Source organism: Vibrio sp. TRT 21S02 (genome assembly GCF_050113675.1).
In the GTDB taxonomy this organism is placed as follows: Bacteria; Pseudomonadota; Gammaproteobacteria; order Enterobacterales; family Vibrionaceae; genus Vibrio.
Map to the genome: position 1 here is coordinate 57,672 of NZ_JBNJOI010000012.1, position 57,671 is coordinate 115,342.

A 57,671-nucleotide genomic window follows, 5' to 3' on the forward strand; every position below is an offset into this window, starting at 1 on the left:
TCTGAATCAGGATCCAATAAGTTGTCGTTCACTTCACATGGCTTTAATTCTCAGGAAGGGTGGTTTGAGTTCACAATCGACAGTAAATCGGATCATGCCTATGAAGATATTGAGATTAAAGCCGAGCTGGATTCTAAGAGCTCGATCTTTGATCGTTCAGAGTTATTGTTCGTACCTGCTAAGCTAGAAATCAACAACAATGATCCGTTGAAGCTGATTGCCGGAAAAAGTGAAACCGTTGCGATTAAAGCACTCGCATGCAATGCGAACAACAAACCGATCACGATTAACTACGATCAAACGTTTGATCAATCAGATATCACAGTATCGGATTTTGTTCCTCAGTCTGGCATTTATGCGAATAAGCTGACGTTTTCTGCATCAGTGAAAAATGGCAAGGGCGACGGTGAAATCAAATTTGATGAAGCTGGTCAATTCAATGGGGAGCTGAAGGACACCATTAGCTGTAGCGATTTTGGTCCGAATATACAAGGCTGCCCTGATGAAGAAGACGTCGAGATTGTTGGTAGCTTCATGCTTTACGCTCGGCCTTGGACGTTTGCGATTTGTAGCGCCAGTAATATCAATGGTACTGCAGAGTCAGGAGCGGGACTTGTTTCCGCTGGAGAAAGCTTTTCACTGAATGTTTATCCTATCGCTTGGCAATCTAATGCACAGTACGATAATACCCGAGTTAAAAGTTATGTCGCAGGAACCTATGATTACTGTGACTTATCGCCTTTAAATAATGCTTCGTTGTCTGGTGCTCCTGCATTTACTCTCAACCTAACACATGAAATTGACAGCCCATCAACCGGTGTCGCTGGTAGTTTAACAGGCTCATTGACTCAAGCGAATACGGCTGCCGATAGCAATAAGAAGCACCAGTTTTCTTCATTAAGTTGGTCTGAAGTCGGCAGTGTGAAAATTGTCGCCGATACGTCTAATTCAGGGTATTGGCAAGCTATTGATGCCGCTGTTCGTGGTGTAGGACGTTTCTATCCAGACTCTTTTTCCATAGAACAAGTCACTTGGGATGCCCCTGATGATCAAGGTGGTATTGCATACATGGGACAACCCTTTGAGAGTGCTGAAGTGGTGGTTCAGGCTTACGCTAAAGATGCGACCGTACCGTTGAAGAACTATCACTTGTTTGCGCAAAGCTTGCTGGCGAAATTTGCTAGCGATGCTGATGACTCAATCAATAATACCTTAGTCCTTGACCTATTGAATGGGCAGTGGCAAAGCAATAATAATGGTGAGTCTCAATGGTTTCTGAATGACACCAACGCAATGTTGAAGCGCAATTATACAACGCCCGCAGAAGTAACTAGTACAGCGAATGGGCCATTTAATACGTCTGATCTAGGTTCAACAACGACAAGCTTTGGATTGCAAATTACCGGGGTAGATCCTGTCAGCTTTTCACAAAATTCAGTTGTTTCTGAGCAAGCCTTGCTAACCCAGCCTCCAGTTCGTTATGGACGGATGGTTATGGATAGCGTTTCTAGTTTAGCCGGACAAGATGCCGCTATCCCGCTACGGGTTGAATATTGGCATCAAGGGCGGTTTGAAACGAATAATGACGACTCTGCTTCGTTATTGGCCACGCCAAATAACTATACCTGTAAAGAGATTCTAACGTCAGGCGGGGCCAGCTCTGACTCGCATCTTTCTGGCTCAGATAGCGTTGGAAACTGGAAGCATGTGGCAAACGGACAGTCGAATGAAATTCATGCTGTTGCACACTCTTCTGGGGCTATGCAAGAACGTGTGCGGTTCTGGATGCGGTTAGCCGATACTTCCCCCCAAATTGGCCAAACGGGGGTAACTTGTGGCACTACCAACATTGCTCAACCATGGTTGCAATACAATTGGCGCGGTGTCGGTGATGAAGATCCGTCCAGTGTAATAACATTTGGCGTTTTCCGTGGTAATGATAAAGTGCTATTTCGTGGAGAAACGGGTTTAACGGGTCAGTAACTTAGGTAAATAATTAGAAATAATGCCCCTAAGTAAGGAATCTGTTAGAAAATGCGTGTTTCAGTCCATGTTTACGCCACAATGCCTTGCTGTGATGGCAAGGCATTGGTACATTTAGTGCAATTTTCTATCTTATAATTCTTTCAGGACGAGCGAAGAATATGTTCAAAAAACTTCGTGGCATATTTTCTAATGACCTATCTATCGATTTAGGTACTGCCAATACTCTTATTTACGTAAAAGGACAGGGTATCGTCCTTGACGAACCTTCAGTTGTTGCCATTCGACAAGATCGTAACCGTGCAGGTAAAAGCGTTGCTGCTGTAGGTCACGCTGCAAAACAAATGCTAGGTCGTACACCTGGTAATATTTCTGCTATACGTCCGATGAAAGATGGTGTGATCGCCGACTTTTACGTAACAGAAAAAATGCTACAGCACTTCATTAAGCAAGTTCATGACAACAGCATTCTAAAACCAAGCCCGCGCGTATTGGTGTGTGTCCCTTGTGGTTCGACGCAAGTTGAGCGACGTGCGATCCGTGAATCTGCATTGGGTGCAGGTGCTCGCGAAGTATACTTAATTGATGAGCCGATGGCGGCAGCAATTGGTGCGGGCCTACGTGTTTCTGAGCCAACAGGTTCGATGGTGGTCGATATCGGTGGTGGTACGACAGAAGTTGCGGTGATCTCTCTAAACGGTGTGGTTTACTCTTCATCAGTTCGTATTGGTGGTGACCGCTTTGATGAAGCGATCATTAACTATGTTCGTCGTAACTACGGCAGCTTGATTGGTGAAGCAACGGCAGAAAAGATCAAACATGAAATCGGTTCTGCTTACCCTGGTGATGAAGTTCAAGAGATTGAAGTTCGTGGTCGTAACCTTGCTGAAGGTGTGCCACGTAGTTTTAGCTTGAATTCAAACGAAATTCTGGAAGCGTTGCAAGAGCCACTTACAGGTATTGTCTCTGCTGTGATGGTTGCACTAGAACAGTGTCCACCTGAGCTAGCTTCTGACATCTCAGAAAACGGTATGGTTCTTACTGGTGGTGGTGCACTGCTGAAAGATCTTGACCGCCTATTGACTGAAGAAACAGGCATTCCAGTTGTTATCGCAGAAGATCCACTGACGTGTGTTGCTCGAGGTGGTGGTAAAGCCCTTGAGATGATCGACATGCATGGCGGCGATCTATTCAGCGAAGAATAATAACTTAGCCTGAGCCTTTGCTCAGGCTAAGTGTACTTATACAAGGAACTCAATAAGAATGAAGCCGATTTTTGGCCGAGGACCTTCACTTCAGTTACGACTATTTTTCGCCGTGATCCTATCAGCCAGCCTTATGCTGGCTGATAGTCGTTTAGGTGCATTTACTCAGGTTCGCTACCTGCTCAACAGTCTGGTTTCTCCAATTCAATATGTTGCGGATCTACCTCGTACCATGTTTGATGGTTTTTATGAGCGCTTTCATACTCGCCAGACGTTGTTGACAACCAGCCAGACCCTTAAACGAGAAGTGTTAAGACTCAAGAGTGATTTGTTGTTGCTCGACCAATACCGTGAGGAAAACCAGCGACTTCGCAAATTGCTGGGCTCTTCTTTCGTTCGTGACGAAAGAAAAGTGGTAGCCGAAGTTATGGCGGTAGATACTTCACCTTATCGTCACCAAGTGGTGATTGATAAAGGCCATGTAGATGGTGTTTATGTTGGACAGCCCGTTGCTAATGACAAAGGGATCGTCGGGCAAGTCACGTTCGTTTCTGCGCATAACAGCCGTGTGTTGCTACTGACAGATAGCAATAGTGCGATCCCTGTTCAGGTGATCCGCAATGATATTCGTGTCATTGCTTCCGGTAATGGTCAAGTCGATAAGATCCAGCTCGAACACATCCCCATTAGTACTGACATCCAGCAAGATGATTTATTGGTGACCTCTGGTTTGGGTGGTGTTTATCCAGAAGGTTATCCTGTTGCTCATATTTCCAAAGTTGAGCGAGATAGCCGAAGGGAGTTTGCCCTGATAGAGGCCGATCCAGTGGTGGATTTTGAGCGCTTACGTTATTTATTGCTGATTTGGCCCAATGACGCCCGTCAAGAAAAGGTGATTCAGGCTGCACCAGAAAACATGACAGAAGGTGAGAATAGTGGCCAGTAGTTTCATGCGAGGCCGAATGGCCATTTTTTGCTCATTTCTGTTAGCGCTGACGCTACAAACCATTCCTTGGCCGGGCATTTTGGATCTAATGCGTCCTTCTTGGCTATTGCTTGTTACTTGTTATTGGGTATTGGCATTGCCGCATCGAGTGAATGTAGGTACCGCGCTGATCTTAGGATTACTGTGGGATTTGCTTCTTGGTTCAACTCTTGGGATCCGAGGGATGATGATGTCCATTGTCATCTACATTGTGGCACTGAACTTTTTGGTGTTACGCAATATGGCTCTGTGGCAACAAGCGATCATCATCGGACTGCTATCGATAGTTCTAGAAGGCCTGATTTTCTTCGGTGAATACCTAATTCAAGATATTAGTTTTAATCCGCTCTCTCTTTGGAGTGGATTGATAAACTGCATCTTGTGGCCGTGGATGTTTTTATTGATGCGTCGAGTGAGACGCCATTGGCATGTGAAATAGTATGACAAAAAAACAGCTCGTATTGGCTTCTGGCTCGCCAAGAAGAAAAGAATTATTGAGTCATCTTGGGTACGACTTTTCAATCATTTGTACTGATGTTGAAGAGCAGCAATCAAACGATGAATCCGCGAAGCAATACGTTGCGCGCTTGTCACAAGATAAAGCATTAGCAGGTGTTGCATTAGCACCGGATTCTGTGGTTGTTGGCTCCGATACCATTGTGGTGGTTGATGGCATTGTACTGGAGAAGCCCGCGGATCTGTCCCATGCTAAACAGATGTTGATGCAATTGTCTGATCGCAGTCATCAAGTTATGACGGCGGTGACAGTCGCAAATAAAGAGAAAAAGAAAACGGTCGTTGTAACGACAAATGTATGGTTCAAGCGCCTGTCAGAAGAAGAAATAGAACAATACTGGCACACAGGTGAACCATGCGATAAAGCTGGCAGTTATGGTATTCAGGGTATAGGTGGGCGATTCGTCACGCGTATAGAAGGTAGCTACCATGCGGTGGTTGGTTTGCCATTATTTGAAACTGACCAGCTCTTGCACGAATTCTTATAATTTCATAATTGAGGTGCGCTCATGAGTGCAGAGTTGTTGATCAACGTGACCCCGAGTGAGACTCGTGTGGCCATGATTGAGGGTGGAGCTTTACAAGAAGTCCACGTTGAACGTGAAGCAAAACGGGGTATTGTCGGGAACATTTACAAAGGCAAAGTCAGCCGGGTATTACCGGGCATGCAAGCTGCATTTGTCGATATTGGTTTAGATAAAGCCGCATTTCTCCACGCGTCTGATATCGTACCGCATACAGAGTGTGTAGCAGAAAACGAAAAGCAGCAATTTCAAGTTCGTGATATTTCTGAACTGGTCCGTCAGGGACAAGACATTGTTGTTCAAGTGGTTAAAGATCCGCTTGGTACTAAAGGCGCGCGCCTAACAACCGATATCACCTTACCATCTCGTTATCTTGTCTTTATGCCGGGCGCGAGTCATGTTGGCGTTTCTCAGCGTATTGAGAGCGAAGCGGAGCGTGAGCGCCTCAAAAAGGTCGTTGCACGTTATTGTGACGAAGATGGTGGCTTTATCATCCGGACCGCGGCTGAAGGCGCAGATGAAAAAGAAATGTCTCAGGATGCGGCATTTTTGAAGCGACTATGGTCCAAAGTAACTGAGCGCCGCAGTAAATATAAAACCCGTTCGACTTTGTATGGGGAATTGGGACTATCGCAACGTATCCTGCGTGATTTTGTTGGGACAGAGCTGACTAAGATCTTAGTGGACTCTCGTCAGGAGTTTGAAAACCTAAAAGAATTCACCAGCGAATATGTACCAGAGCTAACCGAGAAGCTGGAACTTTATGAAGGTGATAAGCCCATTTTCGATATGTACGATACCGAGAATGAAATTCAACGTTCATTAGAGCGTAAGGTCGAACTTAAATCTGGCGGGTATTTGATCATTGATCAGACCGAAGCAATGACTACCGTAGACATTAACACCGGTGCATTTGTTGGCCGTCGTAATCTAGAAGAAACCATTTTCAATACCAATGTCGAAGCGACACAAGCCATTGCTCGCCAATTACGTTTACGTAATTTAGGCGGCATTATCATCATTGATTTTATCGATATGGCCGCAGACGAACACCGCCGTCGCGTATTGACCTCGCTCGAAGCCGCACTGAGCAATGACCGGGTAAAAACAAACATCAACGGCTTTACTCAACTTGGTTTGGTTGAAATGACCCGCAAACGCACTCGAGAAAGCATTGAACATGTTTTATGTTCAACTTGTCCTACTTGTGAAGGGCGAGGCAGCGTGAAAACCGTGGAGTCGGTGTGTTACGAGATTCTGCGAGAAATTACACGAGTGAACCGCGCTTACGATGCGGATAAATTTGTGGTTTATGCCTCTCCTGCGGTGGCTGAAACACTTCAGGGTGATGAATCACATGCATTAGCAGAGCTGGAAGTGTTTATTGGTAAAGAAGTAAAAATTCAGGCTGAACATCTTTATATTCAAGAGCAGTTTGATGTCGTTATGATGTAAAGGCACAACGTGAATCCAACGGCTACTCATCTTTCTAAAATTCTACTTTGGATGTTGGTTACTGTACTCGTCACACTGGCGGTAGCAGTAACAGCATTGCGTGTTGCGCTACCAAAGCTCAATCAGTATCAAGACCAAATTCAAACATGGGTTAATCAGAGCACTGGACTTGAATTTGAAATTGAGCATATTAGTGGCTACTGGCGTAACACCCACCCATCACTCTCTTTTCAAGGGGTAAAAGCACAAACGCCAAAAGGCAGTGATATCCACTTTTCGACCGAACAAGTGGATGTTGAGTTTGATTTAGTGCAATCCATCATGCAGCTCCAGCCGGTTATTGCTGATCTGAATATTCAGGCATTGCAGCTGGATGTGAGCTCGATTAACTGGCTGGAAAATAATAGTTCATCTGATCCCCAACAAGCCAGTGACTCACAACAGAATGTACTCAAACAGTTAGACAAACTTTTTCTCCGCCAGCTTGACGAATTCGTAGTTCGTAACTCAGTGATCACCTATTTAGGTTTTGATGGTGAAGTGCGTCAATTGGATATCGACAAGTTACGTTGGCGCAACCAAGGTCGTCGACATTGGGCTGAAGGTGTGGTGAATATCGCTGATACCACACTGAACTCTTTGCAAGTAAGCGCTAACTTTACTGATCATGGTTCATTTCAAGATATTTCCGGTGAATTCTACCTTTCTGCGGACAATGTTTTAGTTACGCCTTGGTTGACTAAGTACTTAAAAGACGAGACAGGCATTGAGAAAGGGCAAGTAAGCTTTAGCAGTTGGTTAACCCTTGAACGTTCAAAGCCAGTTGATGCATACATTGATTTAAAACCGTCAGAGTTGGTGTGGCAGGAAGAGGGACAACATGACTTGCTTATCGAGTCTGGTGTTCTGCGCCTTATTCCTAAAGCAGAGGGTGTGCAGGTAAATGCTCACTCACTCAATCTCAGAACCGATGATACCGAATGGCCAGAGCTGGATATGGTCTTGGATTGGCAGCCGCAACAATGGATTGCCAATATTTCTCAACTTGAGCTAAAGGCATTGTTGCCTTTGGTTAAGCTCGCTCCGGAGTCTCAACAAACGATGGCGCTGTTAAATCAGCTAAAGCCTGCTGGGCGTGTTGAGGATATTCGTCTTGAGATGTCTGGTGGGGCTGATTCTTTACGCTACTCCGCTAAGTTAACAGAAGGCTCTCTTGCACAATGGGAACTGCTGCCAGAAGTCCATCATTTATCGGCGCAAATATCTGGTGACCTACAGCAGGCCAAGGCTTCGGTCTCATTGATTGATGATGTCTTACCTTATGGCGATGTGTTCCAAGCGCCATTAAATATCAAACAGGGCCAAGTCGAAATTGTGTGGCAAAACTTGCCTGATGGTTGGCGTTTGTGGGCGGATAAGGTGACCGCTGCGACGCCTGACTTGCAAGTGCTTGGTGCGTTTCGATTGGATTTTCCGAACGACAAAAGCCCCTTCCTTTCCTTTTATGCCGAAGCGGATTTATATAACGCAGGGGAAACTTGGCGTTATTTGCCAACTTTAGCGCTTGGGCGCGATCTCACTGACTATCTTTCGACTGCTATCCAAGCGGGTAAAGTGAACACGGCTAAGTTGCTTTGGTACGGTGAATTAGGTCAATTTCCTTATCACGGCAATGATGGCATGTTTCAGGCGTGGGTAGGGCTGAAAGACGCCAAATTCAGTTTTGATACTGCTTGGCCGCCAATCACCGACTTACAATTGGACTTATTATTCCAAAATGATGCGATGTACCTTGACTCGCGGCAGGCAACATTAATGGATGTAAAAGCCAAGCGTATCACTGGCAGAATTCCCGAGTTAGCAGAAAATGGCCATATTGAAATTGAAGCCAGTGCAGTGGCAAAAGGCAATGCTGTACGAGATTATATGACGGCTTCTCCATTGGTCGATTCTGTTGGCGCTGCATTGACTGCCGTTCAAGTAAACGGGGATGTGAGCTCGAAGTTTCAACTCAATGTTCCGTTTAATGGTGATGACGCGAGAGCGTGGGGTTACGCGGATCTAAAGAATAACCACGTTGAAATCGATGCACCTCCGATGACACTTGAGTCAGTTTCTGGACGAGTGGAGTTTGATAATGATGTCGTTAAAGCGGCTGGATTATCTGCAGAACTACTCGAGCAGGCAATATCGATTGATTTTGCGGGGGAAAATGCAGGGCAAGGTTACTCTGTGGCAATTGATGCATTAGGTGACTGGGACATCAAACCGCTCTATCCCTATGTGGGAGAGCGTTGGTTAGGCCCAGTGACAGGTCATGCTCCTTGGCGTATGGATGTCGATATTCAACTGAATGATGTCGGTTTTACTTATCAGATTGATACCTCAGCTGATCTAAAAATGGTGGCAAGTGATTATCCATACCCATTAAATAAGGCAGCAAAGAAAGCGTCTAAAGCGCGTCTGCAAGCCTCTGGTAATCAAGAGTCAGTAAGTGCCCGCTTACAGCTTCCGGGTCTAAAATATCAAACAGAGATTGATATTCGACCTAAAGTTCCTGTTCTTAAGGCGACAAACCTTGTTGTGGGTAGTGGCAGCTTCAAAATCAGCCCTGTGGTTGGTCACAATGCGCAAATCAGAACCGATCGATTTGATCTGGATAACTGGTTAACTGTGTTGTCTGAGCCGGAAGTGAAAACCAAGGCCAGAATGGATGAACTAAACACGCCACAAATACCGATGCCTCAACGGATTGATATTAATGCATCTGAACTTCATCTTGCTGGTATTGATTGGCATGATGTGGATTTTTCTGCTCGTCAGAAAAATCTAGGTTGGCATATGACGTTAGAGAGTCAAGAAGCGGTGGGTGAAGCGAATTACCTTGAGCCCTATGATCTCTCTGTCGCATTAAACCGACTTCATGTATACATTCCGGCCTTAGAGCAAGAGCAGAAAGAGACCTCGCTATTCCAACCAGAGAAACAGAGTGAGCCGTTGATCTCTGCCTTTGATCGTAAGTTTCACGATCAAATTCCGAATATCACCCTAACCATTGATGATTTCTGGTTGCAAGGTTACCGAGTAGGTAAAACCTTATTGGATTTACAACGTCAGGGCGATCGCTTGGAATGGAAGAAGCTGTCATTTCGAAGTGGTAGTAACCAAGTGGATATGAACGGCTCATGGCAATTGAAAGATGATGTTAGCCATACCGTGTTTAACATTTCGATGAAGGGTGATAACAACAGTGATGTGATGGAGCGCTTTGGTATCTCTACAGGGATCCAAAAAGCCCCGTTTGAAATTACCTCTCAGGTAGCGTGGGATGGTGCGCCTTGGTCAATGAAGATCAATACCTTGGCCGGTCATGTTGAGACTAAGTTAGGTAAAGGGACGATTTCGGACGTGAGTGGCGCAGCCAGATTACTTGGTTTGTTTAGCCTTGATTCAATCATCCGTAAAATGCAGCTAGATTTCACCGACGTATTCGATAAAGGCATGGCGTTTAACTCTATCACTGGCAGTGGTGAGATCCGTGATGGTATTTTCCTGACCAACGATATTAAGATGGATGCCGTAGCGGGCGAAATGACGATTAAAGGGCTTGCTAACTTAAATAATCGTACGGTGGATGCAGAAGTGAACTTTGTCCCTGATATTACCTCTGGGATCCCAGTACTGACAGCGTTTGCGGTGACGCCACAAACGGCGCTGTACGTTTTAGCGATCACAACGGTGATCTCACCCGTTGTTGAAGTATTTACCCAAGTCAATTACGAAGTGAAAGGGCCTTTGGATTCTCCGACTGTACGTGAATTATCACGGAGCAAAGGGGAATTTGAGTTACCAGAAAAGCTGCGTGAAGCGTTGGAATAACCAAGAGGTGAACTCATGGAACGAGTCGGTATTATTCAGATGACATCTGGTCCAGACCCTCAGAAAAACTTAATGTGGATTCGACAGCAGGTTGCGGAATTGGCAGCTAAGGGTGCGAAGTGGGTACTTACCCCAGAAAATGCATTGGTTTTTGGACAAACGCAGGACTACCACCGTCATGCTGAGCCACTTGGTCACGGTGAACTGCAACAACAGCTTGCTCAAATAGCCAAAGAGTACAATGTTTGGTTATTAATCGGTAGCATGCCAATACGACGAGATAATGGTGTGACGACCACGTTATTAGTGTTTAACAGCAATGGTCAATTGGTTGAGCATTATGACAAGCTGCATATGTTTGATGTGGATGTTGCAGATAGCCATAAGCGTTATCGTGAGTCGGATACATTCACCGCGGGTAACCGCATTGTGGTTTGCGATACACCATTTGCGACACTAGGCATGAGCATTTGTTATGATGTGCGTTTTCCCCCGCTTTATTCTGAGCTTGTTCGGCGGGGAGCGCAGATTTTACTCGTCCCTGCAGCTTTTACTGCTGTCACGGGGAAAGCGCACTGGCAAACCTTATTACAAGCAAGGGCGATTGAGACGCAATGTTGGGTTGTGGCGGTCAACCAAACCGGAACACATCCTTGTGGGCGAGAAACATGGGGCCATTCTATGGTGATTGACCCATGGGGCCGTATTGTTTTGCAGTTAGGTGGTAGTGTCGAAAGCCAAGTAGTCGATATAGACTTAAAACAAGTAGATGAGGTCAGAGCCGCAATGCCGGTAGACCAACATTCAAGATTTCAGAATCAATTCCAGATAAGAGCAGAGTATGACAATTAATCAGGTTGAAGAGGCATTACTGAGCCCGGCAGGTTTGACGGAGCAGGATGTAGCGGATACGTTAGCGAGTATCGCCACCCGTCAGATCGACTACGCTGATATTTACTTCCAATCCAGTTGGCATGAGTCATTGGTATTGGAAGATAGCATTATTAAAGATGGCTCTTTTAACATCGATTGTGGTGTTGGTGTCCGTGCTGTGACGGGAGAAAAAACCGGTTTTGCATATTCTGATCAGATCCAGCTTGAAGGCTTAAAACAGAGTGCAATTGCTGCTCGCGGTATTGCGCAGCAGGGGCAAAATGGCCAGCTTCAAGCATTCAGACGTACAGATAATCAGAGCATTTATGGTGCGGTGAACCCACTTGAATGCTGGCAGAAAGAACAGAAAACCACACTATTGAAAGAGCTGGATGCGTATATTCGAACCAAAGAGCCTTTGATCAAAGAAGTGTCAATCAGCTTAAGTGGTGTGCATGAGCAAATGCTGGTTGCTGCAACCGATGGGACTTATGCTGGGGATATTCGCCCGCTTGTTCGCCTATCAATCAGTGTATTAGCGCAACGTGGTGAACGTCGAGAAAGAGGCAGCGCTGGTGGTGGTGGCCGCTTTGGTTATGATTTCTTCCTGACAGAAATGGATGGGATGAACGTTGCCTATCAATATGCTGATGAAGCGATTCGGATGGCTCTGGTGAATCTAGAAGCGGATGCGGCACCCGCAGGAGCGATGCCTGTCGTATTGGGTTCTGGTTGGCCGGGTGTTTTACTGCATGAAGCCGTTGGTCATGGTTTAGAAGGTGACTTTAACCGTAAAGAGTCATCCGTATTCAGCGGTAAAATCGGCCAGAAAGTGACGTCTGATCTGTGCACGATTGTTGATGACGGCACACTCAAAGATCTGCGTGGCTCGTTAAACCTTGATGACGAAGGGGTACAAGGCAAATACAACACCTTAATCGAAAATGGTGTTTTGAAAGGCTACATGCAAGATAAGCTCAATGCCCGCTTAATGGGAGTTGCACCGACTGGCAACGGGCGACGTGAATCTTATGCGCATCTGCCTATGCCACGTATGACGAATACCTATATGCTGCCAGGTCAGCATGCGCCTGAAGAGATCATCGCTACAGTGAAAAAAGGCTTGTATGCACCAAACTTTGGCGGTGGACAAGTGGATATCACGTCCGGCAAGTTTGTGTTCTCTACGTCTGAAGCTTACTTGATTGAAGATGGTAAGATCACGCGCCCAGTAAAAGGGGCAACGCTGATCGGATCTGGTATTGAAGCGATGCAGCAAGTTTCCATGGTAGGAAATGACTTAAGTCTTGACCGCGGTGTCGGTGTGTGTGGTAAAGCTGGACAAAGTGTCCCTGTCGGTGTGGGTCAGCCAACATTGAAACTCGATTCAATTACGGTAGGCGGAACCGAGTAAATCGCCTAACCAGAGCTGAATAAAAAAGCTGCGAATTCGCAGCTTTTTTCAGTTAAATACCATCTCGCTCGATAGGGCAACTCATGCAACGCGCGCCGCCACGACCACGTCCGAGTTCATTCCCCGGAATGGTGAGCACTTTGATCCCTGCTTTATCGTATTTCTCATTGGTATAAACGTTACGCTCATAACCAATTACAACGCCGGGTTTAACCGTTAACACGTTGTTGGCATCATTCCACTGCTCACGCTCAGCTTCATAGTTGTCACCACCTGTCGTGATGATCTTGAGATAATCCAAGCCCAACGCTTCTTCGATAGCATGAACGTAGCTGGAGACCTGCTTCACTCTCATCTCGCCATCTGATTTTGGTGTCAGGCGCCATGTTTCGAGGTCCTTTCTCATGATCTCTGGGTAGACCGAGAAGGTATCAATGTCCATATGAGTCATGACGGTGTCTAAATGCATGCAAGAACGATGCTTTGGCAGACTTACGGCAATCACTTCTTTAGCTTGGCCGTGTTTAAACAAATTAGCCGCCAAGTTCTCAACACCTTGTGGCGTAGTTCGTTCTGACATACCGATTAGGACGGAGCCTTTACCTATGACTAATACGTCGCCGCCTTCAATATTGGCATTATCATAGTGAAGATCTTCATCCCCGAAATACTTAATAAAATCTTGCCCTGCAAAGACAGGGTGCCAGTGATAAATGGCTCGTAGATGGTTTGTTTCACGCTGACGAGCGGGTTTCATCATTGGGTTTAGTGAAACTCCGCCGTAAACCCAGCAAGAAGTATCGCGAGTGAATAGGTGGTTTGGTAATGGCTCTATGACGAAATCAAGTGGACGATGCATATGGGGGAGCATTGAAGCCGATTTAATTGGCAGTTCTGAATAAGCCAAGCCACCGAGTAAAACGGTTGCTAAATGCTCGTTGTCCATATCTGCAAGGTATCGACGTAAGTCTTTGGCAAAAGTTGGGCCGTAACGGAAATCGGAAATCTGGGTATTTAGTAGCCATGTTCTAGCTTCAGAAACCTCAAGAGTTTCAACCAGCAGATCATGCAGCAAGAGTACCTCAACACCTTGTTCGCGCAGTGTATTGGCAAACTTATCATGCTCCTCACCAGCGGCTTCGACAGCCAGTACATCATCAAATAAAAGTTCATGACAGTTTGATGGGGTGAGATGGGTGAGAGCGCGCTCCGGGCGGTTTAATAAAACTCGGCGTAATTGGCCGACTTCTGATCCAACGTACAACTTACTCATATTGCATCCTTACAATTTGTTCAATGCGTATTTATGACAAGCTTGAAGCAAAGTTGCAAGCTATGGTTATGGATTAAACTACTGCTGCTTTTTGGTTGGTTGGTTTTAAAATCTGTAATATTTACAATGGCAGGTTATTTTTCTATTTTAATGATATTTGAAGAAGGAACTGGAAATGCGTCAGTATTCTATCGGAAACAATCAATCTGCTTGTGGAATTTCGCTTTAATAGTGAATGACTATTCATTTATTTGCGAGGAAATGTGCCCTATCTTTAATTTCTATTCATCCTGTTCATTTACATGATATGCAGTGGTTCATCATAAAAACGCACTCCTACTTATTAGTGAATATTGGCTACTTATAACAGATCATGCTGAATTACTGAGTTGAAACTAAATTGTTAATTTTTTGTATTTGTGACATCAATAGTGATGGCTATCGCCGCTTAGGATCAGAAAAGATCTATTCACGGCAGGGTTATGGTGGAATTTTGCCGCGATCCATGCCATATTTCGACGCGTCGAATAATGATCAACCTGACCCTATCCGGAGCAATACTTATGTCTCACGAAGATGAGTATCTATCAGTCGAAGAATTAATTGAGATTCAAAAAGAAGACACTCGCGATATTATCCAGGCTCTGCTTGAAGATGGCAGTGATCCTGATGCGCTCTATGAGATTGAGCATCACCTATTTGCAGAAGACTTTGATACGCTGGAGAAAGCGGTTGTTGAAGCATTCAAAATGGGTTTTGAAGTGTTGGAAGCGGAAGAGACAGAAGACGAAGACGGTAACAAACTCCTGTGTTGTGATGCAACAATGCAGTCTGCGCTAAAAGCAGAAGTGATTGATGAACAAGTCGAGAAGCTAATCAATCTCGCAGAGAAATACGACATCATTTACGATGGCTGGGGCACTTATTATGAAGGCGAAGATGCCTTGTACCCAGAAGAAGATGACGAAGAATAAGCCTTCGTAACGAATTAGAAAACCAGCTTCGGCTGGTTTTTTTGTGCGTGGATTGTGTTACTACCATCAATGGAATAATAGGGCTACCTATATGCTCATTGATTCAATATAATAGCCCATCTTTGATCTAGCTCAATTTTTTATCATGCAATTATCTCTTGCTGGCCTTTGGCAACTTTCCCCCTTAACCGACCTATCTCTCCCTCAAGGAGATCTGACTTTTCCTGCGCCATTAAGTCAAATCCTCCCAGATACTGTGAGTGAAGCAGAGGTTGCCGCGCAAGAATGGCATTTAATGCATGACATTGAGGTAGACGATACGTTGCTCAGCTTTGCTGCGATTGATCTGGTACTAGCCGGAATTGCTTATCATGCTGAAGTTCGCGTTAATGGTGTTGCTGTTTTTGATTGCGATGGCAGTCAAAATGAATACCGTAAAGATATTCGTCCTTACCTTCAATTGGGGCGCAACCGTTTTGAAATTCTCTTTCTTGAAGAGGAAGAAGATTGGTTGATCGAAGCAAGTGAGGAGCAAGACAAGCTGTGCTTGCTAGGTGAGCAGAGTGATACGGGCTCTGAGTCGAGAATGGGTATTTGGCAAGCTCCATATTTACAATGTATCCGCCACATAAGGCTAGAACATGTCACGACTGAGCAGATCTGGCATCATGGTGGTGGGTGTGAGTTCTTAGTCGATTTGCATTACACCACCTACTCACCAGGTTTGGTTTCTGCGTCGGTGAAATTCAATGGAATGACTTATCACTTGCCTATTGATGTGCGTGCTAATCAGGCTAGCGCACTTTTTCAAATCGAAGCGCCTATTTATTTCAATGCCAAAGAACCATCTCCCGATTCCTTGTATCGATTAGATGTCACTCTTGATGGGCAAGAGCGACATTTTAATGTGGGATTGAGCGAAGACTGTTGTGTGATTCATTATCCATTGTGACTTAATGGCTGCATGCGATAGGCATTGGTGATTGTGGGTGCTTACGTTGCCAAATTTTCTCATGGAAATAGTAGGCACAAGTGTTAATTGCAGGCTCAATGGACGCCATGATACCGCCAACAAAAAGATCCCCAGTCATCAGGTATGCCACGCCAAAAGCGACAGAGAAGTGAACAATAGCAAAGCTACCTGTTTTCACTTTTGCTGAACCAGCCAAATTTTGAAGGGGTTTAGCTTTACTCCAGAGTTGCTCGTGGAAATAAAAAGCGACGGTGTTCACCATAGGTTCGATCATCGCAATTAGGCTACCGATAATGAGGTCACCCGTCAGTACATACGCAACCGTGAAGGCAATAGTAAAGTGGATAGCGGCAAAATTGAGTGTCTTTTTCATGGTGTAACCTAATCGTGTTGTCTTCGATGAGGTTATTATTGAGAATTATTCTCATAGATGGAAATGGCTACTATCGATATCTTTAATAGGCGATACCTATTGAAAAGGCACCGTATGGTGCCTTTATTTGTTTTGGTTTAGCCTTGAGGTTTGACGACAAAAACATTGATTGGCGAGTTTTGCACGACTTTACTGGCGACTGAGCCTAGTACCACCTTATCAAGCTTAGAACGCTTGTGGCTTGGCATTACAATCAAATCGGCACCTAACTTTTCAGCGTATTCCAAAATGGTGCTATATGGTTTTCCTTCAGCAACATGCGTTTTGTAAATTACATTTTCATCAATATGAGAAGAAGCAAACTTCTTCAATTGATTCTGTACGTCTTGTTTCATTTTTAGTGCTGCATCTTTTGGAAAGTATGTAGCGACCATCGACATGTGAATACCTGGCAGTACCGTCAGCAAATGGATTTCTGCATTTGAATGCTTTGCTTGCCAAACAGCGTGTTTCACCGCTTTATCTGAAAAGCCTTGATCGTTTAGATCGACAGGAACAAGGATCTGCTTATACATTTGTTTTCTCTTTGTTATATAAGGAAGGAAACCTTCCTTTTGCATCCTTTAGTAAGTGTAGTCTCACCACCGTAAATTGGTGGTGAGACATGGCTCTGTTACGCGCTCAATTGTTCCTTTCGAGCTCGTCGTTTCTGGTTGAGTCCCATGGCGATCAAAATCAATAGCGCAGGGATAAAGACCCATTCCTTCATTGGCCTTTCTGCTTTCTGTACTATCCACTTGATTTCCCAATCAAAGTCAATTCCAGACGACTCTGCTGGGCTACCAAACTCAACCATATCGACGATCATTCTTCCTTCATTCTCCGTTAGCATGAGGCCCATCGAAGCGATACGTTGATCCGCACTTGTTGCCTCATCACTGAATGGTAATCGTACCGTTTTTTCGACGTAGTCCCCTTCGAGGTTTTCTCCTGCGACACGTAGTTCAAGAGATTGTCCTACATCGAGCGTTTCGGTAACTTGCGCTATCTCAACACCTGGTAAAAGGTTTTTGGCTGGATAGATCATGTCCCACCAAAAACCTGGTCGGAAGAAGGAGAACGTCAGTACCAGCAGTAAGAGAGTTTCCCACCATTTATTTTTAGTAAACCACCAGCCTTGTGTGGCGGCGGAAAAGATCAACATAGCTATAATGGAGGAGATCACCGTAAGAGCTAAGTGCCACCAACTATCAATCCCCATCATGAGTAGCTGGGTATTGAAAATGAACATAAATGGCAAAATAGCCGTACGAATGTCGTAGGTAAAACCTTGGATACCCGTTCGGATTGGATCGGACTTAGCAATTGCAGCGGCAGCAAAGGCGGCAAGGCCGACGGGAGGTGTATCATCAGCTAGGATCCCGAAGTAGAACACAAATAGGTGTACTGCGATCAGAGGGATGATCAAACCATGCTGAGCCCCCAGAGTAACAATGACCGGGGCCATAAGCGTCGAAACAACGATATAGTTGGCAGTTGTCGGCAGACCCATACCTAAGATCAAGCTGATCACTGCGGTGAAGAGCAGCATCAGGAAGATACTACCACCGGAGATAAACTCAACGAAATCAGTCATAACAAGGCCAATACCCGTCAATGTTACAACACCAACCACAGTGCCTGCTGCTGCAGTAGCAACACCAATACCAATCATGTTGCGTGCGCCGGACACCAAGCTCTCCGCGAGATCGACAAAGCCGGCTTTAGTTTGCTCAGCTAACTTCCCTTCTTTGGATAATAGGGCGATCAGCGGACGCTGGGTGAGCAAAATAAAAATCATAAAGACGGTTGCCCAGAATGCCGATAAACCGGGAGAGAAACGTTCGACGGTCAGACACCACACCAAAACCACGATTGGCAGTAGGTAATGAAGACCAGATTTAATTGTTGGGCCTGGATCTGGCACCTCAGTGAGTTCTGCATCTATCTCAATTGCCCCATCTTTTGTATGGTTTGCCGATATTTTGATTAAACCCACATAGGCAAGGAGTAGGGCAACGGTAACAATTGATGTTGCTGCATCACCAAAGACATCTTTGGTCCAGCCAACACCGTAGTAGACCAGTGCACTGATGATACACAAGCCTAAAATGGTTCCGGTAAACGAAAGCAGGCTTTGGATAAGTGTTGGATTGTGGCGACGAGGAAGCCCGGTCATACCCGCTTTACACGCTTCCAAATGAACAATGTAGATCAAAGCAATGTAGGAGATAAGTGCCGGTAACAGCGCAGCCTTGATCACTTCAACGTATGATATTCCGACATACTCAACCATAAGGAAAGCGGCTGCCCCCATGATTGGTGGTGTAAGCTGACCATTGGTTGATGCGGCGACTTCAACAGCGCCGGCTTTGGTGCCGGGGAAGCCGACTCGCTTCATTAATGGAATGGTAAATGTGCCGGTGGTAACAACGTTTGCAATCGATGAACCAGAAACCAAACCTGAAAGCCCGGAAGCCACAACGGCTGCTTTTGCTGGACCACCTTTCATATGGCCAAGAAGGGAAAAAGCGACTTTGATGAAGTAAGCGCCTGCACCAGCGCGTTCTAGCATGGCACCAAATAAAACGAATAAGAAGACAAATGATGTCGAAACTCCAAGTGCAACGCCAAATACCCCTTCCGTTGTCAGCCATAGGTGTGACATTGCTTTGTTTAAGCTTGCCCCTTTGTGTGCAATAACATCAGGCATGTGAGGTCCGGCAAAGGTATACAGAAGGAACACTGCTGCCACTGCCATTAAAGGAGGGCCTAATGCACGTCGAGTTGCTTCCAAGAGCAACACCATACCGATGACGGCAATCACGATGTCTGGGGTAGTTGGTGCACCTGAACGTCCAGCCAATTCAGCATAGAAAATGTAAATATAGGCGGCAGAAAAACTACCTGCAAATGCGAGTACCCAGTCAATAATGGGGATATGATCGCGCGCAGAGTGCTTTAGGGCTGGGTATGCGGTGAAGGCGAGAAAAACGGCAAATGTAAGATGAATGGCTCGCGCTTCTGTGTCATTTAGGACACCAAAATTGAAAATAAATGGTAATGGAGAGGCGTACCAAAGTTGGAATAATGACCAGCAGAGTGGTACAAACCACAGGATACGGCCAGGGATTCCTTGTGGATTACGTGCGCCAGTATCTGCCTGAGCTACCATTTCTTGCACATCTTGCGACGGAGTTGTTGTCTGCGACATGTACTTTATCCTTGTTATATGTGGCTCTGTTGTGTTTATTGCTGCTGTTTACTTGGCATCTTTTCAGTGTAGTTCAGTTGAAAGAATGCTCAATTTCAGCTTTTTCTTAGAAATATTCGATGGTGGCTATCAAACATGAAGCCATATGAGATATGTCGTTAAGCTCATCCCTGAGTGGGAGAACTACGCAAGGAAGCATTTGCTTCCTTGCGTTATGAGATTACTTAAGAAGGCCTGCTTCTTTGTAGTATTTTTCTGCACCTGGGTGAAGAGGGATAGAAAGACCTGCTTTCACCATGTCCTCTTTTTTCAGGTTTGCAAATGCTGGGTGTAGACGTTTAAACGTATCGAAGTTTTCGAATACAGCTTTAGCGACGTTGTACGCCACTTCGTCAGAGACATCTGCAGTCGTTACCATTGTTGCTGCAACACCAAAGCTGTTCACATCTTTATCAGTACCGCGGTACATACCTGCTGGAACTGTGCTGTAAGCGTAGTATGGGTTGTCTGCTACGATCTTGTCGATCTGTGGGCCTGTGGCAGAAACAAGTTTCGCGTCACAAGAAGTTGTTGCTTCTTTGATCGAACCATTTGGGTGGCCAACCATATAGATGAATGCATCAATTTTGTTGTCACACAATGCTTGTGAGCGCTCAGAGCCTTTTAGCTCAGAAGCCAGTTTGAAGCTTTCGTTTGTCCAGCCCATCGAATCCATGACAACGCCCATGGTTGCGCGGTCGCCTGAGCCTGGGTTACCGATATTGACACGTTTACCTTTCAGGTCAGCAACATTTTCAATGCCTGAGTCTGCACGTGCAATGATGTTGAATGGTTCAGTGTGCAATGAGAATACTGCACGAAGCTTTTTATACGGGCCTTGTTCTGCAAACTTACTTGTTCCGTTATACCCATGATATTGCCAGTCAGACTGTACGATACCAAAATCCAGTTCACCAGCACGGATAGTATTTACGTTGTAGATTGAACCACCAGTCGACTCCACAGAACAACGGATATTGTGTTCTTTGCGGCCTTTGTTGACCAATTTACAGATTGCACCACCAGTTGGGTAGTAGACTCCGGTCACTGAACCAGTACCGATAGTGATGAATTCCTGAGCGTTTACCGCTCCTGCACCCATTACCGCTGCAGCGATTGCGCCTACTTTAATAAGTTTGTTAAATGCCATGAATTTCCCTTCCTTTATTCATTCTTAACCCCATAGCAAGTGTAGTTGCTGTGGGAGTTTCCTCTCTCGGAAACGGCATCTTTTTCAATCCGTATGTTGAAAAAGTGGCTGAATAATACCAAAAAATCGGCACATAATTATATTTTTGTTAAAAATTGTAGCGATTTTGTCTAATTATACATCATTAACCTAAAGCAAGGTCGCTTGTTAAAGTTCTTTAAAAACAATTGGTTAATTATTAATGGCTATCAAAGAGAGGTTTTTTTGAAGATGTGATATGAGTCACGTCATTATATTGGCGTGACCCATAAATGAAATGAAGAGTTGGAGTGTTATCCTGCGTATTCAAACAGGTCACACACCGAACTGAAAAGCTGATCAGTTGTAATATTCATGGTTGGGGTAATGAAAATAGTATCGTCCCCCGCAACAACACCCAAAATCCCTTCTGCTTTACCTAACGAATCAAGTAAACGAGCGATAAGTTGAGCGGCACCCGGTCCGGTATGAATGACAACGAGTGCATCATTGTGATCAATATCCAACACTAGCTCGCGTAATGAACTTGATACTGTTGGAACACCAAGCTCTGCCGGTAGGCAATAAACCATTTCCATTTTGGCATTACGAGTACGTACTGCGCCAAACTTAGTGAGCATGCGAGAAACTTTTGACTGATTGATATTCTCAAAGCCTTCGTTCTTCAAGGCATCAACAATGTCGCCTTGAGAGCCAAATCGTTCTTCTTTTAGTAGGGCCTTGAAAGCGCGAACTAGGTTATCTTGTTTTTCTGAATTGCGCATGGTTCTGTTTCAACCGTAATTGATATAACGAAGTGAATATTCTCGCATAGCTATGCATCAACCGCCAAACCATAGGCTGAAATCTGTCTACGGCATCACTGTAAACCAATTGCGAAAAATGAGTTTTATCATTACTTAACTCTTTGTCAGTAAAGATAAATCAGGTGATAATGCTCGTCGTATTGTGGCACGTATTCATTGAGTTGCGCGAGGTCGCAAAGCTGACGTTAATTGATTGTAATCAAGTTGTGATTACTATAGCGTTGGGTGTACGTGATTAAAAATTACCCTACTACTTATAAGAGAGATCCATCTCAAGGAGAACTACGATGAAAGTAGCCGTTATTGGTGCCGCTGGTGGCATCGGTCAAGCCCTAGCTCTGTTACTTAAAAACCGTTTACCTGCTGGCTCTGATCTAGCGTTATATGACATTGCACCTGTGACTCCGGGTGTTGCTGCTGATCTTAGCCATATCCCAACACCAGTTTCGATCAAAGGTTACGCTGGTGAAGATCCGACTCCAGCGCTAGAAGGTGCAGATGTTGTACTTATTTCTGCTGGTGTTGCTCGTAAGCCGGGCATGGATCGTGCGGATCTATTTAATGTAAATGCTGGCATCGTAAAATCTCTTGCGGAAAGAATTGCTCAAGTATGTCCAACTGCTTGTGTTGGTATTATTACTAACCCAGTGAATACAACAGTGCCAATTGCTGCTGAAGTATTAAAGAAAGCAGGTGTATACGATAAGCGTAAACTATTTGGTGTCACCACACTGGACGTGATTCGCTCTGAAACATTTGTAGCAGAGCTGAAAAATAAGGATCCAGGTGACATCCGTGTTCCTGTGATTGGCGGTCACTCAGGTGTGACAATTCTTCCACTACTATCACAGGTAGACGGTGTAGAGTTTACTGCTGAAGAAGTTGAAGCACTGACTAAGCGTATCCAGAATGCAGGCACGGAAGTGGTTGAAGCAAAAGCAGGTGGCGGTAGTGCAACTCTATCAATGGGTCAGGCGGCTTGTCGTTTTGGACTTGCTTTAGTTAAAGCACTACAAGGTGAAGAAGGTGTGATTGAATGTGCTTATGTAGAAGGTGCGGGTGAACACGCTCCTTTCTTTGCACAACCTGTGAAGCTTGGTAAAGATGGTGTCGAAGAAGTATTAAGCTATGGTGAGCTAAGTACTTATGAGCAGGCTGCGCTTGATGGCATGCTGACGACATTGACTGGTGATATCGAGATTGGTGTAGAGTTCGCGAAGTAATACGCCTATGACAGCCCAATAGCTAAAAAGCCGACCTAATGGTCGGCTTTTCTGTATTAAGTCATATAGAAGCGGTAGCCATGAGAGGTTACTTCGCTTTAATAATAGAGGAGACTATTTACTACGATGGACAGCTAAGTGCGCCAGAGTGATTAATGCCTCTTTATATTCTGACTCTGGTAATACTTTGAGCTCAGCAATTGCTTTATCGGCTTCCAAATAGGCTTTCTGACGAGTGTATTCTAGTGAACCTGTTTGTTCCATTACGGCTAGAATATCATGCAAGCGTTCCATACCGTTGGCTTTTTTAATTGCTTCACGGATCATTGCTGCATTCTCTGCTGATGTATTTTGCATCGCATATAAAAGAGGCAGTGTCGGTTTTCCTTCTGCCAGATCATCCCCGACATTTTTACCCATCTCATCGCCATCAGATGTGTAATCCATCACATCATCGATCAGTTGGAATGCCGTACCTAGGTATTTTCCGTAATTTTGCAGTGCTAACTCTACCTCATCAGAAGCGTCAGTCAGGATGGCACCAATTTGTGTTGCCGCCTCAAACAAACGAGCCGTTTTTGAGTAGATCACCTGCATGTAGCTTTCTTCAGTCGTATCTGGATCATTGCAGTTCATTAACTGCAGCACTTCACCTTCTGCTATGACATTTACTGCATCACTCATCAGCTTAAGGATCTTGAGCGATCCTAACTCTGTCATCATTTGGAATGAGCGGGTATAGATGAAGTCTCCAACTAATACACTAGCTGCATTACCAAAAGCAGCATTGGCGGTCGCCTTGCCTCTACGCATGTCAGATTCATCGACAACATCATCATGTAATAAGGTTGCTGTATGGATGAACTCTATAAAGGCAGCCGCTGTAGTATGGTGAGTGCCTTGATAGCCTAATGCTCGAGCAGAGAGTATTGCCAATAAAGGTCTAAGACGTTTGCCTCCGCCACTGACGATGTAAAAACCGAGTTGATTGATTAGAGATACATCAGAATTGAGTTGGGCTTGAATTGTTTCGTTCACTTTTGCCATGTCATCGGCAGTAAGCGCTTGGATAGCTTTAAAATCCATTGTACTTCCGGCTGAGGTTAGAACCTGTCAGGTATTCTTATCTTCTTTAGTTACTGAATAATACACTAAAAAACGTTGATTAATACATTGTTAAAGGGCATGATTGCCGCACTTTTCTTTGGCGATTAGCTTTTCGCCAATTTTTTCAAAATATGGCTTGTCATAGGGTCGACCTTTCTGTAGAATCTGCGCCCTATTGATGATTAGTTTAGCGCACACCCAAGATGCACAAAAATTATGCATAAGGCTGTGCGGAAAAAGCGGAGTAAGATATGTACGCTGTTTTCCAATCTGGTGGTAAACAACACCGTGTAAGCGAAGGTCAAACTCTTCGTTTAGAGAAATTAGACGTTGAAACTGGTGCAACAGTTGAATTTGATAAAGTTCTTCTTGTAGCTAACGGTGAAGACATTCAAGTTGGCGCTCCTCTTGTTGAGGGCGGCAAAGTGGTTGCTGAAGTAGTACAACACGGTCGTGGCGATAAAGTTAAAATCGTTAAGTTCCGTCGTCGTAAGCACTCTCGTAAGCAACAGGGTCACCGTCAGTGGTTCACTGAAGTGAAAATCACTGGCATCAACGCTTAATCGATTAGGAGAGTTTAACAATGGCACACAAAAAAGCTGGTGGTTCTACTCGTAACGGCCGCGATTCAGAAAGCAAACGTCTAGGTGTTAAGCGTTTCGGTGGTGAATCTGTTCTTGCAGGTAACATCATTGTTCGTCAACGTGGTACTAAATTCCACGCTGGTAACAACGTAGGCCTTGGTAAAGACCACACTCTATTTGCTCTAACTGACGGTAAAGTTAAGTTTGAAGTAAAAGGTCCTAAGAACCGTAAATTCGTAAGCATCGAAGCTGAGTAATTTTACGTTTCTAGCTGAATTCAAAAGCCCTGCCGATTCGGCAGGGTTTTTTATTTATGCAAGAACCAATACTAAGGCACTCTGATAAGAGTCCCTCAATATTTGTTCCAAGTAGCAGGACGATCAAGGATCAAGGTGATCGATCTGAAAGTGGGATCTGCTAGAATTTATATCATTCACTTTTCCTAATGAGATAGGGAGAGCTGAGATGATATTTGCAACGCAGCTATGTAAATAGCAAAAGGGCGGAGTAAGAGATGAAATTCGTTGATGAAGCGGTAGTTAAAGTTCAGGCTGGCGATGGCGGTAACGGTGTTGTTAGTTTCTGGCGCGAAAAGTTTGTTGCCAAAGGTGGCCCAGATGGCGGTGATGGCGGCGATGGTGGTGATGTTTACATCCAAGCTGATGAAAACCTTAACACTCTAATTGACTATCGTTTTCAGCGCTTCTATGAAGCGGAACGCGGTGAGAATGGCCGCGGTGGTAACTGTACTGGTAAGCGTGGTAAAGACAAAGTACTTCGTGTTCCTGTAGGTACACGTGCTGTTGATATCCACACAAATGAAATCGTAGCGGAAGTCGCTGAGCACGGTAAAAAAATGATGGTCGCGAAAGGCGGCTGGCATGGCTTAGGTAACACGCGTTTTAAGTCTTCTGTAAACCGAGCACCGCGTCAAAAGACGATGGGTACCAAAGGTGAAGTGCGTGAGCTGCGCCTAGAGCTTCTGCTACTAGCAGATGTGGGTATGCTAGGTTTACCTAATGCGGGTAAATCGACATTTATCCGTGCGGTCTCAGCAGCAAAACCTAAAGTTGCTGATTACCCATTTACCACTCTTATCCCAAGCTTGGGTGTTGTGAGTGTGGTTCCAGAGAAAAGCTTCGTTGTTGCGGATATTCCTGGCTTGATCGAAGGCGCTGCAGATGGCGCTGGCCTTGGTATTCGTTTCTTGAAGCACCTTGAGCGTTGTCGCGTGTTGCTGCATATGATCGACATCATGCCAATCGATCAAACGGATCCGATTGAGAATGCACTAACGATCATTGATGAGTTAGAGCAATACAGTGAAAAGTTAGCCGATAAACCTCGTTGGCTGGTATTCAATAAAGTAGATTTGATGCCAGAAGATGAAGCGGATGAAATCATTCAAGGTATTCTTGATGCCCTTGGTTGGGAAGATGAATATTTCAAGATTTCAGCAGTGAACAAGCAAGGCACAAAAGAGCTTTGTTATAAGCTTGCTGACTTTATGGAAAACCTACCTCGCGAAGAGGAAGAAGTTGCTGAAGAAGATAAAGTAAACTTCATGTGGGATGACTACCATAAAGATGCCATGTCAGGTAATGACGTGATCACTGAAGATGATGATGACTGGGATGATTGGGACGATGAAGAAGATGACGGCCACGTTATCTATGTCCGTGATTAATCACTATGAATAAAAGAGCCGCATTTTTGCGGCTCTTTTTCGTTTGTATCAAAACTTTATTCAACAATTTGCATCAAAATATCAAGATTCTTAAAGGAGTTAGGAAGGATCATGATTTCACAGCAGCGAGCAGTCTCGCGTTTTATTGCTCAATCGGGCCAAATGTTATTAGCTCATGGCGCAGAAAGTACATTGGTGGGTGATATTATGCGCCGGATCGGTATCGCCAGTGGTATGGACGAAGTTGAGGTGTCGCTCTCCGCCAGTTCACTGGTTGTAACGACCGTCAATAATGGTCATTGCATCACTACAGCAAGACGTAGCCCAGATCGTGGTATCAACATGCGAGTGATCACTCAGGTTCAACGTATTTGTATTATGTTGGAGCGGGGAATTATTGATTATTCAATGGCACAACATAAGCTGAATCAGATCAGTCCAGAGCGCTATAACCGGTGGTTGGTGGTCTTGATGATCGGTTTGTCTTGCGCAGCATTTAGCCGTTTAGCGGAAGGGGACTGGAGTGTGTTTGGCATGACATTTCTTGCGTCGGCATGTGGTATGGTTGTTCGACAAGAGATTGGTCATCGACACTTTAACCCACTACTGAATTTTGCTGCCACTGCTTTTGTGACCACGATTATTTCTGCTCAAGCGGTGATCTATCACATTGGTAATTCACCTTCTGTGGTGATGGCCTCCTCCGTGTTAATGCTTGTCCCAGGCTTTCCGTTAATTAACTCTGTTGCCGACATGCTCAAAGGGTATATCAATATGGGAATTGCTCGTTTTGTCATGGCAAGTCTGCTTACCTTAGCAACTTGCTTAGGGATTGTGGCGGCGATGAGCCTTGTTGGTGTGTGGGGGTGGTAATGATGGAGCTTCTATTTGGACTAATAAATGACATGTTATTTGCCGCGATCCCTGCCGTTGGTTTTGCTTTGGTGTTCAATGTGCCGAAAAATGCTCTGAAATATTGTGCGATTGGTGGGGCATTAGGGCACGGCTCTCGCTACTTGATGATGCATTTTGGCATCCCAATTGAATGGGCGACATTTTTTGCTGCGACGGTGGTTGGCATGATTGGCGTTCATTGGTCACACCGTTTTCTTGCACACCCTAAAGTGTTCACCGTGGCATCATTGATCCCAATGGTCCCGGGGGTTTTTGCGTTTAAAGCGATGATCGCTTTGGTAGAGTTAAATCATCAAGGGTATAACCCCGAGTTGGTTGCAATGCTGTTTGAGAACTTTCTTAAAGCGATGTTTATTATTGCTGGTTTAGCAGTTGGTTTAGCGATGCCAGGGCTGCTATTCTATCGCCGTCGTCCTATTGTTTGATGGATTTATACAGGAAAGAGAAATGATCATCAGTATGATTGCCGCGATGGCAGACAATCGAATTATTGGCAAAAATAATGAAATGCCATGGCATTTGCCGGCAGACTTTCAATGGTTTAGACGTTGCACTATGGGGAAACCTGTAGTGATGGGACGGAAAACCTATGAATCAATCGGTCGCCCGCTGCCTGGACGAATGAATATCGTATTAAGTCGTGATGCTGAATTGGAAATTGATGGGGTGACGTGTGTGACATCCATTGATGAAGCAATTCAAGCGGTGGGAGAAATCGAAGAGTTGATGATCATTGGTGGTGGGGCGATTTACCAAGCCTGTCTACCTATGGCAAATAAGCTTTATCTGACCCACATAAATGCGAATCTCGACGGTGACACTCAGTTCCCACAGTGGGGCACTGACTTTAAAGAAAGCTACTCTGAAACATATAGTGCCGATGATAAAAATGCTTACGATATGCGTTTTGTCATCTTAGAGAAGTAAGGCGAGTTTACTCGTTAAGAGTGGCGTGAACAGTAAGGGTTGATGTGGTTGATCAACCCTTTATTTGTTCTCTAGGCAGCTGGCTGCACAAAGTACTGCTTATCCTCCCAGCGCAACATGGTAAGATCGCCTCCCCAAACACAGCCAGTATCTAAGCCTATTACTTCAGTATTTTGATAACCTTCAAGTGCAGCCCAATGACCAAATAATACGGTCTTTTCGAGTAGAATGCGTTGTGGCAGTTGAAACCATGGCATCAGTGTATGATCGGTGAGTTGCTGTGGTGGCAGCTTACACTCCATATCTAAGCGGGCATCAAGAAAGCAAAAGCGCATTCGGGTGAATGCATTGATGATGTATCGGTAGCGCGCTATCCCTGCTAGACCCTCTTCCCATCGATCTGGTTGGTTACAGTACATGTTCTCAATTAACCAAATCCATTGTTCGCTCTGCAGAAGAGCTTCGACTTCTCGCGCTGCGCTGCGGGCCGTGTCTAAGTTCCATTGCGGAGATATTCCAGCGTGACACATCACAAATTCATCATGCTCTTGAAGAAGCGGCTGATGCCTCAACCATTCAAGTAAGTCATGTTTGTCTGCTGCATCTAAAATTGGAGCGGTTTTGTCTTTGTCCTTTACTCGGTGAATACCGAGTGAGACAGCAAGAAGATGTAGGTCATGATTGCCAAGAACAACTTTGGCACTTGCACCAAGTGACTTAATAAAACGCAGCGTTTCTAAGGATTTATTTCCTCTTGCCACTAAGTCACCCGCGACCCAGAGCGTATCTTTATTTGGGTCGAAATCTGCTTGTTTTAAGAGCAACTGAAGTTCATCAAAACAACCTTGAATATCACCGACAATGTAGTTAGCCACAAATCACTCCAATTAATTAAGAATATTAGGGACAGCCAGCCTGAATGGCTCAATGTCAGCGATGAACTCACGGCCTTTTCCATCGAGCATCATGTAGTGTCCTTGCATTACACCAACGGGAGTCTCCAAGGCTGTTCCACTGCTGTAGGTGTATTCATCGTTGCCGGAAATAAAAGGTTGTTGCCCAACAACACCGTCGCCTTCGACAGTGCTTTGTTTTCCATTTGCATCTGTGATGAGCCAACGGCGACTAATGAGTTGAACTGTTTCTTGGCTCAAGTTTTTTATCGTAATGATGTAGGCGAAAACGTAGCGCTTAAGAGTTGGATCTGATTGTTCTGCGAGATACTTGCTGTGAACTTGTATTTTTATACAAGGTTGAGAGATATCCATAAAGCAATCCTTCTGCCTGGAAAAAAGACAGTGGTTTTCACCACTGCCTTTTACATTTAAGTCACGTTGAGCGAGGGGCTATTTATGATTAGCATCTAACCAGTTTGCCATATCAACAAATTGCTCTAGAGTTAGATTCTCTGGGCGCATCGTTGGATTAATGCCAAGCTCAACTAATATTTCTTCAGAAATAAGTGACTTATAGCAATTTTTCACTGTCTTGCGACGTTGGTTGAACCCTTCACGGCATACTCGATCAAGCCAGTTCAGACTTGTCGCAGGATGTGGAACTTCTTCATAAGGCACAAGACGGACTACCGCAGAATCAACTTTTGGTGGTGGCACAAATGCCGTAGGCGGTACTTCTAAAACAGGTACCACTTTACAGTAATATTGTGCCATGACTGTTAAGCGGCCATAAGCCTTGCTACCTGGACCTGCTGCTAAACGATTCACCACCTCTTTTTGCAACATGAAATGCATGTCTTGGATATCTTTGTGATATTCAAACAAATGGAACATCAGTGGTGTGGAGATGTTGTAAGGCAGGTTACCGAAAATACGCAGTTTGTTGTTTGGCTTTACCAGTTGCGTAAAGTCGAAGCGCATAGCGTCGCCTTCATGAATAGTCAGTTTGTCGGCAAGCTCAGGATGGTTGCGTAGGCGCTCTGCAAGATCTCGGTCCAGCTCGATGACAGTGAACTTATCGACTTCACGTCCTACAGGCTCAGTAATCGCCCCTAAACCAGGACCAATTTCAACAAGGTTTTGTCCTGGTCTTGGATTAATCGATGACACAATACCATCAATGATATAAGGATCGTTTAAGAAGTTTTGACCAAAACGTTTACGCGCTTTGTGCCCTAAATGGACATCGTTTCTCATAGTATTCTCTGAATTAATTAGCTTTGTTATCAACTAAGTCGATAGCGTATTTTAGTGCCGTCCTGAAGCTTCCGGTATCTGCCGTTCCTTTACCTGCCAAATCTAAGGCGGTGCCATGGTCGACAGAGGTTCTGATAAATGGCAAGCCGAGCGTGATATTCACTGAGCGACCAAAGCCTTTATATTTTAGCACTGGTAGCACCTGATCATGGTACATACCCAATACTGCATCTGCTTCTTGCAGATATTTGTGGTTAAAAATCGTATCGGCAGGCAAAGGGCCTTGTAGATCATAACCGTTTGTTTGACGTAGTGTCTCGAGTGTTGGCGATATGGTTTCAATTTCTTCCATACCGAGACAACCATCTTCACCTGCATGTGGATTTAAGCCACATATGTAGATTTTTGGCTTTGGAATCGCAAATTTCTCTACTAAGTCTTGGTGGAGAATATGAATGATATTTTCCAAGCGCTCCTGTGTAACAGCTTTTGAGACGTAGGCTAGAGGAATATGCGTTGTGACCAAGGCAACACGTAAGCCTTCTGTTGCAAGCATCATCACAACCAGAGGAGTATTTGACTTCTCTGCAAAAAATTCAGTATGGCCACTAAATGCGACCCCTGCTCGGTTAATTACCCCTTTATGAACAGGGCCGGTGACAATAGCATCAAACTCACCATTCATACAGCCTAATGCGGCTCTTTCTAATGTTTTAAGTACGTAATGGCCGTTTTGCTCATTCAACTTGCCAGCTTCAGCAATCGCATCCATCGCAATGTGTTCAACAATTAAAGAACCCGCTTGTTGAGGGGAAGCGGCTTGTGTTGGATTGTAATCAATCAATGTAACATCAATGCCGAGCAGTTTAGCGCGCTCAGCCAGCATGTTTTTATCTGCACAAACAACGATTTGGTGAGGCCAACTCTCTTTAGAGAGTGCAAGCACCAAATCGGGGCCAATACCGGCAGGCTCACCTGCCGTGACAATAATCCGTTTACTGCTCATCGCCGTGGCCTTCTAGGCGTTCAATATAGGCACTGGCACGGATCTCTTGTAACCATGCGCTGGCTTCTTCATTGAATTTACGATTAAACAGAATACGGTAGGCCTTATTTTTTAGGGCAGCATCTGTGCGATCAACCTGACGTCGTCCCATGACTTCAACAATGTGCCAGCCATGAACGGTTTTAAATGGTTCACTGATTTGGCCAACAGGTAAGGTTTCTACTTGGTGCTTAAACTCAGGCACATAAAGGTCCGCGGTCTGATAACCTAGCTCACCGTATTGCGCAGCAGAGCCAGGGTCTTGGCTGTATTGTTGTGCCAGCTCACCAAAGGTTGCTTTGCCTGATTTAATGCGACGGATGAGTTCTTTCAACTCTTTTTCTGCGCCTTCATCACTTAAAATAACGGTCGGTTTGATCAAAATATGGCGCGCATTTACTTCAGTTACAGCAACGGTTTCTAACCCTTTCACATCATCAATTTTAAGAATGTGGAAACCTACACCACTGCGGAATGGGCCAATAATACTGCCTTTATTCTGAAGTTTAATGTGATCGGCGAAAATGGTTGGCATTTCTTCTTTTTGCATCCAACCCCAATCACCACCTTGTAGAGCTTTAGGACCTTTTGAATAGGTATAAGCCATGGTGCTAAAGTCGGCGCCTTTTTTCAGCTTTTTAACCAGCTCTTTGGCTTGGGCTTCGACCGCTGACTTATCATCACCGTCTTCAACGCGGATCTGAATATGGCTGACTTTATATTGAACCGTTGCATTGGTCTCTTGTGCCAAAATGTTTGCTAGGTTATCTACTTCAGCGGGAAGGATATTAATACGGCGACGAACCAAGGCATTACGTGCTTCACTGGCCGCAATTTCTTTACGGATTTGCTCGCGAAACTCAGCATAGCTTAAGCCTTCTGAAGCGATGGATGCCGTCAGTTGCTCGATAGATTGCTTGTTATTTTTTGCAATTTCAGCAATGGCAGCATTGAGTCGGTTATCATCGATTCGCACACCAATACGCTCTGCTTCTTGTTGCTGGATAGCATCAATGATCAGTTTTTCAGTCACCTGCTCTTTTAAAATAGAGGCTTCAGGCAGTGCTTGCCCATTTTTTCTGGCGTTAGCTTTTAGGGTCTTGATTGCAGAGTCGATATCACTTTCTAATACCACTCCTTTATTGACGATTACCGCAACTTTATCTAGCTCTACTGGCGCAGCATGTGCCACAGATAATGTGCATACTGTTGTCAGAGCTAATAATGTTTGTTTCCACAGTTTCATCGATGTTCCTATTATTTAAAATGATCCGTTAGAGTTGTTTCCAACGGATCGAATTTATTAGTTATTTAAGAAGAATGGTCGGCCATAACCGAGTGAATTACCTGCGCTACCAGTCCCTGCTGCGTCTGAGCCTGCACCAATATTGGTACCAAAACCGACAATGCCGAAGTTAACGCTGAAGTTGTTCTCATAAACAGGCGTTGCGTTATCTGAATGAATAAAGTCGCCATCCCAGCTTCTTAACTGATTACTGTAGGTAAAACCGATATACCAGCAATCAGAAGTGTAGTTGAGACGAGCTAGCCATTCTAAGGCTTCGTTTGTGGTCAAATCGTGATAGTACTGCGCACTGGCATTCCAATGGCGAGAGATTTGATAAGCACCTAACAAGCCTGCTTGAGAGATGCCTTCGCGCGTGATTGAACTGGTATCAAAATTGACGGTTTCTTCAATATAGTCTTGCGTGACGTAACGATAGTTCCCTTGTAGATAGCCACCATTAAATCGGTATTCCAAGGTACTGTTCGCCAGTTGCATCGCACTGGTGTCGATATCGTACTGAACCCCGCCGTGATAGAACAAATAGTCATCGTAGTTGAAGTCCATCTCCACAGCCCAAGCAGAATAGCTAGAGTTCTTACTCTCTCCCGGAGCATCTGATGGTGAGTTATCATCGCGGTTGAGGTAGAAAATCTGACCAAAGGAGATATTCAAACGCTCTTTGTATTGGTCATCAAAGAAACGGCTGGAAGCACCGTAGCTAAATTGATTTGCAGAAGCGATACGGTCCACACCACTGTATTTTCGGCTGCGGAAAAGACCGTAATAATCGGTTTGTAGCAACGTCGTATCGTAGAGGTAGATATCACTTTGATCTTGTTCTGGTACAAACAGATATTGAACTTGTGGCTCAAGGGTTTGAGTGTAGTTATCCAGTATGGTGGTATCACGTTCTAATACAATACCAGCATGGGAGCGAAACTCAGGGATCACTCGTGAAGTGGTCTCTTTGAGATTGTAGCCTTCAAATTGCGACGATGAGAGATCAAGCCCATCAAGGTCTTGCTGATAGTAGGTACCCAGTAAGCGAGCTTCGGTAGTCCAAGTGCCCCAAGTGGTACCAATAGGAATAGTAATACCCGGTTCAACATGTACACGAGTAGCTGATGGTTTTGTCGTGTCGTCAGTATCAAAACGCGAAATATGGCTGACAATATCGAAATCAAGGTAGCGCATCAGCTCTGGTGCGTAGTAATTGAATTCGAGCTGCGGTAACAATCGATATGGCAGGTTGCCCGTGTTCGTCAACACCTGAAAATCTCGCGTCAGTAATGACGCATCCCAAGATTGCGAGCGGTAAGTCGCTCGGGCTTCTTGAATTAATTGGCCGTCTTCACGGTTACCAATACGAGAGTCAATATCGGTGAAATATTGAATGTCACTGACTTTGGAGTAATCAACTTCAAATTTCCATGCTTGCTGGAAAATACCATTGTGCTTGTATTGGAAGCCCCAACGATCCCCTTTTTCTGGGTATTTCTTATCGTCAGGTAAGTACTCGGCATCAAGAGTACCAGAGCCGAACGACGTTAGGTAACGGAAGGTACTATCGAGTTGCACGCCTCGTTTTTCCATATAACGGAACGTTGTTTCCAAGTCGTAGTTTGGCGCGAGGTTCCAGTACACCGGGATATCGAGTTCAAAGCCGTCTTTAGAGCCGTAAGACACGGTTGGATAAAGGAAACCTGTTTTACGCGTATCCCCGACAGGAACAACAAGGTAAGGCAGGTAGAATACCGGTACATTCTGAATTTCAAAACGTGGGTTGTAGAAGGTGGCTTGTTCTTCGTCTTGATCAATGTCGATGCTAGAGGCGCGCATACGCCATGCATTATTGCCTTCAGGACAAGAAGTAATCGAGCCATCCTCAATTTCGTACACAGCTTTACCTGTCTTAGAAATGTAGACAGCTTCACCACGTCCCGGTTCACACAGGAACTTATAATCGGTATTCTCGAGTGTCACATTATCATTGTTGAGGTTATTTACTGCTTTATCAGAGATGGTCTTGACTTCACCATCACTAAATTGAACATTGCCCTCTGCAACGACAATATTTTCCTTCTGGTGCAAGGTAACGTTGTCAGCGTGCATACGCTTTTTGCCTTGAACCACAACAACATTGCCACTGTAAGTAGCTTTATCGCCATTAATGGCTTCGAGAGAGTCTGCTTCAACGTTAATTGGCTGTTGATTTGGATTTTCGGGCTCAGGTTCGTTGATCAAACATTGATCTATAGCGGGCAGTTCCTGCACACTATCATCGAATACAGCTTCGGCTTGAGTCTGAGGCACAAAAAAAGCGGCACTGATTGAAGCGGCTAACAAGGTGCGGGAGAAACGTGACATCGAGTTTTACTATCCTGTTGAACTTGATACATTCGGTGAACGAGTGACCGAATGTTAAATAAAACGGTCTCTATCATAAAGGAAATTAAAGCTTCCGGCACTATCAGACCGCAGAACGATGAAAAAATTCAGAGATTGAGAACACATAATGCATATTTTTGGCAAAATTCTTGGTGGCTTTTTTGGTTTCCTATTTGGTGGGCCGTTTGGTGCGGTATTTGGCTTATTTATCGGTCACCAGTTCGATAAAGCGCGTCGTTTAAGTCAAGCTGGCTTTCGGAGTAACCCATTTGGTGGTGGGCCATCTCAGGCGGAGCGTCAAGAAGAGTTCTTTAAAGCGGCATTTGCGGTGATGGGGCATGTTGCTAAAGCAAAGGGGCAGGTCACCAAAGAAGAGATCCAACTGGCATCGACCATGATGGATCGCATGAACCTTCAAGGAGAGCAACGTCGTGCTGCGCAAGATGCTTTTCGTGAAGGGAAATCTTCAGACTTTCCTTTGGATACGATGCTTGAGCGCGTGCGTATTTCATCGGGTGGTCGTTTTGACTTAATGCAGTTCTTTTTAGAGTTACAGATTTCGGCTGCGTTTGCTGATGGTGATGTTCATCCAAGCGAACGCAATCTCTTGCACCGTATCGCACGTGGACTTGGTTTTTCATCCCAGCAACTAGAGCAGCGTTTACGTATGCAAGAAGCGGCGTTTCGTTTTCAACATGGCGGCGGCGGTTTTGGTGGCCAACATGCTGGCGGCTCGCATTCTGGTGGTCATTCGTCGGGTTGGCAACAGGCGTCTCAAGCCAGCCAGCTGTCCGATGCCTATAAAGTGTTAGGTATAGAAGAGAGTGCAGATGCGAAAGATGTGAAACGGGCTTATCGCAAACTGATGAACGAGCATCATCCAGACAAACTGATGGCGAAGGGGCTACCGCCAGAAATGATGAATGTGGCTAAGGAAAAATCTCAGGAAATTCAAAGTGCTTACGACTTGATTAAGAAAGTGAAAGGTTTTAAGTAATTGATTCGGTATAAAAAAGGCGAGCCACATGCTCGCCTTTTTTGAATCTATTGTCATTATTTACGCACAGCAATCGCTTCAATTTCGATACCGACATCTTTCGGTAGACGAGCAACTTCAACGCATGAGCGAGCAGGGTAGTTTGCCACATTATGCTCATCAAAGAACTTTCCATACACTTCGTTAACGGTGCCGAAGTCGTTAAGATCTTTAACGAAAACCGTCATTTTCACGATGTCAGTAACACTTAGGCCAGATGCTTCTACCACTGCTTTTACGTTTTCTAAAGATTGGCGTGCTTGCTCTGCGATGTCTGCAGATACTTCACCAGTAGCAGGGTTTACTGGGATTTGGCCCGAAGTCAGTACCATGTTGCCAAGATCCACACCTTGTACGTATGGGCCAATTGCTGCTGGAGCAGATTCTGTGTGAAGTACTTTAGTCATTGTTATATTCCATCTTGTTAGCGTAACCAGTGAAATGACTGATTCGCGGATTAGGTTAGGAGAGCCAGTGTGCCTTCAATTTTTTATAAGGTAAAGGGCAAAATACCTCGCCATAGCGAGGTATTTCAGGCTTTTGACAAAGCACTTTTATTTAACGTTCAGTGACGATTTCACGAGAGAATACCTTCTCGCAGTATTTACACTTAAGGGTAATGTTGTCTTTTTTCTCAAACACTTTAAAGCTACTTTCCACTGGCTCATCGTGGGTAATACAGTTGCTGTTTGGGCATTCGAACACGTTATTAATTTGTTCTGGCAGTTCAAGAGCCAGTTTCTTCACTACTTCATAGTTCTCAATTTGATTGACGGTCGCATGCGGAGCATACAGCGCCAGTTTGCTCGCTTGCTCCTCACTAATAAAGATGTTCTCTATTTTTAATAGATCTTTATGGCCAAGTGCAGATGACGGTAGGTTTAGCCCCACCGTGACACGTTGCTCGGATTTATGCATCGAAAACAGCTTGAGTACTTTAATCCCAATTTGCGCTGGAATGTGGTCAATGACGGTGCCGTTTTTAATTGCCTCAACTTGCAATTGCGTTTCTTTAGTCATGTTCCTTCTCCCAATTACAAAGATTCATTCAGTACAAGAGCCAATAAGGCTTCACGCGCATACACGCCGTTTTCGGCTTGCTCGAAGTAGTAAGCGTGTGGTGTTTTATCAACATCTACTGTGATTTCATCAACTCGTGGCAGTGGATGTAGCACTTTCAGGTTTTCACGTGCACCCTCTAAGAGTGCCGCCGTTAAGATATATGCCGATTTAATGTGAGCGTATTCAGACTCATCAAAGCGCTCTTTTTGCACGCGTGTCATATAAAGGACATCCAGTTCCGGAATGACACTTTCCATGTCTGTGTGCAGGCTGTATTCAATGCCTGACTCATCCAGCTCTTCACAGATATAATCTGGCATCGCAAGGGCTTCTGGGGCGATGAAGAAGAAACGTACATTATTGAATTTCGCCAGCGCTTGAGTTAGCGAGTGGACCGTGCGGCCATATTTTAAGTCACCGACAAACGCCACGTTCAGGTTATCAAGACGACCTTGAGTTTCGGCGATAGAGAATAGGTCAAGCAGCGTTTGAGTTGGATGTTGATTCGCACCATCACCTGCGTTAATCACTGGGACGCCATTTGAAAATTCAGAGGCTAGGCGAGCAGCCCCTTCTTGCGGGTGACGCATGACAAAAGCGTCAACATAAGAGGAGATGACTTGGACTGAATCCGCTAGCGTTTCTCCTTTTTTGGCCAATGATGTATTACCGCCATTATCAAACCCAATCACGTCACCACCAATGCGCTGAATGGCGGTTTCGAAGGAAAGACGAGTACGCGTTGAAGGCTCAAAAAAGCAGCTCGCGACGACTTTGTTCTTTATCAGCTCAGGTTTGGGCTCTGCTTTGAGCTGACCAGCGGTTTCCACTATCAATTCAAGTTCTTGGCGTGAAAGCTCTGGTATTGAGATAATGTGCTTGCGGTAAAGCGAGTTAGTCATAATCATCTTCCCTTTAGGCAATAAAAAAGCCCCCCAAAATGGGAGGCTTTAGAAATCAATAGAAATAGCGAAATGGCTTGCAGATAAACGACTGCGTTTATCAATGGTAAAGTGCATTGTAGAACACGAATGACGTGGCATGTTTCACTATCTCCAGACAAATTGCCGAGCATTATACGCCGAAGATTTGTGAGCGCAAGCGATTACATCAAGGAATTATGCGCTACTTCAGGGGGCTTAACTGCCAAGTGTTGCCACCATCACCGCTTTAATTGTATGCATTCGATTTTCTGCTTCATCAAAGACGATAGAGTGGTGCGATTCAAAAACCTCTTCCGTCACTTCAAGCCCATTCATGCCGTATTTTTCAGCCACTTCTTTACCGATGGTGGTTTCATCATTGTGAAAAGCCGGTAGACAGTGCATAAATTTCACATTTGGATTGCCAGTTTTGGCAATAACCTCCATGTTGACCTGATAAGGCGTCATCATGGCGACTCGTTGATCCCAAGCTTCTGGCGCTTCACCCATAGACACCCACACATCGGTATAAAGGAAGTCACAACCTTTTACCCCTTCCTCGACGTTTTCAGTAAGAGTGATTTTTGCACCAGTCTGTTTGGCAATGGACTGACATGTTGTGACCAACTCTTCTTCCGGCCAGTAGGCCTTAGGTGCGACAAGGCGAATGTCCATACCCATTTTAGCAGCCCCAACTAGAAGCGAGTTTCCCATGTTATTGCGGGCATCTCCGAGATAAGCAAACTTAATTTCATACAATTGCTTACCGCGGCCATGTTCTAGCATGGTCAGAAAGTCAGCGAGAATTTGAGTTGGATGGAATTCGTTGGTGAGACCATTCCAAACGGGAACGCCAGCATGAGTTCCTAGTTCTTCAACAATAGCTTGACCAAAGCCTCGGTACTCAATGCCGTCGTACATTCTTCCGAGTACACGTGCGGTGTCCTTCATCGATTCTTTATGGCCGATTTGTGAGCCAGAAGGGCCGATGTAGGAAACCTGAGCACCCTGATCAAAAGCGGCAACTTCAAAAGCGCATCGGGTACGGGTAGACGCTTTTTCAAAGATTAGGGCAATGTTTTTGCCCACCAGTTTTTTCTGCTCAGTACCTGCGTATTTTGCTTTCTTAAGATCAGCAGAAAGGTCGAGGAGAAATTGGATCTCTTTTGGTGAGAAATCGAGCAGCTTAAGAAAGTTGCGATTACGTAAATTAAAAGCCATTGCGTGCTCCAATCCTTGAGTTCGTTCGGTCAATGACATTAGTAAAACATAAAAATGAAGTTTGTGTGAATAATTATTTTAAAAACAAGGCGAGACATGAATTTTATCTCGCCTTTTGTGATTATAAATTCTCCTCGGCAAATTCAGCTAAGCGACTTCGAACGACGCCGTTGAGGTGAATATTGGCACTCCCTTCGAAGTTTTTGAACCGCTCAACCATGTAGGTGAGTCCTGATGTGACGGGGGTGAGGTAGTGAGAGTCAATTTGGGCGAGGTTACCAGAACAGACGATCTTCGTGCCTTCACCGCAGCGAGTAATGATGGTTTTGATTTGTGATGCGGTGAGGTTCTGACATTCATCCAATAACACGAAGGCATTTTGGATAGAACGACCACGCATGAAATTGATTGACTTAAACTGAATATTTGCTTTGTCACAGATGTACTTGAGTGAACCTTCAGTGCAGTGATCGTTTTTGTGAAGCGCTTCTAATGTATCGGTGACAGCTGCCAGCCAAGGCAGCATTTTCTCTTCTTCTGTTCCGGGTAAGAAACCGATGGATTCACCGATGTCAGGGGTATTTCGGGTCACAATGATCTTATCGAACATGTTTTTCTCGATGGTTTGCTCCAACGCAGAAGCCAGCGCGAGCAGTGTTTTACCACTCCCTGCAGCACCAGTTAGGATCACCAAGTCAATTTCAGGATCGAGCAATGCGTCCATTGCCATGCCTTGATAGATGTTTTTTGGGGTAATGTCCCACGCCCGGCGGTTCATCATTCTTTCACGGCTAAGATCTTTTAAGGTGATGCAGTCTTCGCTAATGGCTTCGACTCGACCAACGAAGTCACTCTCTTCGTCAATGACGTATTGGTTGATGTATGTGGGTTCAAAAGGCTCTCGTGAGAGGGTGTGGAAGGTATCACCACCTAAATTGCGACTATCTACTTCGGAGACTCTGTTCCAGAAGTTCCCTTCACATTGTTGAAAACCTTTGGTGAGGTATTGCACATCATCAATCAACTGGTCGGTACGATAGTCTTCCACAAAACGAACCCCCGCCCCTTTTGCACGTAGCCGCATATTAATGTCTTTGGTGACCAGTACGACTTCTCGTGGTGCCCGCTTGTTTTGCAAATAAAGCACGGCGTTGAGAATGCGGTTGTCACCAGCTTTATCGGCAAAAGCTTTGACTGTTTCCTGCAGTTCAAAGTCTGCCAAGATTGCAATGTGACCAGCGGATTCTTTCTCACGTGAGATAGGGATCCCTTCTGAAATTTCATCCGGCGTAGCTTCTTTAAATAAGGCTTCTAGGGCGCGAATAGCGACGCGGGCGTCTCTGGCGACATCGCGTTTGCTGTCTTTAATTCGGTCGAGTTCTTCTAAAACCGTCATGGGGATGACGACGTCGTGTTCCTGAAAAGAGTAGATGGCGAGAGGTTCGTGCAGCAGGATATTGGTATCCAGTACGAACAATTTCCGGTCAGTATCACCCATAAGCATCTCCTTGCCGTTTCGCGGCGTGCATTCTCTGTGCAAGACGTAAGAGCGAGTCTTTCGCAAAGCCAGAGAGGTCTGCGCTAGATTGCAGGTGTAGCCGACGCTATCGGTTGGAGATCGACTGGTTGTACTACCTCTGCAAACCCGTGTTGATCTTCTCGGTAAGCATGCATCCTTTGTGCCATGGTCATTTTATTGACCTTTTCTGTTGCACGCTTATTACGATTATAAGTCATTCTCACAACACGCCTGCTTAGAAGTGCCATGTTTTTCTTACAATTTGATGTCACCTGAAAGGTGCAGAAAAAATTGTCGTTTTTTGCGGGCTTTGTACGTGACCTGTGTCACGGCTTCAAGTAATATTAGCGACCTTTTTCTGAGCCATAACCAGTCATCAATTTCTTTATGCTGGTTGTCTTTTATGTGGCCAGAGAGCGACTAAGATAAGAACTATTCCCCTAACCAACAAATGAGGTAGTCGATTCATGACATTTGCTTTGGGTCAGCGCTGGATCAGCGATACGGAAAGCGATTTAGGTTTAGGAACCGTCGTAGCATTGGATGCTCGTACTGTTACGCTGATGTTTGCAGCGTCCGAAGAAAACCGAGTCTATGCACGTAATGATGCTCCTGTAACCCGAGTGACCTTTAATACCGGAGATGTGGTAGAAAGCCAGCAAGGTTGGTCACTGATCGTTGAGCAAGTGGTGGAAGACAATGGCTTGTTTACCTACGTGGGTAAGCGAGAAGATACCGAAGAAGAAGGGGTTGCACTGCGTGAAATCATGCTGAGCAACCAGATCCGCTTCAATAAGCCTCAAGATAAATTGTTTGCCGGTCAAATTGATCGCATGGACAACTTTGTTCTGCGTTACCGCGCTTTAACTAATCAATATGAGCAACATAAGAGCCCAATGCGTGGCCTGTGTGGTATGCGAGCTGGCTTGATCCCGCATCAGTTATACATCGCCCATGAAGTCGGGCGTCGTCATGCGCCGCGTGTTTTGTTGGCCGATGAAGTGGGTCTAGGTAAAACCATTGAAGCAGGCATGATCATTCACCAACAAGTGTTGGCAGGTCGTGCTGAGCGTATCTTGATTGTGGTTCCCGAAACGCTACAGCATCAGTGGTTAGTGGAAATGATGCGTCGCTTTAATCTGCATTTCTCTATTTTTGACGAAGAGCGCTGCATTGAAGCCTTTGCCGATGCAGATAATCCATTTGATACGCAGCAGTATGTACTGTGCTCATTAGACTTTCTACGTAAGAGTCGCAAACGCTTTGAACAAGCCCTTGAAGGGGAATGGGATTTGTTGGTGGTGGATGAAGCGCACCACCTTGAATGGAGCCCTGAAAGCCCAAGTCGTGAATATCAGGTGATTGAAGGGTTAGCTGAACGTACGCCGGGTGTGCTGCTACTGACCGCAACACCTGAGCAGCTGGGGCGTGAAAGCCATTTTGCGCGTCTGCGTTTGCTTGATTCAGACCGTTTCTTTGATTACGAAGAGTTTGTTAAAGAAGAAGCACAATACGCTCCAGTTGCTGATTCAGTCAGTGCTCTTTTCTCGGGGCAGAAGTTAGAAGATACGGCGAAAAACCAGATCACTGAGCTACTGTCTGAACAAGATGTCGAACCGCTATTCCGTATTATCGAAAGTGATAGCGACGAAGAAGCTAAAGCGGCTGCTCGCCAAGAGTTGATCGATAACCTGATGGACCGTCACGGTACGGGCCGAGTTCTGTTTCGTAATACGCGTGCGGCGGTTAAAGGTTTCCCGACTCGCAACGTGAATTTACTCGCGATGCCAATTCCACAGCAATACACCACGTCAATGCGTGTTTCTGGGATGATCGGCGGTAAGATGAGTGCAGAAGCGCGCGCCGTGAAAAATCTATATCCAGAAGAGATCTTCCAAGAATTTGAAGGCGAAGATTCCAGTTGGTGGCAATTTGATAGTCGTGTGAACTGGCTACTTGAGAAAATCAAAGACAAACGCAGCGAGAAAATTTTGGTGATTGCGTCGCGAGCAAGCACCGCATTGCAACTTGAGCAAGCGTTACGTGAACGTGAAGGCATTCGTGCGACCGTATTCCATGAAGGTATGTCGATCCTTGAGCGTGACAAAGCTGCTGCATATTTTGCGCAAGAGGAAGGGGGAGCTCAGGTTCTGATCTGTAGTGAGATCGGCTCTGAAGGCCGTAACTTCCAGTTCGCGAACCAACTGGTGATGTTTGATTTACCGTTTAATCCTGATTTATTGGAGCAGCGTATTGGCCGCTTAGATCGTATCGGGCAGCAACGTGATATCGACATTCATGTACCTTATCTTGAAGGGACATCTCAGGCGATTTTAGCGCGCTGGTTTGATGAAGGTCTGAATGCGTTTGCTGAAACTTGTCCGACAGGACGTGCCGTTTACGACAAGTTTTCTGATCAATTGATCGAAATGCTGGCTTCAGGTGATACGGTTGAACTTGATGATGTGATCGCCCAGTCTGCGGTCATGAACAAAGAATTGAAAGCACAGTTAGAGCAAGGACGTGACCGTCTGCTTGAAATGCACTCTAACGGCGGGGAAAAAGCGCAAGCGATTGTTGAGAAAATTGCCGCGACAGATGGCGATACCAATCTCGTCACTTTTGCGCTTAGCCTGTTTGATACCATCGGTCTCAATCAAGACGATAAAGGTGAAAATGCTCTAGTGGTTACACCATCTGAGCACATGATGGTACCTAGTTATCCAGGGCTGCCTTATGAAGGGGCGACCATCACTTTTGATCGTGAAACGGCACTGTCGCGTGAAGATATGCACTTGATCAGTTGGGAGCACCCGATGATCCAAGGTGGTATTGATTTGTTGATGAGTGAAGGTGTTGGGGCGGCGGCTGTCTCACTACTTAAGAACAAAGCGTTGCCTGTTGGCACGATGTTACTTGAACTTGTTTACAAAGTGGATGCGCAGGCGCCTAAACGAAGTGGTATTGGCCGTTTCCTACCAACTACGCCAATTCGTTTAATGATGGACGGGAATGGAAACGATTTGTCTGAACAGGTGGAGTTTGAAAACTTCAACCGTCAACTTAGCCCAGTAGGTCGCCATATTGCGAGTAAGCTTGTCACATCGGTACAAAACCAAGTCCATGCATTGATTGCGGCAGGGGATAAGTTGATTGTTGATAAAGTGGCAGCAATTCGGCAGCAGGCTCAGCAGGAAATGCAAGTCAGCTTGAATGCTGAGCTAGAGCGTTTACAGGCTCTGAAAGCGGTTAACCCAAATATCCGTGACGAAGAGATCGAGGCAATTGATGCGCAAATTAAAGAGCTTACAGGCTACATTAGCCAAGCTCAGTATCAACTGGACTCGCTGCGCATGATTGTCGTATCGCACAATTAACGCATAGTGACCAAACGCTACAGTCTCTAGTGGCTGTAGCGTCATATCAAAAGAAAACGGATTCAGTAAACAATGGCAATGCTAGAGTACAACCCGCCCCGTGAGCCTTGGGTTAATATTGTATTTGAAGATGAGCATATCCTTGCAGTCAATAAGCCTTCCGGACTGTTATCTGTACCTGGACGTGCGCCTGAGCATTATGACAGCATGTGGTCACGTCTTCAGGAAACCCATCCAGATATTCAGGTTGTGCACCGTTTAGATATGTCGACGTCAGGCTTAATGGTGTTGGCAAAAAATAAGCATGCAGAAAGTGCGTTGAAAAAACAGTTTCAGTTTCGTTTGACTCATAAAGTGTATTACGCGCGAGTTTGGGGAGATGTGGAACAAGAAGAAGGGGTGATCGAGTTGCCATTGATTTGTGACTGGCCAAATCGCCCCAAACAAAAAGTTTGCTTTGACGATGGAAAACCATCAAAAACACTGTTTCAGGTTGCGAAGCGAGAAGATAAAACCACGATTGTTCGCTTGCTACCAGTGACGGGGCGTTCGCATCAACTTCGGGTTCATATGCAGGCATTAGGGCACCCGATTGTTGGTGATGAATTCTATTCCGAAGGGGAAGCGTATGAGTTTTCGGATCGCCTTGAGCTTCATGCTGCAGAGCTGAGCTTTTATCACCCTCGTAGCCATTGGCTTCGCAGTATTTTTGTTCCTTGTGACTTCTATCTTGAAGCTGAGGAGATGATCTTTGATTATTTCGAACCTGTGCGAAAATTACCGGATTACAAAACGCTGCCACGCCCTTAACTGAACCCCACTTAGGCAGCGAAAGGAGAATTTATGTCGCTGCCTATGCTTTCCCCAACCGTCGTCTTTCTCGATAGAGCGACTATTCCTGCTCATATTCCTATCCCGCCATTGCCTTTCCAACATCAATGGGTCGAATATGACTTCACGTCTTCAACACAAGTCGTCGAACGCCTTCAAAGAGCTGATATTGTGATCACCAATAAAGTCGTGTTAGATCAAGCGATCTTGACCCAGTTACCGGACTTAAAGCTCATCGCGATTGCGGCAACGGGTTTTAATAACGTCGATATCGATTATTGTGGAAAAAATGGTATTGCCGTAACCAATGTTCAAGGTTATGCCACTCAGTCTGTCCCAGAACATGTATTGGCGATGATCTTCTCTCTTAAACGCAATTTAAGGGGCTATCACAACGACATTCAAAATGGAGAGTGGCAGCGCAACAAACAATTTTGCTTCTTTACTCATTCCATCGGTGATATTGCGGGATCGACACTGGGCATTATTGGCTCCGGTACATTAGGTTTAGCCACTGCAGAGTTGGCAAAAGCTGTTGGCATGAAGGTGCAGTTTGCTGAGCGAAAGGGTGCCACGCAAATTCGTGAGGGATACTTGTCTTTTGAGCAGGTATTAAAAACTTCCGATGTGCTCTCACTGCATTGTCCGCTAAATGAGCAAACACAAAATTTGATTGGTGAAGCAGAGCTTAACCTGATGCCTTTACATGCCATTTTAATCAATACCGGGCGAGGGGGCTTGGTGGATGAGTGGGCGTTGATAAAGGCTTTAAAGCAGGGCGTGATCGGGGCTGCGGGTTGCGATGTTTTTAGCAAAGAACCTGCAGATGAAACAAATCCGCTGCTGGCGAATATCGACTTGCCTAATCTATTGTTAACCCCTCATGTCGCATGGGGGAGTGATTCTGCAATTCAGCGTTTAACCGATATTCTTATGGATAATATCGTGGCTTTTATGGAAAGCAGAGAGCAGAATCGCGTGGTGTGATTTACGCTTCGATATGATTGGAGGGGTCAATGGATTCTTGGTTGAGCTATTAGTTGTGAGCTATGTCTATGCTTGTATACGATTCTTGTTACATTTGTAGACGAAATAGAAAAAGTGTAAGAAATTAAGACTTTAATACTACTAATAATCTAACGTCAGGAATCTTAAGTATGAGTCAGAATCCATTTGTTAACCCCGTTTCGTTTAATGGACGAGGTAGTGAATTTTTTGGAATATGGATTGTTAATATCCTTCTCTCGATCATAACTCTCGGTATTTATTCTGCTTGGGCTAAGGTTCGAACTAAGCGTTACTTTTACGGTAATACGTCCATTGCTGGTGATAACTTTGAATATCACGCGACGCCGATACAAATTCTAAAAGGTCGTATTGTCGCACTTATCGTCGTACTAATTTGGTCAGTGGTTAATGGTGTTGCGCCCGTGGTTAGTATGGTGCTATTACTCGCTTTCTATGTTGCTCTGCCGTGGTTGCTGTGGAGTAATGCGCGTTTTGATGCCGCGATGACAAGTTATCGGAATGTCCGTTTTTCATTTACAGCAACAGTAAAAGAGGCCTATGTGACGTTATTAGGGCGTGGCTTAAGTGCTTTGATCGTGGCGATGATCTACTTTTTTATCGTCGTGACCATTGCATCACAATCTGTCATCGCTGCGGTTGTTTTGGGGGCGAGCTCTTTAATCCTTTTAGCTGTGCTTTATGGTTGGGTTGTTGCTGGTGTACAGAAGCTGTTTGCCAATAGTTATCAGTACGGTGATTGGAAACTCAGTGCTGAGATAACTAATGGATTTTTCATAAAAATGTACCTGAAGGCGCTATTATTTGGTGTGGTTTCATCTATCTTACTTTGTATTGTTATGTTCGGAACTGTACTGAATGGAATCGATTTTCATGCATTGCAAGGTGGTGATTTTAGCTCGTTAGCTGGTGGCGGTGTATTTGTTTTTGTCTATGTTTCTTTAATCACCTTATCTATTGTATTAAGCGCCTATACTACCGTTTGTGTTCGTAATTATGTTTTCGGCCAACTATGTGTCAATCATGATCAAAATACAGAAAACAATTATCAGCTCAGTTCGAGCCTTACGATCGCCAGTTATGTCTGGCTGGTCGTTTCTAATTTTTTATTGCAAATTGTTTCGTTAGGGATCGCTCGTCCTTGGGTTATGGTTCGGACAACGAATTATTTTGCAGAAAATACCAAAGTGATTGGTGATTTGTCACTCCTTACCTCTATTGATCAAGATTCAGATGTCAAATCAGCGATTACAGATGAAGTAGCTGAGGCATTCGATATAGGTATTGGGATCGGTTAATGCGGGTCCAAGGAATAGCATTCCCACCTCGTAGCTCAATTCGCTATGAGGCTGAATTAGATGTCAGCCAATCAAATTGCCTATCTCTACACGTAAATGGCGATATATTCAGCTGTCAGCAACAAGATGTGGAAATCAGTGTACCAGTGGGTAATCTCCCTATTCGTTTTATTTTCCCGAGTGGTTGGATGTTTGTTGCTGAGCGTACTGATGAAGTGAGTCAATGGCTAAAACGTAACAGCAAATCTGGAAGGGCAGATAAACTTGAATCCAGCATCATAGCTTGGTTTATAGGTTTGGTTGTTAGCATTAGTGTTTTATTGGGTGGGTATTATTATGCGTTGCCTTGGGGGAGTGAAAAAGTCGCGAAATTGATCCCTAGCTCTATATCAGTTTCTCTTGGCAATAAAGTACTAGAAGCCTTTGAGAGCCGTTGGCTACCCAGTGAATTACCTGAGAAACAACAAGAGGTTATTCGTCAGCGGGTGAGTCAACATTTGCAACAACTAGAGGCGCTACCGTATCCGATTGAAATACTCTTTCGTTCATCTGATATGGGGGCTAATGCGTTTGCTTTACCGGGTGGTAAAGTGGTTCTGCTCGATGAGTTGATTGAACTTGCTGAAAATGACCAACAACTAGATAGCATTATTTTGCATGAGCTTGGTCATGTTTATCATCGTCATATGATGGAAAAGCTGGTGCACTCGAGTCTTATCTCTGTTGGTGTGGTGATGCTATTCGGAGAAAGTTCAGGAATTGTCGATAACCTTGTCAGCATAGGTGTATTCATCATATCTAACGGTCATTCAAGGATGGCAGAGAGCGAAGCTGATGAATATGCTAAACAGGCAATGATACAGCTATACGGTTCAAGTGAGCCAATGGCTGAAATGTTCGAGTTATTCCAAAAACAGGATACAGTTGATATACCGAGTTGGTTAAGCTCTCATCCGGATTCTGAACAGCGAATTAAATCTGCTAGAGAGTAGTGCTTATAAAAAAGGCAGCATATTCGCTGCCTTTCTTTTATTCAGACTTTGAGAATTAAAGCGCTGCAATTGTCGCTTTTTGCTCTTCTAGCTTAGCTAGTGTCTCTTTGTAGCCTTCAAGCTTCTCACGCTCTTTAGCAACAACAGCTTCAGGTGCTTTCGCTACGAAGCCTTCATTACCTAGTTTGCCTTCGATACGCTTGATTTCGCCGTGAGTTTTCTTGATTTCGCCATCTAGACGAGCAAGTTCAGCGTCTTTGTCGATCAGACCCGCCATTGGGATCATAAGCTCAGACTTAGCAACCAATGCAGTTGCACACGCTGGCGTTTCTTCGTCAGCAGCAAGTACGCGTACAGATTCTAGTTTCGCTAGAGACATCAGTACTTGTTTGTTTGCTTCTAGACGCGCTGCGTCTTCTGCGTTTGCTGCTTTCAGCATAACGTCAAGCGGCTTACCTGGGTTGATGTCGTATTCAGCACGTAGGTTACGGATGCTGGTAATGAACGCTTTCACCCATTCAATATCGTCTAGCGCTTCTTGGTTGAAGTTTGCTTCGTCGAATTGAGGCAGTGCTTGAAGCATAATTGTCTCGCCTTCCACATCTTCAACCAGTGGCTTGATGCTTTGCCAGATAGTTTCAGTGATGTAAGGAATCACTGGGTGAGCCAGACGCAGAGTCTTCTCAAGAACCGTGATTAGTGTACGGCGAGTACCACGCTGCTGCGCTTCAGTACCTTTCCATAGAACGGGTTTAGTTAGCTCTAGGTACCAGTCACAGAATTGGTTCCAGATGAATTCGTAAAGCGTGTTAGACGCCATATCTAGACGGAAGTTGTCGATATGGTTGTTGAACGCTTTCGCTGCAAGTTCAAACTGAGACTCGATCCACTTATCCGCTAGTGAGTATTCAATCTCACCACCCTGTTCGTTTGCAGAATGGAAGCCACAATCTTGCTCTTCTGTGTTCATCATTACGTAACGGCTTGCGTTCCATAGTTTGTTACAGAAGTTACGGTAACCTTCAAGGCGCTTCATATCCCAGTTGATATCGCGACCTGTTGATGCCATTGCTGCAAGAGTGAAACGTAGTGCGTCTGTACCGTATGCTTCGATACCGTTTTCAAACGTCTTACGAGTGTTCTTCTCGATCTTCTTCGCTAGCTGAGGCTGCATCATGTTGCCACAACGCTTCTCTACTAGAGACTCTAGATCGATACCATCGATCATGTCGATTGGGTCAAGTACGTTACCTTTCGACTTAGACATCTTGTCGCCGTTTTCGTCACGGATTAGACCAGTAACGTAAACAGTCTTAAATGGTACTTGTGGTTTGCCGTTTTCGTCTTTCACGAAGTGCATGGTCATCATGATCATGCGCGCAACCCAGAAGAAGATGATGTCGAAACCAGTTACTAGTACGTCTGAAGGGTGGAATACTTTCAGATCGTCAGTTTGCTCAGGCCAACCTTGAGTACCGAACGTCCATAGTGCAGAAGAGAACCATGTGTCCAGTACGTCTTCGTCTTGGTGAAGTTCAATGACTGACTCTAGGTTGTTGTTCTTACGAACTTCTTCTTCGTCACGACCTACGTAAACATTGCCTTGGTTGTCGTACCAAGCTGGGATGCGGTGACCCCACCATAGCTGACGAGAGATACACCAGTCTTGAACATCACGCATCCAAGAGAAGTACATGTTTTCGTATTGCTTAGGAACGAATTGGATGTCGCCGTTTTCTACTGCTTCAACCGCTGTTTTCGCTAGAGGCGCAGTACGTACGTACCATTGGTCAGTTAGCATAGGTTCGATAACCACGCCACCACGGTCGCCGTAAGGAACTTGTAGATCGTGATCTTTCACTTCTTCAAGTAGACCTAGCTCGTCGAATTCAGCAACGATAGCTTTACGAGCGGCAAAACGCTCCATACCGTGGTACTTAGCTGGTAGCTCAGTGCTGTAAGCGTCGCTTGCTTCGCCGTTGGTGTTGAATACTTCAGAAGCGTCACGGATGTTCGCGTCGAAAGTCAGAATGTTGATCATTGGTAGCTGGTGGCGCTTACCAACTTCGTAGTCGTTGAAGTCGTGCGCAGGTGTGATTTTCACACAGCCAGTACCTTTTTCCATATCTGCGTGCTCATCGCCCACGATTGGGATGCGACGATCAACGATAGGAAGGATGATTTCTTTACCGATAAGATCTTTGTAACGTGGATCTTCTGGGTTAACTGCAACACCAGTATCGCCTAGCATGGTCTCTGGACGAGTGGTTGCAACAACGATGTAGTCTTTGCCATCCGCTGTTTTAACGCCATCTGCTAGTGGGTAGCGGAAGTGCCACATGTTGCCTTTAGTGTCTTTGTTCTCTACTTCTAGATCTGAAATCGCAGTGTGTAGCTTTGGATCCCAGTTAACTAGACGCTTACCGCGGTAGATGAGATCGTCTTCGTATAGACGCACGAACACTTCTTGAACGGCGTTAGATAGACCATCGTCCATCGTAAAGCGCTCACGATCCCAGTCTACAGATGCGCCAAGACGACGAAGCTGCTTAGTGATCGTGCCGCCAGATTCGCCTTTCCATTCCCAGATTTTGTCGATGAAAGCTTCACGACCGTAATCGTGTTTTGTTTTGCCTTCTTCTGCAGCGATCTTACGCTCAACAACCATCTGAGTTGCGATACCAGCGTGGTCTGTACCTACTTGCCAGAGTGTGTTTTTACCCTTCATGCGCTCACAACGGATAAGCGTATCCATGATCGTATCTTGGAACGCGTGGCCCATGTGTAGGCTACCAGTGACGTTCGGTGGCGGGATCATGATGCTGTATGATTCTTTAGTCGTGTCACCGTGTGGCTTGAAGTAGCCTTTCTCTTCCCAAGCTTGATATAAAGCTTGTTCGATTGAAGTTGGGTTATATGTTTTTTCCATAGCTATAGGTATTCTGCGGATAGTTCTGGTTAAGTTTTAAGTCAATCTTTATAAGTGAGGGATCTCAAATAAGATCGCCTTAACTATAAGGATTGACCGGTTATTCGTGCTGTGGCGCTAACTGTGTTCGATTTCGATCGTTTGTAGCTGATAGCCAGCTTGGCGGTAGATTTTATACCTTTCTCTTGCGAGCTGCTTGGCTTTTTCTTCGCAAGGGACGAAGTCTACCACTTCGGCAAACTTGTTCGCAAAGGTTGTCTCATTTTCCGCCAAATTAATTACTAATTGGCGGTTCCAAGTTGGTTTAATACCATCGTAGCCAATTTCAATATTGGTGGCGTACTTAGGGCCTTCTCCAACAAGGTTGTGAGCCGTAAATTGCTCCGGATTGACCTGCCAAAAACATTCAGCGATATGTTCAGCATGGCGTTTATCTTGGCAATTGAGGTATACCTTAGCGCCTTGTTTGGCGAAATGTTGAGACAGAAACAAAATGTATTGCTCAAAGCCATCTTTGCTCGCCTGAGCTGAATCGGGTTTTACGATGTAAAATGTGGCATTTGACATAATATGATTCCATCACTTGATAGATGCAGTTTACGTATATTAAAAAAGGGCCGTTTGGCCCTTTTTTATTGAGGATTATTCCTCGGTATCTTGGCCACTGCGGTTTAGCAGGAATTGGACAAGCATTGAGACAGGACGGCCCGTTGAGCCTTTTGCTGCGCCTGATTTCCACGCAGTACCTGCAATATCAATGTGCGCCCAGTTGTACTTCTTAGTAAACTTAGATAGGAAACAACCCGCAGTGATGGTGCCGCCAGGACGACCACCAATATTTGCCATATCAGCAAATGGGCTCTTCAGTTGCTCATGGTATTCGTCCGCCATTGGTAGACGCCATGCACGATCGCTTGCTTGCTCAGAAGCGTTCACAAGCTCATGAGACAGTGGGTTGTGGTTAGAAAGAACACCACTAATATGATGTCCCAGTGCGATAACACAAGCCCCGGTTAGCGTTGCTACGTCGACAACACAGTCTGGTTCGAAACGTTCTACGTAAGTCAATGCATCACAAAGTACCAGACGGCCTTCCGCATCGGTGTTGAGAACCTCAACCGTTTGACCTGACATAGTTGTTAGGATGTCACCTGGACGGTAAGCATTGCTGCCTGGCATGTTTTCACAGCCCGCGAGAATACCAATTACGTTGATTGGTAGGTTTAGCTTCGCTAGCGCTTTCATGGTACCGAATACCGATGCTGCACCACACATGTCGTACTTCATCTCATCCATGCCTTCGCCTGGTTTTAGTGAAATACCGCCTGAATCGAATGTTAGACCTTTACCCACTAACACGATTGGTTTTGCTTCTGGATCTGGGTTGCCCTTGTACTCCATGATTGACATCATTGATTCGTTTTTCGAACCACGACCTACTGCTAGATAAGATGTCATGCCCAGTTTTTCCATCTCTTGCTCACCAATGATCTTGGTGGTTACCGTTTCGTAATCGTCAGCAAGGCGACGAGCTTGAGAGGCAAGGTAAGCTGGGTTCGCAATGTTTGGTGGCATGTTGCCAAGATCTTTCGATGCTCGCACACCAGAAGCAACGGCTAAACCATGTGCAATTGCTTTTTCACCAAGGTTAAGCTCACGACGTGTTGGTACGTTGAATACCAATTTACGCAGTGGGCGACGTGTTTCTGGTTTTACACTCTTGAATTGATCGAATGTATATAAACCATCTTTTGTCGCTTCAACAGCTTGGCGAACTTTCCAATAAGTATCGCGACCTTTAACGTGTAGCTCAGTTAGGAAGCAAACCGCTTCCATTGAACCTGTTTCGTTAAGTGTGTTGATGGTTTTTTGAATGATTTCTTTGTACTGGCGTTCGCCCAGTTCACGTTCTTTACCACAACCAACGAGTAAAACGCGCTCTGACAGCACACCTGGTACTTGATGAAGCAGTAGCATCTGCCCCGGTTTACCTTCCAGATCACCACGGCGAAGTAGTGAACTAATGTAGCCATCGCTGATCTTATCGAGCTGCTCGGCTACTGGAGAAAGGCGACGTGGTTCAAATACACCCACGACAATACAAGCGCTGCGCTGTTTCTCAGGGCTACCACTTTTTACACTGAACTCCATGCGTACTCCTACATCCTGAAGACAAATAGAACTAAATGTTAGATAATGGGGAACTTACTTACAGAATCCTAACTCCGAATTACCATTAAATAAGTACGCTAACACTTAGCCAAAAAATTTAAAAATAATAGGTTCAACGGGAAATTATAGTGATTCAGTTAAAAAAACAAGTTTTGTATAGGTAATTTCAGCGTGATTATTGTTAGATATTTGATCCGCGAAACACTCAAAAGCCAACTTGCGATCTTTTTTGTGCTTTTTTTAGTGTTTGTGAGTCAAAAATTGATCCGAGTTTTAGCGGATGCTTCGGATGGTGAAATCCCTGCCAGTCTGGTCATGAATTATGTTGCACTCAGCATGCCTTCAATGGGGCTACTGATGCTGCCACTGAGTATATTCCTCGGCATTTTATTGACCTTCGGACGCTTGTACGCAGAAAGTGAAATTACGGTAATGAATGCAACAGGGATAGGAAATAAGTTCCTAATTCGTGCGGCGTTATACCTTGCAGTGATTACTGGTGTGCTGGCGGCATACAACTCTTTTTTCCTTTCTCCATGGAGTCAGGATCGAATTATCCAATTGGAAGAGCAAGTTGAAGCTGAAAATAGTGTCGATTTACTGAAAAAAGGCCATTTTCAGGGTACGCCAGACGGTACATCGGTTGTCTTTATTGATGATATCCGAGATAAAAAGTTACAAAACGTGTTTATTGCTCAGATGCGTCCGAGAGACTCGATTTTACCAAGCGTCATGTATGCCACTTCTGGTGATGTAAAAGAAACCAGTGATGGCCGACAAGTGATCACTTTGTATGATGGCACGCGTTGGGAAGGCGTTCCTACAAGTGTTAACTACATGGTGACTGATTTTGATGAATACGAAGGTCTTATCGGCCAACGTGAAGTAAAACAAAAAGGTCGTGATTGGGAAGCCTTACCGACTACAACACTATTTGGTAATTCAGATCCTAGGGCGCAAGCTGAGCTCCAATGGCGTATTTCACTGGTTGTGTGTATTCCATTATTAACCATGTTGGTGGTTCCGCTTTCAGCGGTAAACCCACGTCAAGGACGTTTTGCCAAAATGGGCCCCGCTATTTTGATTTATCTAGCGTATTTCCTCGCGATAAGTGCAACCAAATCAGCCATAGAAGATGGCGGAATTCCAGCAGCAATTGGTATGTGGCCCATCAATGCCGCATTGCTTTTGACTGCAATTATCGCAAACTCGATGGACAGCGTAGCAGTCCGACGTCTTAAAGAACAATTTAGAAAGAAAAAGGCGGCCTAAGACGTGTTTAAAATTCTCGATTTGTATATTGGCAGAACCATTATCGCAACAACCTCTTTAGTGTTGGCGACGTTTGTTGGTCTTTCTGCCATCATCAAGTATGTGGAGCAACTTCGTAAAGTCGGACAAGGCACTTACGATTTGCTACAAGCGCTATTTTTCGTCTTGCTCAGTGTTCCTCGAGATATTGAGATGTTCTTCCCAATGGCAGCGTTGCTTGGTGCTTTGATTGGTCTCGGAATGTTGGCATCGAGCTCTGAATTGGTTGTCATGCAAGCGGCTGGTTTCTCCAAGTTGGACATTGGTCTATCTGTATTGAAAACGGCCGTGCCACTGATGATTATTGTGACCTTATTAGGCCAGTGGGGGGCGCCGCAAGCGCAGAAAATGGCAAGGGATATGCGTGCCTTTTCTACTTCAGGTGGCGCCATCATGTCTGTTAGAGCTGGCGTTTGGGCGCGCGATGCTAATGATTTTGTTTTTATCGGAAAAATTGAAGACGATAAGTTGTATCGACTGAATATGTGGCGCTTTGATGAAGAGAAAAAGCTCGAGTCAGTGATTCATGCAGAAAAAGTCGATTATTTAGGTGATAACGAATGGATCATGCGTAATGTTCAAGTAACGGACATGCGTGATGATATCGAGATAGCCAAACACAATATGCCGGAGTATCGCTGGACAACTTCACTAGCGCCAGACAAGTTGGCGATTGTAACAGTGAAACCAGAAGAACTGTCGCTAAGTGGTTTGTATGACTACGTCACATACCTTGAAGACTCTGAACAAGACTCATCACGTTATGAACTGGCATTTTGGCGCAAAGTCACTCAGCCGTTTTCCATTGCTGTGATGATGTTGATGGCATTGTCGTTTATCTTTGGTCCATTGCGCAGTGTGACGATGGGGGCAAGGATCTTGTCTGGTGTGATAGCCGGTTTCACCTTCTATATTTCCAGCGAGTTCTTTGGCCCATTGAGTTTGGTGTACAACATTCCTCCGGCATTTGGTGCAGTGATGCCGAGTATCGTCTTCCTCACAATTGCTATTATGCTCTTGAGAAGAAAGCTCTAAATCGCATAAAAAAACGGCAGCCGATTGGCTGCCGTTTTTTATTAGAGAAGCTTTTTCAAACGATACAGTTCTTCCAGCGCTTGACGAGGCGTGAGATCGTCTGGGTCTATATTGGCCAGCGCTTCTTCAGCTTCACTGGGTTCAGGGATGAGGCTGAGCTGGTTTGCTATGTCAACAGCTGTACTTGGTAGTCCTGTCTCTCCTGATTGGCTCAGTTGCTCTAGCTGAGTGAGCTTGACTCGTGCCTGTTTGATCACTGTTTTAGGCACACCAGCAAGGGCTGCAACAGCAAGGCCATAAGATTTACTCGCGGCACCTTCTTGAACGGCATGCATAAACGCAATGCTATCGCCATGTTCAACGGCATCTAAATGAACATTCGCTAAATGTGGGATTTGGTTTGGTAGCTCTGTGAGTTCAAAATAGTGTGTGGCAAAGAGCGTCATTGAACCGAGCTCTTTAGCCAGCCATTCGGCACTTGCCCAAGCAAGAGATAGACCATCGTAGGTACTGGTTCCGCGTCCAATTTCATCCATTAACACTAAACTGTTTGCCGTTGCATTATGCAAAATGTTCGCGGTTTCTGTCATTTCGACCATAAAAGTTGAACGGCCAGATGCGAGATCGTCGGATGCACCAATACGGGTAAAAATACGATCAATAGAACCGATTTGTGCAGACTCCGCAGGTACATAAGCACCAATATGAGCCATCAGCGCAATGAGGGCAGTCTGACGCATGTACGTAGACTTACCACCCATATTAGGACCAGTAATGATCAACATCTTTCGCTGTGGGTTCAACTCAATAGGGTTAGCGATAAACGGCTCATTCATCACTTGTTCAACGACAGGGTGGCGCCCACCTTGAATGTGGATCCCAGCCTCTTTAGTGAGAACCGGACGGCAATAATCGAGAGAATCTGCTCGCTCAGCTAGGTTTTGCAATACATCGATTTGAGATAATGCCGATGCAAGATTTTGCATCTGTTCCAAGTGCGGCATGAGCAGATCAAACAGTTGTTCCCAAAGCTGTTTTTCCAGAGCAAGCGCTTTGGATTTTGAGTTCAACACCTTATCTTCATGCTCTTTTAGCTCAGGAATAATGTAACGCTCGGCATTCTTTAGCGTTTGACGGCGCACATAATGTGGTGGCACTAAATGACTTTGCCCTCGGCTGACTTGAATAAAGAAACCATGCACATTGTTATAACCCACTTTGAGCGTATCAATACCGTGGCGGTCACGTTCATCAGCCTCAAGCTTTTCTAGATACTCAGTGGCACCGTCAGCTAGCTTACGCCACTCATCGAGTTCGGCATTGTAACCTTCGGCAATCACACCGCCATCGCGGATCACCACGGGAGGGTTATCTTTAATTGCGCGTTCAAGTAAATCGCAAACCTCGTCCATTGGTGCCGCATACTGAGCCAGCTTTCCAAGGTAAGGATGAGAAAGCTCGCCCATTATTTGGGCTAGTTCTGGGAGCTGTTGCATGGCAAAGCGCAGACGAGCCATATCACGAGGGCGGGCACTGCGTAGAGCCAGTCTGGCGAGAATACGTTCAACATCGCCTACTTGTTTCAATACCGGATGAAGATCAGCGAACAAACTGAGTTCTTTCAGTTCACTGATGGCATCAAGGCGATGATTGAGCGTGTCGATATCGCGCATAGGCTGGTGCAACCAACGCTTAAGCATGCGACTGCCCATTGGTGTTGCAGTATGATCAATGACTTCGGCTAACGTATTGTCAGTGCCGCCAGCAAGGTTTTGTGTGATCTCTAGATTGCGTCGTGTAGCGGCATCCAAAATGACTGAATGATCTTGGCGATCAAAGGTTAGAGCACGTATGTGAGGCAAAGCTGTGCGTTGGGTATCTTTTACATATTGAATCAAACAACCAGCG

General features: G+C 45.1%; 49 protein-coding genes (2 of these 49 cut by a window edge). 26 read left to right on the forward strand and 23 right to left on the reverse strand.

The window, feature by feature from the left end:
• From ACQEXU_RS15635 to tldD, 9 genes are all read left to right on the forward strand, one after another.
• A protein-coding gene (locus ACQEXU_RS15635) for a DUF6701 domain-containing protein (protein ID WP_427011528.1) crosses the window boundary here: on the forward strand, positions 1–1,983 show its 3' portion. 1,410 nt of this gene lie to the left of the window's left edge; 1,983 of the gene's 3,393 nt are visible here — the last part of the coding sequence; the start codon falls outside the window, past its left edge; its stop codon occupies positions 1,981–1,983.
• A gap of 161 nt (positions 1,984–2,144) precedes the next feature.
• Positions 2,145–3,188 carry a rod shape-determining protein gene (locus ACQEXU_RS15640; protein WP_367988076.1) on the forward strand — a complete coding sequence of 348 codons (1,044 nt, stop codon included), beginning with the start codon at positions 2,145–2,147 and terminating at the stop codon, positions 3,186–3,188.
• A 58-nt stretch (positions 3,189–3,246) separates the two neighbouring features.
• The gene (gene mreC, locus ACQEXU_RS15645) at positions 3,247–4,134 is read left to right on the forward strand and encodes a rod shape-determining protein MreC (RefSeq protein ID WP_367988077.1); all 888 of its coding nucleotides are present in this window, start codon (positions 3,247–3,249) and stop codon (positions 4,132–4,134) included.
• Positions 4,135–4,138: 4 nt separating this feature from the next.
• Positions 4,139–4,612, forward strand: coding sequence for a rod shape-determining protein MreD (mreD, locus tag ACQEXU_RS15650; RefSeq protein ID WP_374144811.1), 474 nt, complete (start codon positions 4,139–4,141; stop codon positions 4,610–4,612).
• Position 4,613: 1 nt separating this feature from the next.
• Complete coding sequence (locus ACQEXU_RS15655; RefSeq protein ID WP_427011529.1) at positions 4,614–5,177, forward strand: Maf family protein; 564 nt, start codon at positions 4,614–4,616, stop codon at positions 5,175–5,177.
• Positions 5,178–5,198: 21 nt separating this feature from the next.
• The gene (gene rng / locus ACQEXU_RS15660) at positions 5,199–6,668 is read left to right on the forward strand and encodes a ribonuclease G (protein WP_367988080.1); all 1,470 of its coding nucleotides are present in this window, start codon (positions 5,199–5,201) and stop codon (positions 6,666–6,668) included.
• Positions 6,669–6,677: 9 nt separating this feature from the next.
• A complete protein-coding gene (locus tag ACQEXU_RS15665) occupies positions 6,678–10,547 on the forward strand; it encodes a YhdP family protein (protein ID WP_427011530.1) in 3,870 nt (1,289 codons plus the stop codon).
• 15 nt (positions 10,548–10,562) lie between these two features.
• Positions 10,563–11,399, forward strand: a complete 837-nt coding sequence (locus ACQEXU_RS15670; RefSeq protein ID WP_427011531.1) for a carbon-nitrogen hydrolase family protein — start codon at positions 10,563–10,565, stop codon at positions 11,397–11,399.
• Positions 11,389–12,834, forward strand: a complete 1,446-nt coding sequence (tldD, locus tag ACQEXU_RS15675; RefSeq protein ID WP_427011532.1) for a metalloprotease TldD — start codon at positions 11,389–11,391, stop codon at positions 12,832–12,834. The genes ACQEXU_RS15670 and tldD overlap by 11 nt, the downstream gene beginning before the upstream one ends.
• Before the next feature lie 52 nt (positions 12,835–12,886).
• Here the strand turns inward: tldD and arcA are convergent, their stop codons facing one another.
• Entirely contained in the window at positions 12,887–14,107 is a 1,221-nt protein-coding gene (gene arcA, locus ACQEXU_RS15680) for an arginine deiminase (RefSeq protein ID WP_427011533.1), read from the reverse strand.
• A gap of 563 nt (positions 14,108–14,670) precedes the next feature.
• Here arcA and rraB point away from each other — a divergent pair.
• Both rraB and ACQEXU_RS15690 read left to right on the forward strand, forming a co-directional pair.
• Positions 14,671–15,081, forward strand: a complete 411-nt coding sequence (gene rraB, locus ACQEXU_RS15685) for a ribonuclease E inhibitor RraB (protein ID WP_367988085.1) — start codon at positions 14,671–14,673, stop codon at positions 15,079–15,081.
• A 145-nt stretch (positions 15,082–15,226) separates the two neighbouring features.
• Positions 15,227–16,033 carry a glycosyl hydrolase 2 galactose-binding domain-containing protein gene (locus tag ACQEXU_RS15690; protein WP_427011534.1) on the forward strand — a complete coding sequence of 269 codons (807 nt, stop codon included), beginning with the start codon at positions 15,227–15,229 and terminating at the stop codon, positions 16,031–16,033.
• A gap of 1 nt (position 16,034) precedes the next feature.
• On the opposite strand, the gene ACQEXU_RS15695 is transcribed toward ACQEXU_RS15690, so the two are convergent.
• The 5 genes from ACQEXU_RS15695 to argR all read right to left on the reverse strand — a co-directional run bounded on the left by ACQEXU_RS15695 (position 16,035) and on the right by argR (position 21,672).
• A complete protein-coding gene (locus ACQEXU_RS15695) occupies positions 16,035–16,427 on the reverse strand; it encodes a DUF2061 domain-containing protein (RefSeq protein ID WP_427011535.1) in 393 nt (130 codons plus the stop codon).
• Positions 16,428–16,564: 137 nt separating this feature from the next.
• The gene (locus tag ACQEXU_RS15700; protein WP_367988088.1) at positions 16,565–17,002 is read right to left on the reverse strand and encodes a universal stress protein; all 438 of its coding nucleotides are present in this window, start codon (positions 17,000–17,002) and stop codon (positions 16,565–16,567) included.
• Positions 17,003–17,100: 98 nt separating this feature from the next.
• Complete coding sequence (locus ACQEXU_RS15705; RefSeq protein ID WP_427011536.1) at positions 17,101–19,680, reverse strand: TRAP transporter permease; 2,580 nt, start codon at positions 19,678–19,680, stop codon at positions 17,101–17,103.
• A 220-nt stretch (positions 19,681–19,900) separates the two neighbouring features.
• On the reverse strand, positions 19,901–20,869 hold the full coding sequence (locus tag ACQEXU_RS15710; protein ID WP_367988090.1) for a TAXI family TRAP transporter solute-binding subunit: 969 nt from the start codon (positions 20,867–20,869) through the stop codon (positions 19,901–19,903).
• Positions 20,870–21,201: 332 nt separating this feature from the next.
• Positions 21,202–21,672, reverse strand: a complete 471-nt coding sequence (argR, locus tag ACQEXU_RS15715; protein ID WP_367988091.1) for a transcriptional regulator ArgR — start codon at positions 21,670–21,672, stop codon at positions 21,202–21,204.
• Between the two features lie 329 nt (positions 21,673–22,001).
• On the opposite strand from argR, the gene mdh reads away from it, so the two are divergent.
• A complete protein-coding gene (gene mdh, locus ACQEXU_RS15720) occupies positions 22,002–22,937 on the forward strand; it encodes a malate dehydrogenase (protein ID WP_427011537.1) in 936 nt (311 codons plus the stop codon).
• Between the two features lie 114 nt (positions 22,938–23,051).
• On the opposite strand, the gene ispB is transcribed toward mdh, so the two are convergent.
• A complete protein-coding gene (gene ispB, locus ACQEXU_RS15725) occupies positions 23,052–24,023 on the reverse strand; it encodes an octaprenyl diphosphate synthase (protein WP_427011538.1) in 972 nt (323 codons plus the stop codon).
• A 272-nt stretch (positions 24,024–24,295) separates the two neighbouring features.
• Here ispB and rplU point away from each other — a divergent pair, with 272 nt between their 5' ends.
• The 6 genes from rplU to folA all read left to right on the forward strand — a co-directional run bounded on the left by rplU (position 24,296) and on the right by folA (position 28,157).
• Positions 24,296–24,607, forward strand: coding sequence for a 50S ribosomal protein L21 (gene rplU / locus ACQEXU_RS15730; RefSeq protein WP_006074830.1), 312 nt, complete (start codon positions 24,296–24,298; stop codon positions 24,605–24,607).
• A 20-nt stretch (positions 24,608–24,627) separates the two neighbouring features.
• On the forward strand, positions 24,628–24,885 hold the full coding sequence (rpmA, locus tag ACQEXU_RS15735; protein WP_004401772.1) for a 50S ribosomal protein L27: 258 nt from the start codon (positions 24,628–24,630) through the stop codon (positions 24,883–24,885).
• A gap of 257 nt (positions 24,886–25,142) precedes the next feature.
• The gene (cgtA, locus tag ACQEXU_RS15740) at positions 25,143–26,315 is read left to right on the forward strand and encodes an Obg family GTPase CgtA (RefSeq protein WP_427011539.1); all 1,173 of its coding nucleotides are present in this window, start codon (positions 25,143–25,145) and stop codon (positions 26,313–26,315) included.
• A gap of 111 nt (positions 26,316–26,426) precedes the next feature.
• A complete protein-coding gene (locus ACQEXU_RS15745; RefSeq protein ID WP_427011540.1) occupies positions 26,427–27,188 on the forward strand; it encodes a threonine/serine exporter family protein in 762 nt (253 codons plus the stop codon).
• Positions 27,188–27,655: a threonine/serine exporter family protein gene (locus tag ACQEXU_RS15750; RefSeq protein ID WP_427011541.1), complete on the forward strand. Its 468-nt coding sequence runs from the start codon at positions 27,188–27,190 to the stop codon at positions 27,653–27,655. The genes ACQEXU_RS15745 and ACQEXU_RS15750 overlap by 1 nt, the downstream gene beginning before the upstream one ends.
• A gap of 22 nt (positions 27,656–27,677) precedes the next feature.
• Complete coding sequence (gene folA, locus ACQEXU_RS15755; RefSeq protein ID WP_427011542.1) at positions 27,678–28,157, forward strand: type 3 dihydrofolate reductase; 480 nt, start codon at positions 27,678–27,680, stop codon at positions 28,155–28,157.
• 71 nt (positions 28,158–28,228) lie between these two features.
• Here folA and apaH read toward each other — a convergent pair whose 3' ends face one another.
• The 6 genes from apaH to lptD all read right to left on the reverse strand — a co-directional run bounded on the left by apaH (position 28,229) and on the right by lptD (position 35,010).
• A complete protein-coding gene (gene apaH, locus ACQEXU_RS15760) occupies positions 28,229–29,032 on the reverse strand; it encodes a bis(5'-nucleosyl)-tetraphosphatase (symmetrical) ApaH (RefSeq protein ID WP_427011543.1) in 804 nt (267 codons plus the stop codon).
• Between the two features lie 12 nt (positions 29,033–29,044).
• A complete protein-coding gene (gene apaG / locus ACQEXU_RS15765; protein ID WP_427011544.1) occupies positions 29,045–29,425 on the reverse strand; it encodes a Co2+/Mg2+ efflux protein ApaG in 381 nt (126 codons plus the stop codon).
• A 78-nt stretch (positions 29,426–29,503) separates the two neighbouring features.
• On the reverse strand, positions 29,504–30,310 hold the full coding sequence (gene rsmA, locus ACQEXU_RS15770; RefSeq protein WP_427011545.1) for a 16S rRNA (adenine(1518)-N(6)/adenine(1519)-N(6))-dimethyltransferase RsmA: 807 nt from the start codon (positions 30,308–30,310) through the stop codon (positions 29,504–29,506).
• A gap of 13 nt (positions 30,311–30,323) precedes the next feature.
• Positions 30,324–31,316, reverse strand: a complete 993-nt coding sequence (gene pdxA, locus ACQEXU_RS15775) for a 4-hydroxythreonine-4-phosphate dehydrogenase PdxA (RefSeq protein ID WP_427011546.1) — start codon at positions 31,314–31,316, stop codon at positions 30,324–30,326.
• On the reverse strand, positions 31,306–32,601 hold the full coding sequence (gene surA, locus ACQEXU_RS15780) for a peptidylprolyl isomerase SurA (RefSeq protein ID WP_427011547.1): 1,296 nt from the start codon (positions 32,599–32,601) through the stop codon (positions 31,306–31,308). The genes pdxA and surA overlap by 11 nt, the downstream gene beginning before the upstream one ends.
• A gap of 57 nt (positions 32,602–32,658) precedes the next feature.
• On the reverse strand, positions 32,659–35,010 hold the full coding sequence (gene lptD, locus ACQEXU_RS15785; RefSeq protein WP_427011548.1) for an LPS assembly protein LptD: 2,352 nt from the start codon (positions 35,008–35,010) through the stop codon (positions 32,659–32,661).
• 148 nt (positions 35,011–35,158) lie between these two features.
• Between lptD and djlA the strand changes: the two genes are divergently transcribed.
• The gene (gene djlA / locus ACQEXU_RS15790; protein WP_427011549.1) at positions 35,159–36,028 is read left to right on the forward strand and encodes a co-chaperone DjlA; all 870 of its coding nucleotides are present in this window, start codon (positions 35,159–35,161) and stop codon (positions 36,026–36,028) included.
• 56 nt (positions 36,029–36,084) lie between these two features.
• Here the strand turns inward: djlA and ACQEXU_RS15795 are convergent, their stop codons facing one another.
• From ACQEXU_RS15795 to ACQEXU_RS15820, 6 genes are all read right to left on the reverse strand, one after another.
• Complete coding sequence (locus ACQEXU_RS15795) at positions 36,085–36,474, reverse strand: RidA family protein (protein ID WP_038175327.1); 390 nt, start codon at positions 36,472–36,474, stop codon at positions 36,085–36,087.
• A gap of 151 nt (positions 36,475–36,625) precedes the next feature.
• On the reverse strand, positions 36,626–37,087 hold the full coding sequence (gene pyrI / locus ACQEXU_RS15800; RefSeq protein WP_367988106.1) for an aspartate carbamoyltransferase regulatory subunit: 462 nt from the start codon (positions 37,085–37,087) through the stop codon (positions 36,626–36,628).
• A gap of 14 nt (positions 37,088–37,101) precedes the next feature.
• Complete coding sequence (gene pyrB, locus ACQEXU_RS15805; protein WP_427011550.1) at positions 37,102–38,031, reverse strand: aspartate carbamoyltransferase; 930 nt, start codon at positions 38,029–38,031, stop codon at positions 37,102–37,104.
• A gap of 237 nt (positions 38,032–38,268) precedes the next feature.
• Positions 38,269–39,273, reverse strand: coding sequence for an ornithine carbamoyltransferase (locus ACQEXU_RS15810; RefSeq protein WP_427011551.1), 1,005 nt, complete (start codon positions 39,271–39,273; stop codon positions 38,269–38,271).
• Positions 39,274–39,394: 121 nt separating this feature from the next.
• Positions 39,395–40,771 (reverse strand): PhoH family protein, encoded by a 1,377-nt coding sequence (locus tag ACQEXU_RS15815; protein ID WP_427011552.1) that lies wholly within the window; start codon positions 40,769–40,771, stop codon positions 39,395–39,397.
• Positions 40,772–40,854: 83 nt separating this feature from the next.
• The gene (locus ACQEXU_RS15820; RefSeq protein ID WP_367988110.1) at positions 40,855–41,010 is read right to left on the reverse strand and encodes a hypothetical protein; all 156 of its coding nucleotides are present in this window, start codon (positions 41,008–41,010) and stop codon (positions 40,855–40,857) included.
• A gap of 249 nt (positions 41,011–41,259) precedes the next feature.
• Between ACQEXU_RS15820 and rapA the strand changes: the two genes are divergently transcribed.
• From rapA to ACQEXU_RS15845, 5 genes are all read left to right on the forward strand, one after another.
• Positions 41,260–44,169, forward strand: a complete 2,910-nt coding sequence (rapA, locus tag ACQEXU_RS15825) for an RNA polymerase-associated protein RapA (protein WP_427011553.1) — start codon at positions 41,260–41,262, stop codon at positions 44,167–44,169.
• 72 nt (positions 44,170–44,241) lie between these two features.
• Positions 44,242–44,979, forward strand: coding sequence for an RluA family pseudouridine synthase (locus tag ACQEXU_RS15830; protein WP_427011554.1), 738 nt, complete (start codon positions 44,242–44,244; stop codon positions 44,977–44,979).
• 45 nt (positions 44,980–45,024) lie between these two features.
• Positions 45,025–45,987, forward strand: coding sequence for a D-2-hydroxyacid dehydrogenase (locus ACQEXU_RS15835; protein ID WP_427011571.1), 963 nt, complete (start codon positions 45,025–45,027; stop codon positions 45,985–45,987).
• 170 nt (positions 45,988–46,157) lie between these two features.
• Entirely contained in the window at positions 46,158–47,324 is a 1,167-nt protein-coding gene (locus tag ACQEXU_RS15840) for a YjgN family protein (RefSeq protein ID WP_427011555.1), read from the forward strand.
• Positions 47,324–48,316, forward strand: a complete 993-nt coding sequence (locus ACQEXU_RS15845; RefSeq protein ID WP_427011556.1) for a M48 family metallopeptidase — start codon at positions 47,324–47,326, stop codon at positions 48,314–48,316. Before ACQEXU_RS15840 ends, ACQEXU_RS15845 begins: the two co-directional genes overlap by 1 nt.
• A gap of 55 nt (positions 48,317–48,371) precedes the next feature.
• Here ACQEXU_RS15845 and ACQEXU_RS15850 read toward each other — a convergent pair whose 3' ends face one another.
• The 3 genes from ACQEXU_RS15850 to pepA all read right to left on the reverse strand — a co-directional run bounded on the left by ACQEXU_RS15850 (position 48,372) and on the right by pepA (position 53,396).
• Entirely contained in the window at positions 48,372–51,245 is a 2,874-nt protein-coding gene (locus ACQEXU_RS15850; protein ID WP_427011557.1) for a valine--tRNA ligase, read from the reverse strand.
• A gap of 117 nt (positions 51,246–51,362) precedes the next feature.
• Positions 51,363–51,812, reverse strand: a complete 450-nt coding sequence (locus ACQEXU_RS15855; protein WP_427011558.1) for a DNA polymerase III subunit chi — start codon at positions 51,810–51,812, stop codon at positions 51,363–51,365.
• A 75-nt stretch (positions 51,813–51,887) separates the two neighbouring features.
• Positions 51,888–53,396, reverse strand: coding sequence for a leucyl aminopeptidase (pepA, locus tag ACQEXU_RS15860; RefSeq protein ID WP_427011559.1), 1,509 nt, complete (start codon positions 53,394–53,396; stop codon positions 51,888–51,890).
• A 192-nt stretch (positions 53,397–53,588) separates the two neighbouring features.
• On the opposite strand from pepA, the gene lptF reads away from it, so the two are divergent.
• Together lptF and lptG are read left to right on the forward strand one after the other, a co-directional pair.
• Positions 53,589–54,689 (forward strand): LPS export ABC transporter permease LptF, encoded by a 1,101-nt coding sequence (gene lptF, locus ACQEXU_RS15865; protein WP_427011560.1) that lies wholly within the window; start codon positions 53,589–53,591, stop codon positions 54,687–54,689.
• A 3-nt stretch (positions 54,690–54,692) separates the two neighbouring features.
• Entirely contained in the window at positions 54,693–55,763 is a 1,071-nt protein-coding gene (lptG, locus tag ACQEXU_RS15870) for an LPS export ABC transporter permease LptG (protein ID WP_427011561.1), read from the forward strand.
• Positions 55,764–55,804: 41 nt separating this feature from the next.
• Here lptG and mutS read toward each other — a convergent pair whose 3' ends face one another.
• A protein-coding gene (mutS, locus tag ACQEXU_RS15875) for a DNA mismatch repair protein MutS (protein ID WP_427011572.1) crosses the window boundary here: on the reverse strand, positions 55,805–57,671 show its 3' portion. It continues 671 nt past the right edge of the window; 1,867 of the gene's 2,538 nt are visible here — the last part of the coding sequence; its start codon lies beyond the right edge, outside the window — the gene reads right to left on this strand; its stop codon occupies positions 55,805–55,807.

Bases quoted from the DNA above. Each gene is read 5' to 3' on its own strand.
- ACQEXU_RS15640 (WP_367988076.1), top strand. From the start codon at position 2,145: ATGTTCAAAAAACTTCGTGGCATATTTTCTAATGACCTATCTATCGAT.
- mreC (WP_367988077.1), top strand. From the start codon at position 3,247: ATGAAGCCGATTTTTGGCCGAGGACCTTCACTTCAGTTACGACTATTT.
- mreD (WP_374144811.1), top strand. From the start codon at position 4,139: ATGCGAGGCCGAATGGCCATTTTTTGCTCATTTCTGTTAGCGCTGACG.
- ACQEXU_RS15655 (WP_427011529.1), top strand. From the start codon at position 4,614: ATGACAAAAAAACAGCTCGTATTGGCTTCTGGCTCGCCAAGAAGAAAA.
- rng (WP_367988080.1), top strand. From the start codon at position 5,199: ATGAGTGCAGAGTTGTTGATCAACGTGACCCCGAGTGAGACTCGTGTG.
- ACQEXU_RS15670 (WP_427011531.1), top strand. From the start codon at position 10,563: ATGGAACGAGTCGGTATTATTCAGATGACATCTGGTCCAGACCCTCAG.
- tldD (WP_427011532.1), top strand. From the start codon at position 11,389: ATGACAATTAATCAGGTTGAAGAGGCATTACTGAGCCCGGCAGGTTTG.
- arcA (WP_427011533.1), bottom strand. From the start codon at position 14,107: ATGAGTAAGTTGTACGTTGGATCAGAAGTCGGCCAATTACGCCGAGTT.
- rraB (WP_367988085.1), top strand. From the start codon at position 14,671: ATGTCTCACGAAGATGAGTATCTATCAGTCGAAGAATTAATTGAGATT.
- ACQEXU_RS15690 (WP_427011534.1), top strand. From the start codon at position 15,227: ATGCAATTATCTCTTGCTGGCCTTTGGCAACTTTCCCCCTTAACCGAC.
- ACQEXU_RS15695 (WP_427011535.1), bottom strand. From the start codon at position 16,427: ATGAAAAAGACACTCAATTTTGCCGCTATCCACTTTACTATTGCCTTC.
- ACQEXU_RS15700 (WP_367988088.1), bottom strand. From the start codon at position 17,002: ATGTATAAGCAGATCCTTGTTCCTGTCGATCTAAACGATCAAGGCTTT.
- ACQEXU_RS15705 (WP_427011536.1), bottom strand. From the start codon at position 19,680: ATGTCGCAGACAACAACTCCGTCGCAAGATGTGCAAGAAATGGTAGCT.
- ACQEXU_RS15710 (WP_367988090.1), bottom strand. From the start codon at position 20,869: ATGGCATTTAACAAACTTATTAAAGTAGGCGCAATCGCTGCAGCGGTA.
- argR (WP_367988091.1), bottom strand. From the start codon at position 21,672: ATGCGCAATTCAGAAAAACAAGATAACCTAGTTCGCGCTTTCAAGGCC.
- mdh (WP_427011537.1), top strand. From the start codon at position 22,002: ATGAAAGTAGCCGTTATTGGTGCCGCTGGTGGCATCGGTCAAGCCCTA.
- ispB (WP_427011538.1), bottom strand. From the start codon at position 24,023: ATGGATTTTAAAGCTATCCAAGCGCTTACTGCCGATGACATGGCAAAA.
- rplU (WP_006074830.1), top strand. From the start codon at position 24,296: ATGTACGCTGTTTTCCAATCTGGTGGTAAACAACACCGTGTAAGCGAA.
- rpmA (WP_004401772.1), top strand. From the start codon at position 24,628: ATGGCACACAAAAAAGCTGGTGGTTCTACTCGTAACGGCCGCGATTCA.
- cgtA (WP_427011539.1), top strand. From the start codon at position 25,143: ATGAAATTCGTTGATGAAGCGGTAGTTAAAGTTCAGGCTGGCGATGGC.
- ACQEXU_RS15745 (WP_427011540.1), top strand. From the start codon at position 26,427: ATGATTTCACAGCAGCGAGCAGTCTCGCGTTTTATTGCTCAATCGGGC.
- ACQEXU_RS15750 (WP_427011541.1), top strand. From the start codon at position 27,188: ATGATGGAGCTTCTATTTGGACTAATAAATGACATGTTATTTGCCGCG.
- folA (WP_427011542.1), top strand. From the start codon at position 27,678: ATGATCATCAGTATGATTGCCGCGATGGCAGACAATCGAATTATTGGC.
- apaG (WP_427011544.1), bottom strand. From the start codon at position 29,425: ATGGATATCTCTCAACCTTGTATAAAAATACAAGTTCACAGCAAGTAT.
- rsmA (WP_427011545.1), bottom strand. From the start codon at position 30,310: ATGAGAAACGATGTCCATTTAGGGCACAAAGCGCGTAAACGTTTTGGT.
- pdxA (WP_427011546.1), bottom strand. From the start codon at position 31,316: ATGAGCAGTAAACGGATTATTGTCACGGCAGGTGAGCCTGCCGGTATT.
- surA (WP_427011547.1), bottom strand. From the start codon at position 32,601: ATGAAACTGTGGAAACAAACATTATTAGCTCTGACAACAGTATGCACA.
- lptD (WP_427011548.1), bottom strand. From the start codon at position 35,010: ATGTCACGTTTCTCCCGCACCTTGTTAGCCGCTTCAATCAGTGCCGCT.
- djlA (WP_427011549.1), top strand. From the start codon at position 35,159: ATGCATATTTTTGGCAAAATTCTTGGTGGCTTTTTTGGTTTCCTATTT.
- ACQEXU_RS15795 (WP_038175327.1), bottom strand. From the start codon at position 36,474: ATGACTAAAGTACTTCACACAGAATCTGCTCCAGCAGCAATTGGCCCA.
- pyrI (WP_367988106.1), bottom strand. From the start codon at position 37,087: ATGACTAAAGAAACGCAATTGCAAGTTGAGGCAATTAAAAACGGCACC.
- pyrB (WP_427011550.1), bottom strand. From the start codon at position 38,031: ATGACTAACTCGCTTTACCGCAAGCACATTATCTCAATACCAGAGCTT.
- ACQEXU_RS15810 (WP_427011551.1), bottom strand. From the start codon at position 39,273: ATGGCTTTTAATTTACGTAATCGCAACTTTCTTAAGCTGCTCGATTTC.
- ACQEXU_RS15815 (WP_427011552.1), bottom strand. From the start codon at position 40,771: ATGGGTGATACTGACCGGAAATTGTTCGTACTGGATACCAATATCCTG.
- ACQEXU_RS15820 (WP_367988110.1), bottom strand. From the start codon at position 41,010: ATGACTTATAATCGTAATAAGCGTGCAACAGAAAAGGTCAATAAAATG.
- rapA (WP_427011553.1), top strand. From the start codon at position 41,260: ATGACATTTGCTTTGGGTCAGCGCTGGATCAGCGATACGGAAAGCGAT.
- ACQEXU_RS15830 (WP_427011554.1), top strand. From the start codon at position 44,242: ATGGCAATGCTAGAGTACAACCCGCCCCGTGAGCCTTGGGTTAATATT.
- ACQEXU_RS15835 (WP_427011571.1), top strand. From the start codon at position 45,025: ATGCTTTCCCCAACCGTCGTCTTTCTCGATAGAGCGACTATTCCTGCT.
- ACQEXU_RS15840 (WP_427011555.1), top strand. From the start codon at position 46,158: ATGAGTCAGAATCCATTTGTTAACCCCGTTTCGTTTAATGGACGAGGT.
- ACQEXU_RS15845 (WP_427011556.1), top strand. From the start codon at position 47,324: ATGCGGGTCCAAGGAATAGCATTCCCACCTCGTAGCTCAATTCGCTAT.
- ACQEXU_RS15850 (WP_427011557.1), bottom strand. From the start codon at position 51,245: ATGGAAAAAACATATAACCCAACTTCAATCGAACAAGCTTTATATCAA.
- ACQEXU_RS15855 (WP_427011558.1), bottom strand. From the start codon at position 51,812: ATGTCAAATGCCACATTTTACATCGTAAAACCCGATTCAGCTCAGGCG.
- pepA (WP_427011559.1), bottom strand. From the start codon at position 53,396: ATGGAGTTCAGTGTAAAAAGTGGTAGCCCTGAGAAACAGCGCAGCGCT.